Here is a 56,455-nt window from a genome sequence, read left to right on the forward strand (position 1 = left end):
GCGGCGCTTGCCGCCTGCGGCTGCGGCTGACCCGGGCACCCGGCGGGGCCGCGACCGGCGTCGATCGCCGGCGCGAGCCCGGGCCGGGGTGTCGCGGCGCGGGTACGGTGGGTCCATGGCGCAGTTCGTGGACTGGGATCTGGCCGCCGCCACCGCGGGGGCGTTGAGCAAGTCGGGCCCTCGGGTGTCGTACGCCGAGGCCACCGACGTGGTCGGCGACCTGCGACGGCTGACCGAGGAAGCGGCCGGGCACGTGGCCGACTACACGGGGCTGCGGGCGCAGGTGTCGCATCCGCCGGTCCGGGTGGTCGACCGCAAGGACTGGGCCGCGGCGAACATCGCCGGTCTGCGTGAGGTGATCACCCCGCTGGTCGGCCGGCTCTCCGGCGACAAGCCGCCGGGCGCCCTGACCGAGGCGATCGGGTCCCGGCTGACCGGGGTGCAGGCCGGCACCGTGCTGGCCTACCTCTCCGGCCGGGTCCTCGGCCAGTACGAGGTCTTCTCCGCCGAGCCCGGCCAGTTGCTGCTCGTCGCACCGAACATCGTCGAGGTGGAGCGCAAGCTCGGCGCCGACCCGCGGGACTTCCGGCTCTGGGTGTGCCTGCACGAGGTGACCCACCGGACCCAGTTCACAGCAGTCCCCTGGATGCGGGCGTACTTCCTCAGCGAGGTGCAGGCCTTCGTGGACGCCTCGTCCAGCGGCGGCGAGCACCTCGTCGAGCGGCTGCGGCGGGGGGTTTCCACCCTGTCCGACGCGGTCCGCGACCCGGAGAGCCGCACGAGCGTGCTGGACATCGTGCAGACCCCCGCGCAGCGGGCCGTCCTGGACCGGCTGACCGCGCTGATGACACTGCTGGAGGGGCACGCCGAGTTCGTGATGGACGGCGTCGGCCCGCAGGTGATCCCGAGCGTGGAGCGGATCCGCGCGTCGTTCAACAGGCGCCGCGAGGCGGGCAATCCGCTGGAGAAGGCGATCCGTCGGCTGCTCGGGGTGGACGTGAAGATGCGCCAGTACGCCGAGGGGCGCAAGTTCGTGCACGGCGTGGTCGAGCGGGTCGGCATGGACGGGTTCAACTCGATCTTCAACTCGCCGCTCACCCTGCCCCGGCTCTCCGAGCTGGGTGACCCGGACGCCTGGGTGGCCCGGGTGCACGGCCCGGCCGGCACCGTCCCGGCCGCGGGCTGACCAGCCCGCCGGTGGCCGCGCTCGCCCCGCCGGTGGCCGCGATCCGGGTGGCGGTCCGCCGCGCGCTGGCCGGGCTGCCGGTCGGCGGGCCGGTGCTCGTCGCCTGCTCAGGTGGCGCCGACTCGCTCGCCCTGGCGGCGGCGACCGTCTTCGTGGCACCCCGGCTCGGTCTGGTCCCCGGCCTGGTGACCGTCGACCACGGTCTGCAGACCGGTTCCGCCGAGCGGGCCGACGCGGTGGCGGCCTGGGCCCGCGATGCCGGGTTCGCGTTCGTGGAGGCGGTCCGCGTCGAGGTGGCCGGGCGGCCGGGTGGGCCGGAGGCGGCCGCCCGGGAGGCCCGGTACCAGGCGTTGACCGAGGTGGCCCGTCAGCACCACGCGGTCGCCGTGCTCACCGGGCACACCCGCGACGACCAGGCGGAGACGGTCCTGCTCGCGCTCGCCCGCGGCGCCGGCCCGCGCGGCCTGGCCGGGATGCCCGCCCGACGGGACCTGTCCGGGGTGCCGCTGCTGCGCCCGCTGCTGGGGACCGCCCGGGAACAGACTCGCGACGCCTGCGCTGTGCTCGGTCTGCGGCCGTGGCAGGACCCGCACAACACCGATCCGTCGTACGCCCGGTCCCGGGTGCGGGCCGACGTGCTGCCGGCGCTGGTGCGGGCTCTCGGGCCCGGCGTGGTTGACAACCTCGCGCGTACGGCCCGGCTGGTGGCGGCCGACAACGCCGCCCTCGACGACCTGGCGGAGGCGGCCCTTGCGGCCGGCAGGCATCCCGAGGGTGGGCTCTCGGTGCCGGCGCTGGCCGGCCTGGCCCCCGCCGTACGCGGCCGGGTGCTGCACGCCTGGGCCCGTGAGCTGGGTGCCCTGCCGGGCGCCCTGTCCCATCGGCACGTCGCCGCGCTGGACGCTCTGGTCACCGACTGGCGCGGTCAGGGTCCGACGGACCTGCCCGGGGGAGTCCGGGTGCTCCGCCGCGCCGACCGGCTCGCCCCGGTGGCCCAGGACTGATCGTCAGGCGCTGTGTGCCCGATCCCGGAACGTCGTCCGGTAGCTGTGCGGGGTGGCGCCGACCCGGCGGCTGAAGTGGTGCCGCAACGCCGCCGCGTCACCGAACCCGGCCTGGTCGGCGACCGCCTCCACGCTCAGCGGCGTCTCCTCCAGGAGCCGTCGGGCGAGCAGCACCCGCTGGTTGGTGAGCCAGTCGTGCGGGGTGGTGCCGGTCTCGGCGCGGAACCGTCGGGCGAACGTGCGCGGGGCCATCCCCGCCCGGGCGGCCAGCTCCTCCACGGTGATCGTCCGGTCCAGGTGTCCCATCAGCCACTCCAGCACCGGTTCCAGGGTCGGCGCCTCGGGCGCCTTCGGGATGGGCGCCTCGACGTACTGGGACTGCCCGCCGTCGCGGTGCGGCGGGACCACCATCCGCCGGGCCAGCCGGGTCGCGGTGGCCGAGCCGTGCTCCTGACGGATGAGGTGCAGGCAGGCGTCGATGCCGGCGGCCGTGCCGGCGCTGGTGAGCAGCCGCCCGTCGTGGACGTAGAGGGAGTTGCAGCGCACCCGGGCGCGGGGATGCCGGCGTTGCAGCTCGTCCACGTACCGCCAGTGGGTGGTGCACTCCCGGTCGTCGAGCAGCCCGGCCTCGCCGAGCAGGAAGGCTCCGGAGCAGACGCTGAACAGGTGTGCGCCCCGCGCGTCGGCGCGGCGCAGCGCGTCGAGAACCGGCCCCGGAACGACAGTGCCCTGACTGTGCGCGGGGACGGCCACCAGGTCGGCCTCCTCCACCGGGCCGAGGTCGGCGTGCGGGGTGAGGTGGAAGCCGGACGAGGTGCGTACGGCCGCGCCGTCCGGGCTGCACAGCTGGAAGCGGTAGCTGGGGAATCCGTCCGCAGTCCGGTCGGTGCCGAACACCTCGGCGAGCACACCGAGCTCGAAGGGGGCGACCTGGTCGAGGACGAGGACGGCGACGTTGCGCAGCATGTGACGAGGGTAACCCGAGAGGTGGCAGTAAATCGATGCCCAGTGGCATCACTGCCACTGTCGGGTCGGCGCGAGTGGTCGCAGACTGGTCTCAGTCCGGTGCGCACCGGCGGCGAAACCGACAGCAACCATGCGAAAGCGAGCGCCGCCATGGAGTTCCTGCTCTTCCTCCTGTTCCTCGTCCTGCTCGTCGCCGCCTCGGCGACTGGCCTCACCGCCGACAGTCACGATTCGGCCGACTGGAAGCCCAGTGACGACGGCCGCCGCTGGCGGTCACGTACCAGCTGATGTGTTTAGCGGTTTATCTACCGAAAAATCCCGGGCGGGACCGCGCCAAAAGGTGCGGCCCCGCCGACGGAGCCCATCCGACGTACGGCAGGCTAGGAGTCATGGCTGACGGCTCCTGGTACGACGCCGACATCGACCACGTGATCATTTCCGAGGCGCAGATCCGCGAGAAGACCGCGGAACTGGCCAAGCAGGTCTCCGCCGACTACGCCCACGTGGGCGACGGGCTGCTGCTGGTCTGCGTGCTCAAGGGCGCGGTGATGTTCATGGCGGACTTCGCCCGGGCGTTGGGCCGCAACGGTCCCCCGGCCGAACTCGACTTCATGGCCATCTCCTCCTACGGCCAGGGCACCACCTCCTCCGGGGTGGTCCGCATCCTCAAGGACCTGGACCGGGACATCGCCGGCCGGCACGTCGTGGTCGTGGAGGACATCGTCGACTCCGGGCTGACGCTCTCCTGGCTGCTGCGCTACCTGGAGTCCCGCTCGGCGGCGAGCGTCGAGGTCGTCGCGCTCTTCCGCAAGCCGGACGCGGTCAAGGTGCCGGTCCCGGTGAAGTACGTCGGCTTCGACATCCCCACCGAGTTCGTCGTCGGGTACGGCCTGGACTTCGGTGAGCGGTACCGCGAGCTGCCGTACGTCGGAGTGCTCAAGCCCGAGGTCTACGCCCGCTCCTGACGGCGTCTCGCGGCCGTCGATGACCGTGTGAGGCCAACTCGCATCGGCATCCGTCAAGCCGACGTTCAGCGCGCTCTCAGCTCTTCCGGTTACCGTGGAGCCCGGTGGCGTGGAGGCTCACTCCGCGCCCGGCCCCCTCGACCGCGTGACCGGGCGTTCGGAGGGTCGGGCCGGACTCCCCGCCACGCCGGTATTCGCCCGGACCCGCCGTACGTCGGTGCGGGGCTGGTGGGCCTGCCCACGGTGTACGCCGTCGATGTCGACAGTGCGCCGAGTGCGGGGCTCGCAAGCTCACTCCTCGCGTACACGGTGTACCGTCGAATGACCGCGGCGCGGCAGTTTCGCGCCTCGGGGTCGAGCCGGCCCGCACGGCGGCTCCGGCTGCCGCACACCGCGGCGACACCATCAGACGGTCAGGACGTCGATCAGGAGGATGCGGGCGCCCCGGCGCTCGACAACAGTATGGAACGTACGCGTTTCTTCCGCCGACCGGTGGTCTGGATCATCCTGGTCATCCTCGGCGCCGTTGTGCTCAGTCAGCTGTTCACCGCTGGTCCCAGCTACCACCGCGTGGACACTTCCGTTGCGCTCGACCAGCTGCACACCGCCAAGATCAATAAGGTTGTCTTCCAGGACAAGGAGCAGACGCTCCAGCTCGACCTGGCCCAGAAGACGAAGTTCGGCGAGACCAACACCAACAGGATCGAGGCCCAGTTCCCGTACCAGGCTGGCGACCAGATCTGGAACGAGGTGCTGGACGCCAAGGCGGCCAACCGGGTCACCGGCCCGGCCGACGCCAAGGTCTCGTCGGACAGCATCTGGATGAGCCTGCTCATCAACCTGCTGCCGATCGCGCTGCTCGTGCTCCTGCTGCTGTTCTTCATGTCGCAGATGCAGGGCGGCGGCTCCCGCGTGCTCAACTTCGGCAAGTCCAAGGCGAAGATGATCACCAAGGACACGCCGAAGACGACCTTCGCGGACGTCGCGGGTGCCGAGGAGGCAGTCGAGGAACTGCACGAGATCAAGGACTTCCTGCAGAACCCGGCGAAGTACCAGGCCCTCGGCGCCAAGATCCCGAAGGGTGTGCTGCTGTTCGGCCCGCCCGGTACCGGTAAGACGCTGCTGGCCCGCGCGGTCGCCGGCGAGGCCGGGGTGCCCTTCTACTCCATCTCCGGCTCGGACTTCGTGGAGATGTTCGTCGGTGTCGGCGCGAGCCGGGTCCGTGACCTCTTCGAGCAGGCCAAGGCGAACGCCCCGGCGATCGTCTTCGTCGACGAGATCGACGCCGTCGGTCGGCACCGTGGTGCCGGCATGGGTGGCGGTCACGACGAGCGCGAGCAGACGCTCAACCAGCTGCTCGTCGAGATGGACGGCTTCGACACCAAGGGCGGCGTCATCCTGATCGCCGCCACCAACCGCCCGGACATCCTCGACCCGGCGCTGCTGCGCCCGGGCCGGTTCGACAGGCAGATCCCGGTGGACGCCCCCGACATGGAGGGCCGCAAGGCCATCCTGCGGGTGCACGCCAAGGGCAAGCCGTTCACGCCCGACGTCGACCTCGACTCGGTGGCACGGCGTACCCCGGGCTTCAGCGGTGCCGACCTGGCCAACGTGATCAACGAGTCGGCCCTGCTCACCGCCCGCAAGGACCAGCGGGCGATCACCAACGACTCGCTCGAAGAGTCGATCGACCGGGTGATCGCCGGTCCGCAGCGACGGACCCGGGTGATGAGCGACCAGGAAAAGAAGATCACCGCGTACCACGAGGGTGGGCACGCGCTTGTCGCCTGGGCGCTGCCGCACGCCGCTCCGGTGCACAAGGTGACGATCCTGTCCCGTGGCCGTTCCCTCGGCCACACCCTGGTGCTCCCGACCGAAGACAAGTACACCCAGACGCGCGCCGAAATGATCGACACCCTGGCGTACGCGCTGGGTGGTCGGGCCGCCGAGGAACTGGTCTTCCACGAGCCCACCACCGGTGCCGGCAACGACATCGAGAAGGCCACCCAACTGGCCCGCGCGATGATCACCCAGTACGGCATGAGCTCGAAGCTCGGCGCGATCAAGTACGGCACCAGCGGGGACGAGCCGTTCCTCGGCCGCAACATGGGCCACGAGCGGGACTACTCGGACTCGGTCGCCGCGGAGATCGACGGCGAGATGCGGGCGCTGGTCGAGCTGGCGCACGACGAGGCCTGGGAGATCCTGGTGGAGTACCGGGACGTCCTGGACAACATCGTGCTCGAGCTGATGGAGAAGGAAACCCTCTCCACGGCCGACATGGCCCGGATCTGCTCCCGGGTGGTCAAGCGCCCGCCGCTCGCGCCGTACAACGGCTTCGGCAAGCGGCAGCCGTCCACCGAGCCGCCCGTGCTCACCCCCGCGGAGAAGGACAAGCTCAAGGCGCAGGCCCAGGCCGACGGCGCGCAGGCGTCAGTCGGTGGCGGGGCGCCGTCCAACAACTCGGACGGTACGCACTGAGCAACGACCCGACGGCCAGCTCCCCCCACCGGGAGCTGGCCGTCTCCGCGACCGAGCCCGACGACGGCGACGACGGCCTGGACTACGTGGCCGCGCGGCTGATCAGCGGCAAGCTGACCGGCCGCCCGGTCGAGGACGCGGTCGACCTGGGCCGCATCGAGAAGGCGGTCCGGGAGATCCTCATCGCCGTCGGTGAGGACCCGGACCGCGACGGGCTCCAGCAGACCCCGGCCCGGGTGGCCCGCGCGTACGCCGAACTCTTCGCCGGCCTGCGGGTCGACCCCGGCCAGGTGCTCAGCACCACCTTCGAGGCCAACCACGAAGAGCTGGTGATCGTCAGGGACATCGACGTGATGAGCCTCTGCGAGCACCACCTCCTGCCGTTCCGCGGCAGCGCGCACATCGGCTACATCCCCGGCCCCGACGGACGGATCACCGGCCTGTCCAAACTGGCCCGGCTGGTCGAGGTCTTCGCCCGCCGACCCCAGGTGCAGGAGCGGCTCACCTCCCAGGTCGCCGACCTGCTCATGGACAAGCTCGCCCCGCGCGGCGTGGTCGTCGTGCTGGAGTGCGAGCACATGTGCATGGCGATGCGCGGCATCCAGAAGTCCGGAGCGAAGACCATCACGTCGGCCGTACGCGGAATCCTGCAGACGGACTCCAAGTCACGCGCCGAGGCGATGGCGTTGATCATCCCCCGCTGACAGCCTGACCCGACACGGCCGGCCACCCACCCGGGTGGCCGGCCTTTTCGTGCGCCCGACCGGCGGGTCAGCCCGCCAGCAGCGCCAGCAACAGTCCCGCCGTGACCAGCACCGCCGGCACCAGGCAGACCAACGCGCCGAAGCGCACCGTCCGGTCCAGACGCTCACCCGGGCCGGGCCGGAACACCCGCCCGATGGCCAGCCAGGCGACCACGAAGGCCACCGCCGGCATCGGCAGCCCGCAGATCAACGCCACCACGCTCGCCGCGCCCGTCCCGGTCGCCGCGTACACCACGACCTGGATCAGCGGCACCAGCAGCGCCAGCGGCCCGTACACCAGGAGGTTCCGGGCCCTCGCCGGCCACGACCCCGGCCGGAAGCGGCGCCGCGCGGCCAGCGCCGCGTCCGCCCCCTCCGCCCAGCCCCGCGCCGTCCGCAGCGTCGCCAGCACGGCCGCCGGGCCGCCCGCCATCGACCGGGCCGCCTCGCTCAGCTCCGGCGGCGACGGCACCAGCGAGATCGCCGGTACGCCCAGCTCCCGCAGCCGCTCCTGCTGGCTCGCCAGCCCGGTACGGACAAGCGTCAGCTCCTCCCGGGCCGCCTCCGCCGAGCGTGCCTGCTCACCGGCGGCAGCCGCCGCGCCGCGGCGTACCCCGTCCAACTGCCGCGCGGCCGCCAGGTACTCCGACCAGGCAGTGGTGGGATCCCCCTCGGTCCCGCTCGACCCGGCGGTACGCTGCCGCACCGGCCCTGTCACCGTCGCGTTCGGACCCACACCGACACCCTCCGCGCCTGCCACCGGATCACCCGGCCTCGTCGGCGAACGGCACAAGCACCGTGCCCCGCTCGTCCGGGCCGTCCCAGAGCACCGCCCGGTCCGGGCGGGCCCGCCACTCCACGGGCCGGCCGAAGACGGCGGAGAGCTGCGCCGTCGGCACGTCCAGCACCGCCACCGCGGCCAGCTTGTCCACCTCGCCGTCCGGCTCCAACAACGCGGCGAACGGCGGCACCGCGCGCCACCAACCCAACAGGTGCCGACCAGCCGGCGGGCCGTCCCGCAGCAGGGCGCGCAGCCGGTCCACGGGCAACTCCCGTGGCCCCGGCCGGTCCAGCCCGAAGACCACCAGATAGGTCGGCAGGTCGGAATCCACGTCCCCGAGCACCGTCGGCAGGTCCACCATGCTTGCCGGATGCCTGGCGGCCAGCTCGGCGGTCAACGCCTCCGCCAGCGGCCGGGCACCCGGATCCGGTGCCGCCACCAGGAAACGGGCCGTGCCCGGCGGGTGGTGGACCGCCGTGCTGCGGGCCGCCGTCGCCAGCAACCCGCCCGCCGCCGGACCCGAACCCAGCACCGCCAGGTTGCGCCCCGCCGCCGGCCCCAGCGGTACGGAAACCGTCGAGCGCGCCACATCCACAGCCCGGCCCAGCAGAGCGGCAGGCCCCCGCGCCTGCCCGGCCGCCGCCGACCGGTACCGCGGATCGTTCCCCAGCAGTGGCCGGGCGTACCCGGCGAAGACAACAGGCGGCGTCGAACCGGCGGGCCGCGCCTCCCACAGCTCGTGACGCAGCTGCTCCACCACCTCCGGGTGGTCCTGCGGGTCGGGATGCCTGATCAACCGCTCGTGGCCGCGGATCGCACCACGCGGACCACCCAGCCCACCTGCCGTGTTCACCACCGCACTGCCCACCGGCAGGCCGGCGGCCGAATCATTCGTCGGCTCCAACACCGGGCTGCCACCCGGCAGCGCCACCCGTACCGGAAACTGCCCCAGCACCGAATCCCGGTGCCCGGCGTCCGCCCGGGCCGACAACCCCAACTCACCCGCGCCCGCCAGCACCAGATGCACACCCCACGCCCGACCGGCCCGCGCCAACCCGTCCACCTGGGCGGCCACCTCGGCGGACAACCGGTCCCGTTCGGCGAAGAGCAGCGGCACATTGTCCACCACACAGACGATCCGGGGCAGCGGCCGAAGCTCGCGCAACTCCGCGAAGCGCTGAGCGCCGGCCCGCCCACCCGCCTCCGCCCGGCGCCGCACCTCAGCCGTCAACTGGTCCAGCAGATCCCGGACGTACTCCCGGTCGGCGGCCATCGCCGCCGCGCGCACCTGCGGAACCCACGACCGGTCCCGCTCGGTCTGCAGAAACTCCACGAACGACTCACCGTCGCCGAGATCTACCAGGTAGAGCGCCAGGTCGTCCGGGCCGTACCGGGCCGTCAGACCGAGCAACGCGGTAGTCAGGAAAGCCGCGCGACCCCCGCCGGACCGGCCACTGACCAGCCAGTGCGGCGTCAGCTCCGTGAACCCCAACGGCACCGGCCGCCCACCGGCGTCACCGACCGTGGTCGTCAACCCGTTCGCCGAATCGGACTCCCAGAGCTGGTCACCCGTCGCCGGCAACAACTCCGCCAACCCCAGCCGGGAACCCGCCTCCACCTGCGCGGCGAGCCGCCGACACACCGCGTCCACCAGGTCGGCGGGCGGATCCGCCTCGACGAAGACCGGCGAGTTCAGACCACCCGGCTGCTCGGCACCCGGACCGGCGAACGACGCCCCCGGCGGGTCACCCAGCAGCGCGTACGCGTTGCGCAGCGCCAACGGCGTCGCGTGCGGCAGCGGCCCCCGAGCCGCGTACGGCCCCGCGGGCGGCCAACCCGCCACCACCAGATGCAACCCGGCCGACGGCCCCTGCCCGGCCAACGCCTCGATCCGCGCCAGATCGGTGGGCCCGGTCAACTCCGGCAGCGCGGCAACCACCAGCAGCAACGTACGGTCGTGGCGTCGACGCCCGCTCGCACCCGGAGTCACCCACTGCTCCGCCTCGGTCAACACCGCGCGCAGGCCCGCCACATCCACCGCCGGCGGCGGCAACAGACCGGCGTCGGCGAGCGCCCCGAACGGGGCCAGCGCATCACCCGTGGCGTCCACCGCCCGCACCAGCAGCGCACCGGCCGGGGCCGCACCCAGCGACCGCAGCAGCACCGCCCGGAGCAGCCCCGCCACCCGAGGCTCCCGCGCGTCGACGTCCACACTCAGGTGGCCAGCGCCCACCAGCGGCACCAGCGCCGGGAAGCGGGCATCGTCCAACGGCGCCGCCGTACCCACCCGGACGAAGAGAGGCGGACCATCACCCGCCGGAGAATCCACAGTGAGCGAATCCAGAGCAGCCCCCGACCAGCCCGGAGCCAACCGCGCCGCGACCGCCCGCAGCCGGTCCGCAGCCTCGTACTGGCGGCGCTGATCGGCAGGGGCCGGGCGGGTCTCATCCAGGATGCCGGCGGCGGCCGTCGCCACAGCCGCAGCCCGGCGGTGCAGAGCTGCGGCGCGGTTCGTACGAGCCTTCGGACCGGCCACCGCGTCCACCCCCTCTAGCCGAGGTTGGCAACCCCTCCCGAGCAGAGACGGTATCCCAGCCGAGGCCGCTCCTCCGGGAGGTACCGCGGCGGTGCGCCGGTGTTGTCGTGGATCTCACCGGTGGGGAGGGGTCCGTCACGATCCGCTGGATCTGAGGCATTGGCTCCGGAGCCTCCAGCCGATAACGTCAGGAGGTGGAATCAGTGCAGCCCCCCGCCGGTTCCCAGGTCTCCCGCGTACCGGCCCAGCGGACGCCGTCCGAGCAGCTGCCGCCGGCCCCGGCCGCGCCGGCCCCGCAAACGCCGCGCCGACGGATGCGGACAGTGCTCATCGTGGTCGGCGGGGTGCTCGCCCTCCTTGCCATTGGCGCAGGGATCACCGGCTTTGTGCTGTACAACAGGGCCGCGACGCTCGATCGCAGCGCACCCGATGTCGTGGTGGCTGGTTTCATTCAATCGTTCCTAGCGGATCGCAACGACGCTAGAGCAGGCCAGTTCATTTGCCAGAACGATGCCGATGTGGGGGATCTGCAGGTTCTGCGAGAGGATTTGCTAGCGCGCGAACAGCGTTTCGGTGTGAAAATCTCGACAAGCTGGGAGATTCTCCAAGTTCAGCGACAGGGCGATCTCGCCAACATCGAGGTCGACCTCGTCCTCTCGGCGTTCGTGGACGGGATATCGCAGGGTGACCGCCAGCGCTGGCGATTCGAGACGCGGCACCAGGACGGCTGGCGGGTCTGCAAGGCTGAGAGATCCTAATCAGCTCATTCGATCCACAGCAGATGAACTGGCACCTCCAGGGTCGTGGGTGACTGGCCGCGCCAGGCCCAGCGGTACCACTCCACCTCCGGCGTGATCCGGACGCAGATGTCCCCCTCGGCGCCCGAGTAGGTCTCGGTGACAGCTCGCAGATCACGGTGCTCCCGGGTGCCCTCGACGTGCACCACCCGTCGCCCGGTCACCGCATCGGCTTCGAACACAGGGGTGGGGGACGGGTGCGTCGGACCGTCCAGCGAGACGAGCCGGATGCCGTGGGTCCGGATGGTCTCCTGCCCTGGCCGGTCACCGACGGTCTCCACCCAGACCCGCTCCACCGGCACCAGCGGCGCGAACACCTCGACCTGCTCGGCCTCGGCCCGATACCACTCGTGTTCGGGGATCACCGGCACGTAGGTGCGCGCTCCCTGCACCACGCGGTCGTCGGCGCGTAGGTCGCCCCTCCAGCCCAGCCCGGGCAACCCGACAAGTACCCGCTGCCCGCGCAACTCCACCCGTTCGGTGGCCGGAACGATGGTGAGCGGACGGGGTGGCTGGGGTGCCCAATCGGGCTGGTCGGCGAACGGGTCCGGCAGCGGTCCGGTCATGCCTGTGCTGATCTCATGCCGGGCGGCGCAGCGGGGCGCCCCGGTCGCGCATGAACGGGACCGGGTTCACCGCTCCGGAGGAGCTGCGGTTACTGCGCAGGTGCACCTCGAAGTGCAGGTGCGGGCCGGACGAGTTCCCGCTGCTGCCTACCTGCCCGATCACCTCGCCGGCCGTGACCATCTGCCCCTTGTGCACGCGGGGCTGGACGACCATGTGGCAGTACCGCGTGATGTAGCCACCTGCGTGCAGCAGGTCGACGAACCAACCGCAGCCACCCTTGCCAGGAAATCCGTCCACATTGCAGCTCTCCCGGCCACGTTTGTCCGGGTCGCACTTGGCCACCAGTACTCGACCGGTCGCTGCCGCGCGGATCTCGGTGCCCTTGGCCGCACCGATGTCGACCCCATCGTGGCCGGGTCGACTTGCGGTCCGGAAGCCGGAGCCGACGTTTCCCGAGATCGGTGCTGTCCAGCCTGAAGCGGCGATCTGTCCCTGCTCGGCCGCGTCGCACACCGCCTTGCCATTGATTTCGACGGTACGGGCCGCGCCGCCAGACAAAGCGTTCACGATGCGGCTGGCCAGTTCCTCGTGCTTGGCGTAGGCGTCCGGGTAGGCGCTGATCTGAACCCGTTGGGCGACGGCCGTCAGTGGTCGACGCTGCCAGCCCTGCACACCGACGAGTTTCTCGTAGAACTTGCGGGCCGCATACGCGGGGTTCAGCCGCTCGGCGACCGAGCCCCACCCCGGCCTCTGCTGGAACAGGCCGAGGGAATCGTGGTCGGCGCCGACGCCCTCGTGCGGCAGGGCCAGCGATGCGGGTACGCCGCTGTTCGCCAGGTTGCGCAGGGCGGACTCCTGCATCGCCGTGGCCAGGGCGATCACCCAGCCGCGCGAGGGCACCCCCATGTCCTGGCCGACCTTGATGATGATCGCGGCATTGCGGATCTGCGCGTCGCCGTACTCGCTGAACCGTGGAAGGTCGCCCGTGACGTTCACCGGACGGACCGGGCCGCATCCCAGGGCCGCCAGGTCGTCCCCGTCCTTTGCCTCATCGCCGCCGAGCCCGGTGAGGAAGAACGCCGCAGTGCCTCCGGTGCAGCACAGCAGGAGCAGCAATCCGGTGAGCGCCGCGGCGATCACGCCGATTCGTAGCGGCGGGCGGCGGACGGCACCAGCAACGTCGTTCACGGCCTCTCCCAGTCCACCACGTCGACGAGCCATCCCCCATCGGAGGCGACGAGTTCCAACCGGAGTTGTCCGGCATCGAGGGGAAGCAGCATCTCCACGAACGAGTCGGTCCGCTCCCGCATGCTCGGGGGGCCGGCGACCTTCTCGGCCGGCACGGTGGCTGGCTCGGCTCCGTCCAACTTCTCGATCAGAGTCGGGGTGGAGAGCGGTCGCATTCCGGCCTGCCACTCTTCGGCGGTCATCCCGGGGCGGCCGAGCCAAGCGGTGGCGAAGCGTTCGGCGGTCTGCTCGGGGGTGCGGGCGCCGGACCGGGTCACCGGCGACGGTGGTGTCTCGGTGGAGAGCACACCGTCGTCGCCGGCCGTCGGGTCCACTGTGGTGATCGGCTGGTTCGGCCTGCTGCTCAGCCCGTCGGCGGGGTTGGTCGGGCCGGAGACGAGCCGCGCCGCCCCGATCACGCCGAGGACCAGCACCGCGATGACCAGTGCCACTCCCAGCCGAGACCGCAGAGCCCGGGTGAAGAGGAACTCCAGCGCCCGTCGCATCGCCGTCACCGTGCCTCTGAGCGCACCCGAGGTCCGGTACGGTCCGGTGTCCGCTCAGACGAGCCCGGCCGATAGACCACGAACGACGGGTTCTCGGCAGGCACGTCCGGCTCTGTCCAGGTCGCCGGCTGCCGTCGGCGAGGTTGGGGCGGCACCGAACCACGTCGGCCGCCGGACTGCTCCGCTGGCGCATCGTCCACGCGTTCCCGACCGTCCGGCCGCCCGGCATCGGCGCGACCCCCACCGACAGGGGCGTTCGGCGTCGGGGCCGGGTCCTCCCGCCGCGCCTCCGGACGTAGCCGGGTCTGCTCCGCGTCCGGCGACCGGCGACGACCGCCCACGGGTTCGGCGGTACCTCCGGGTTCCACCACATCCAGGCGCGCCGCGACCCGCATGTCCCGGAAGAACCGGCGGTGCCAGGACCCGGCCGAACTGACCGCCTCGCTGCTGTCCTTGCCGCCCAGTTGGGTGATGCGCCGGTACGGCCGCAGCAGCAGCCAGCCAACCACTCCGCACAGCCAGACCAGTACCACCTGGAGCCAGCCCGGCAGGGTGGGTGTGCTCATGATCAGGTCCACCGCGAACAGGTAGATGGCGGCGCCGGTTCCGAAGATGGCGATGTTGAAGACCGCTGCGACAACCGCGTTCGCCAACCGTCGCAGCCCTGCGCTGGCCGGCCGGAGAAGCCCGACGGTGCCCAGGATGGGTGCCGCGATCACCGCCCACCGGAAGATCAGGAAGCCCAGCAGGACCAACACCGAAGCGGTCAGGTCGAACATGGCGAAGAGCACGGCCGCGAGCACCGCGATGAACCCGGACCCGATCCGGTCCATGTCGCGGGTGCCCGTCAGAAACTCGTACGCCTCCGGGTCCTCGGCCCTGATCTGCTCCGCAACAGTCATCCACTGCTGCTGTTTGGCCTTGATGACTACGTCCCGAGTTGCGGGATTGGAGCGTACTGATTCCGCCTCACTCCAATTGAGCGATTTGGCATCGTAGAGTGCGCGGCCGTATTTCTTAGCAGTCTCGCTGTCGGCCGATCCGAGCACACCCCTCAGCCAGTTCCGGTAGAGCATCGACTCAGTTGCCGTGTCGCTGGCGCGAACGGCGGGTGGCCGCTTGTCGACACAGGCGTCCGGATTTGGGAGGACGCATTTGTCGCTCGGGATGTCTTTGGATGCCGGACCGATGGCATCGTGCACGACACCGAGAGAGGTGATCAGAGACCCATCGGCAATGTTCGCCGACTTGACCGGCCAGGCAGCCAGCGCGGTGACCGCCACCATCACCAGCAGCGCCCAGCCGGCCGTCGTCATCGCGTTGCTCATGTCCGACTGGCGGGAGCGCCAGAGGAGGTAGAGGCCCACCACGCACAGCGTGATGATCCCGAAGACGCTGAACACCTTCTGGTAGACGGCCTTGGTGGCCTTCTCCACCAGCGGGTCGGCCCAACTCCACATCGTCCGGGGATCCCAGGCCCGCTCCCGCAGGGCGTTCGAGGCACCCACGACCGCGGTGGCCATCATGAGCTCACCGTTGGCGACAGTGGTGGTGAACTTGTAGTCCGGATGGAGAATGGTGGAGGCGCAACCTCCCTCCACGTGGTAAGTGTTGAAGCTGTAACCCCCGTAGCCGTAGTCGCTGTAGATGCCCTTCGGCCCGGGCTGCTTCGACGATTCCGGCCGGGAGGCGAACCAGCCGGCCAGGCCTGAATCCGGGGCGGAGGGCACGGGCGGCTTGAGGCACTCGATCTCCGAATCGCTTACCTGCTTCAGCTTCTTGACGCAGGTGCGGAAGTCGGCCTGCCACTCCGGGGTCGTGCAGAGGTCGGCGCGGGCCTGGGCCGCCGGTGGTGCGGCGGAGGCCGCCTCCGCCCCGACCAACGGCCAGGCGACGCTGGCCCCGGCCAGTACGCCGAGGGCGAGCAGGAACGACGCGATCCGTGCCCGGGCCCTCGCCATGTCACGCCTCCAGATCCGGCAGGGGGATGCTCGGCAGCACTCCGGCCGCCGCGGCGATCGCGGCGGGCGTCGTGTCGAGGTGGTCCAGCAGCCCGTCGACGTACGAGACGTCGACTCGGACCTTCTGCACGCGGCCGTCGACGTCGCGCATCACGAACTCGCGGAAGCCGAGCCGGTTGGCCGAGTTGGTGTCGGCGGCGGAGAGCGAGGCCAGGGTGGCCTCGTACCCGTCGTTTACCGGTACCCGTAGCAGCCGCAACGCCTCGGAGGCGATCTCGGCGTCCTCGGCGATCCGGCCGACGAAGACTGTGGAGACCAGGTTCTGTACGTCGAGGCCGAGGATGTCGCGGGGGTTCTGCGAGGCGACCAGCGCGGCGAGGTTCCACTTGCGGGAGTCCCGTGCGAGTCGGACGAGGAACGACCGGCCGGAGCGCCAGCCCTCCATGAAGTGTGCCTCGTCGAGGCCGACGAGCTTGCGGGAGGACATCGAGCCGCCGTAGCAGCGGCGGACGGCGAGCCGGTGCGCGGTGTGCAGCATCGGCAGGGCGAGGGCCTCCTCGGCGGACCAGTACTCGCGCTCGATCTTGAGGTCGGGCAACCGCAGCCCGGCCATGGTGATCACGGTGAGCGCCGCGTCGGCCCCGAGCAGGCCTTCCGGTGGTCTGCCGAAGAAGAGCATGGCCAGCGGCATCTCGGCCGTGTCCAGCAGCAGGTTGGCCAGTTCCTTGCCGGCGTCGTCGTCGAGGCGTCCGAGGCAGCTCACCACGTCGTCGAGGGTGGAGGTCTCCTCGGCGGGCACCTGGCGGACGGCGTGCCGGAACAGGGTGGCGGTGGACGCCTCGCGGGCCACCTGCGGCGGCACCAGCATCATGCAGATGTCCTGGACGAGCATCCGTCGTTCGGCCCGCGCGTTGGAGACCGCGATCTCGAACTCCCGGTCGCCGGCGGCACCGATGCCGAACTCGCTGCGCAGTGGCGTCGGGATGAGCGAGTAGGGCGCGAGCGTGCCGTGCTCCGAGCCGGTCAGGTTCAACACCCGGGAGTACGGCCGCAGCTCGGGCATGGCACAGAGCCGGGCCAGCGGACCGGACGGGTCGAGCAGAGTCACCTGGACGCCCCGTCGCGCGGCGAGGTAGCCCAGCGCGCCGAGCAGTGTCGACTTGCCACCACCCGGCTCGGCGACGAAGACCGCGAGCCCGGAGCGTTCCCGCACCTCCATGGGGAAGTGCAGGTCCAGGAAGACGGGTCGACGGCAGGTGCCGGCGGTCCGACCGATCAGGTCGCCCCGCCTGTCGCCCACGTTGGACGCGGCCTGGGGGAGTGCGGCGGCGAGCAGCGGGACCGGCATCCGGCGGACGTAGCCGGTGTTGGCGATCGGTTCGCCGGGGATGAACTCGCGGGCCAGCCAGTCCTGGTTCTTCGGGTGCTGGAGTGAGATGCGCAGCTCGCGGGAGTAGAGCTGGATGAGGCGACGGGCCCGCTCCAGGCACTCCTCCCTGGTCCGGCCGCCGACCGCGATGCGGTGCCAGCCGTGGGCACGGGCCGAGTCGACGGGCAGACCGGTGGTCATCTCGTCGCCGATCACCAGTGCCCGCTTGGCCAGGCGTTCCAGCTCGGGCGGTGCGTCGATGCCGTGCTCGGCGTAGTCGAGCTGCTGGGAGCGGATCATTCGCAGCCGGTGTTCGAGATTGCGGAAGGAGTCGCCGGAGCCGAGGATGTCGACCCGGGTGGAGATTTCCATGGGCCAGGGCAGCCGCTCGTGGAAGTGCAGCCAGGGCTCGTGTCGTTCCGGGATCTCCAGCGGCTCCATCCGGCCGACGGCGAGTACGGCGACGTGCCGTTCCTCGCCGGTCATCCGGTTGACCAGTTTGACCGTCGAGCCGTACGGGGTGCGGTACCGCTCGACCTGCTCGGTGAGCGCCAGCAGGTCACCGCGTTCCCACTGCCCGTCGGTCACCGGCGAGAGGGTGCCCGGGGGTGACATGCACAGCGCCACGGAGCGGTAGAGCAACCACTCCAACTCCTGCGCGGTGACCCGGCGACCCCGCATGCCGAAGGCGCCGAGCACCTCGTCGAACTGTTCAACTGTGCGGCCCAGCTTGCGCCGTTCGCCATCGGCGGTGCCCCGGCCGAAGGTGCGCAGGAGCCGTTCGGTGAGCGAGTCACCGAGCGACCGGCGGGCGAACGTGACGCCCAGGTAGGTCTGCCCCTCGGCGTGGTTGACGGCCATCAGGTGTCGCTGGGCGGCGACGAGGTGGTCGGCCCAGCCGGCGGTGCCCGGCACGTCGGGCAGCGGCGACGCGGTGTGCGCGTCGATGGTGCGTGCCCACTCGTCGGCGGGGAACGGCCGGGTGGTGCGCCGCAGGTGCAGCCGGAAGCCGGCGAGACCCGCGTACTGCTCGGAGATCGCCGACAGCAGCGCCTCGCGTTCGGCGTCCGGTCGGAACGCCCAGCGCACCTCGGGCAGCCAGTACCAGGCGGTGACCGTGTTCGGGGTGAAGGTCAGGTGGCCGGCGATCTCGGTGATGGCCAGTTCGACAGACGGGTCCCGATCCCCGAATTTGATTTTCGGGGCGCGTACCCGGGTCGGTCGGACGGGTCGGTCCTGCCGGCTCGCGGCGCGTTGCCGCGGCGCGACGATCTCCTTGCCGGCTGCCTTGGGTCGCTGCGGGCCGTCGGCGCGGCGCGGCGTGCGTTCCAGGGCGGGCCGGTCCTCAGGTGCGGCGCCGGCCGGTCGTTCCGTCGGGGTGGGCGGCCGCTCGACCGGCGCGACAGGCCGGTTGGTAGGTGTCGGCGTCGGACGGCCGGCTGCTGGGTCCAGATCGCTCGCCGGGTGCGCCATCGGCAGCCGGTCACCCGCCTGGTGCGGCACCCGGGACTCGATGGCGGGGTGGGTGTCCGCCCGTCGCGGCTCGGCGGGCGGCCGCCGGCCGACGGTGGACCGGTCGTCCGGGGTCCACGGCGGCTCCAGCTCGGGAGCCGGGCGTGCCGGCGCGACGGCTGGCGGTTGCTGCGGGATCGCCTGCTGCTCCCGAGTGGCGGGGCCTGCTGGAATGGCTCGTTGGCCGCCCGGTCGGGCGCCGCCGAACAGATCCAGGAAGGGCGAGTCGATGTCGGCGTTCTCGCCGGCCGTCACGGCTGTGGGCTCGGCGGGCGGTGTACGCCGGGACACCGGCCGGGGCGCCTGGAAGACGCCTACCGCTCCGTGCCCGGGTGAGGTCACCAGCGCGGGGTCGAGCGCCACCTCGTCCTCGTCTTCGGTGTAGTCGAACGACTGCGCACGGTGACCTGCCGGTGCGCCCGGGCGGCCGGCCGGGGAACCCGGCGTGGAAGCGCGGCTCATGCGATCGCCCCACCCTTGTCGTACGACTGACCGCTCGGTGTACGCCCGGTCATGCCAGCTCCTCCCGGATCCTGATCCGGCTGCCGACCAGGCGCGGGTCGCGCTGCTCGACGGCCGGCTCCCGGGTGCGTCGCCAGTCGGTGAGCGCGGTGCGGATGACCACCCGCGCCGGCCGGTCCGGGTCGACGTGCCGGAAGATGAACGACGTGGTCACGATGGCCAGTGCGATCTCCCAGGCTGGGAAGAGCTCGACCGTGAACGTGAACAGCCAGTGGATGAACATGTAGAGGGGGACGAGCAGCATGAAGAGCCCGTACTGGGCGTACGGCAGGTGGACCGGAAGGGTGTAGCCGGGCGGCCCGAGGTAGACCAGGCGTGCCCGGTAGATGTCGTCGTCGGTGCGCAGCCGCATCTGGTGACCGCGCCTATTCGAAGATCAGGTCGATCAGGTAATTGCCGACGAAGAAGAGTGTTGCCGCGCCGGCGATGAAGGCCAACCCGACGATGGCGATCGCGGAGCTGGTGAGCACCTTGGAGATCTCGCCCCGGCTGGCACGCCCGATGAAGATGACGCCCAGGACGGCGAGCAGGATCGGTGCGATCTTGCTGGCGAAGAAGGTGACCACACCGCTGGTGTCGATCCCCTTCGGGGCTGGCTCGGCGAGCGGAGCCGACGCCAGGGTGGAGAGCGCGTGGGCGACGCCTGACGACGCCGTCTCCATGAGCTCGAAGGCGATCACTGGAACCTCCCCATAGCGCGGCCGGCGGTGCCGCGGCGGTGCAATAGGCAGACCTGGCGGGAAAATGTGCTCGCAGGGCGCAGCGTTCACGACCCTGTGTTCGTTACTCACCACGGAGAGTGGCGAGCTTTGGGCGGTTTTCCCCCGCTTCGGCCCTCCCTCCACGCTTCGCCATCTCGATGCTGGCCAATTCCAAAGCGTACGGGCCGCCCCGGATTGCGACAAGCCGCGAACGGGATGCCCGATGCTGCCCGGATGACCGATCGTACACCTGTTCTAACGAGCACGTCAGGGAGGGTTGCCCCGGGTCGCGGGAGGCCGCCACCGCGACCGGTACCGTCTAGTCGTGACCGATCTGGTGCGGGCTCCGGGCCCGGTGGTGATGGGCGTCCTCAACGTCACGCCGGACTCCTTCTCCGACGGCGGACGGTACGCCGACCTCGACGCGGCCGTCGGACACGGCGTCCGTCTGCGCGACGCCGGAGCGCACCTGGTGGACGTCGGCGGCGAGTCGACCCGCCCGGGCGCCGAGCGGATCGACGCGGCGACCGAGGCGGACCGGGTGCTGCCGGTCATCCGCGCGCTCACCGCCGCCGGGGTGCCGGTCAGCATCGACACCAGCCGCGCCCGGGTGGCGGAGGCCGCCCTCGAGGCCGGCGCGGCGGTGGTCAACGACGTCTCCGGCGGCCTGGCCGACCCCGACATGGCCCGGGTGGTCCGCGACGCCGGCTGCCCGTGGGTGCTCATGCACTGGCGGGGCCACTCCCGGCAGATGCGCGAGCTGGCTAGCTATGGCGACGTGGTGGCCGACGTGCGGACCGAGCTGTCCGAGCGGATCGACGCGGCGTTGGCCGCCGGCGTGGCCGCCGACCGCATAGTCATCGACCCCGGCCTCGGCTTCGCCAAGACGGCCGCGCACAACTGGGAGCTCAGCGCCCGGCTGCCGGAGCTGCTGGACCTCGGGTACCCGCTGCTCTTCGGCGCCAGCCGCAAGTCGTACCTCGGCCGGCTGCTCGCCGCCGCGGACGGCACGCCGCGGCCCACCGCGCAGCGGGAGGCGGCCACCGTCGCCACAAGCCTGCTCGCGGTGGCGGCGGGCGCCTGGGGGGTACGCGTGCACGACGTCCGCGCCACCACCGACGCGCTGGCCGTCTGGGCAGCGACCGGCAGTCCGCGCCTGACGGCCGGACCGGAACGAGCGGGGCGGCGATGACTACCGACCGGATCCAGCTGACCGGCCTGCGGGCGCACGGCCGGCACGGCGTGTACGACTTCGAACGGGCGCAGGGGCAGGACTTCGTCGTCGACGCCGTCCTGGAGATGGACCTCGGCCCGGCCGCCGCCAGCGACGACGTCGCCGCCACCGTGCACTACGGCGAGCTGGCCGAACGGCTGGTCGCGGTGATCACCGGTGAGCCGGTCAACCTCATCGAGACCCTGGCGGACCGGCTGCTCGCGGTGTGCCTGGCCGACGAGCGGGTCGACGCCGCCACGGTCACCGTGCACAAGCCGGAGGCCCCGGTGCCACACACCTTCACCGACGTGGCGGTCACCATGACCCGGACGCGTACCCGGTGACCCGCGCCGTCCTGTCCCTCGGCAGCAACCTGGGCGACCGCCTGGAGCACCTGCGGACGGCCGTCGCCACGCTCGGGGACGCCGTGCGTGTGGTGTCCGGGGTGTACGAGACTCCACCGTGGGGTGACGCCGACCAGCCCGCGTACCTCAATGCGGTGCTGCTGGCCGAGGACCGGACCGCGACGCCGCGCGACTGGCTGGAGCGGGCGCGGGCCGCGGAGCTGGCGGCCGGCCGGGTCCGTGACCCGCTGCGGCGGTTCGGGCCGCGTACCCTCGACGTGGACGTGATCGCCGTCTGGGGCGACGACGACGAGCCGGTGCTCAGCGACGACCCCGAGCTGACCCTGCCGCACCCCCGGGCGCACCTGCGGGCGTTCGTGCTGCGACCGTGGATCGACATCCAGCCGTACGGGCGGCTGCCCGGTCACGGCTGGCTGACCGACCTGCTCACCAGCGGCCCGGCCGCGGACGACGTGCTGGATCTGCGTGCCCGGCCGGAGTTGGCGTTAGAGTCGAGCGCATGACCGAGTGGAGCCGGCCGGCATGACGCAGGCGAAGTCCCCACCACCGGGCGGGCCGGGCCCCGACCGGTCGCGGATGGGTCCCACCCGGATCTCGAGCCTTGTCGTCGCCGCCCTGGCCGCCGCTGCCGTGGCCTGGCTGTTGATCAGCAGCCTGTACTACAGCGGCATCCCACGGCTGCCCTGGCTGCCCGTCGTGACGCTTGCCGCGCTCGCCGTGCTGGAGGCGTACGCCGCCGTCAACACCCGTGGGCGGATCGAGCGCAAACCCGGCCGAGACCCGGTCAACCCGCTGATGGTCGCCCGGTTCGTGGTGCTGGCCAAGGCCTCGGCGCTGGCCGCCGCCATCTTCGCCGGCTTCTACGCGGGGTTGACCGGCTGGCTCTTCGTCGAGAACACCCGGGCGGCAACGGAGGACCGGCCGGCCGCCGCCGGTGGTCTGCTGGCCTCGCTGGCGCTGGTCGGCGCCGCGCTCTGGCTGGAACGCTCCTGCCGGGTGCCGGAGCGCCCGGACGACGAGCGCGAGCCCGACCAGCGCGAGAGCCGCCCCGGCCAGCGCTGACCAGGGGGTTACGCCCGGCTCCCGGGCGCGGGTACGGTGCCTGCGATCGGAGAGCGATGGCCGCCCACGATCCGTCCGCGCGCCGGACCGGAGGCGGCCGGCCACTGGGGAGGCGGCGTCATGGGGTACGAAGAAGCGGGCCGGGACCGGTCGGCCGAGCCCTCGTCCGGGGTGCCCGCCGCCGTACTGGAGAGCGTCTTCGACGACCCCACCCACGGCGAACCGGGCCGGGACCGGGTGGGCGTGCACGTGTGGTGGGAGTTCCTCCTGGTGGCCGGTCTGGTCGCGCTCGGCTGGCTGCTGTGGCGGGAGGACTCGGGCGCCCTGCGCGCCGACAACCTGCGCACGTTGCTCGTCGACGCGGTCGGGCTCGGACTCCTCGCCCTCGCGGCCGGGCTGAGCCTGCGGACCGCGGCCCCGAACCTGGCCGTCGGGCCGGTGGCGATCGCGGCCGCCCTGCACTACGCGGAGCAGGGCGATCGGGGCCTGGCGGCGTCCGTCGGCCCGGCCGTCGCGGTCGCCGCGCTGGGCGGGCTCGCGCTGGCGTTGGTAGTGGTGGTGCTGCACGTGCCGGCCTGGGCGGCAAGCCTGGCCGGTGCGGCAGGCGTTGTGGTGTTCATCGAACGCCGCTCGTCGGCGGTGCTGGTGCAGGGTGACTACGACCCCGGGCGGACGGCCGGCTTCCTCTTCGCCGGGTTCGCGGCGGTGGCGGTCCTCGGCGGGCTGTTCGGCACGATCCGGCCGATCCGTCGCCTGGTCGGCAGGTACCGACCGGTCACCGATCCGGCCCGCCGCCGGGGTGTGCTGGCCGCCGTGGTCGCCGCCGTCGCGCTGATCGGCTCGACCGTGCTGGCCGCGCTCGGCGGCGTGCTGATCGCCGCGAACGGCCCCGGCCCGGTCACCCCCGGCACCGGCCTGGACTGGACCGTGCTGGCGCTCGGGGTGGCGCTGCTGGGCGGCACCAGCGCGTTCGGCCGCCGGGGCGGGGTGTTCGGCACCCTGCTGGCGGTCAGTCTGGTCACCGTCCTGCGGGAGTACGCGCCGGAGCGGGGCTGGACGCTGAGCACCTGGGCGGTGGGCGGCGCGGCGGTGGGCGTCGGGTTGCTTGTCACCCGTCTGGTCGAGACGTTCGGGCGCCCCCGGACGGGTGCCGTCCCCGACCGGCCCGAGCCGGTCGCCGACGGCACGATCAGCACGGGCTGGGCCATGCCGCAGTCGCAGTCGGTGGACAACTGGCCGCCGACTCTTCCGACGCCTGCCGCGCCGCAGCCGACCGACCCGTGGCGGGAGCCGCGGTGGGAGGACAGCCCGCGCCGGTGGGACGCCGACGAGCGGTGAGCCGCGTCGCGTCGCCGCGCCGGAGCTGATCTCGCCCGTTAGGCTCGGCGCATGACCGACTCACCTGCCGCCACCCCCGGCGGAACCTCGTTCGAGGCACTCGACGCGCTGTCCACCGAGGAGTTGCGGGAACGGGCGTTCGCCCTGGCCCGGGAGCGTCGCGACGTGGGCTTCTACTGGTCGGTGCTGCGGCACCTGCCGAACGCGGACGAGGCGACGGTGCTGGACGGCGCACCCAACTCGATCGGCCCGACGATCGACGAGGCGAACGCCCTGTGGCGGGAGCTGACCGGGCACGGCTACGAGGAGTCGGCGCCGCTGCTGCGGGCCGCCTTCATCGACTACCTGATGAAGCACTGAGCCGTTCGGGGCAGCCCAGGTCCACCCGGCAGAGCGGCACCGGGCCTGGGCGGATGACATCGTTCTTTCACCGGTCCGGCCCGGTGAGCAGGTACGGAACGGCCGCCGGCACCGGCGCGCTCGCCGTGCTGCTGCTGGTCGGCATCTGCGGCAGTCCGGCGTACACCGGTTGGGCCGCCACCCAGACCGACCCGGACTCGGGAGTCGCCTTCTACCTGCGTGTGCTCGCCTGGCCGGCCTGGCGGCTGGACGCGGACGGACAGGCCGGCGGGTTGTTCGCCGCCGACCTGCGGGCCGTGGCGCTCGTGGTCCTCGCGGTGGCGCTGCTCTATCTGCTGCCCGCGGCGCAGGTCGCCCGGGTGCCGGGCTCGGTCAGCCAGTTCTTCTCCGGCTGGGCCGCGTACGTGCTGGCCGGCGGGCTCGCCGCCGTGCTGGCGGCGCTGCTCGGCCCCGACCCGTCGCTGCTGCGGGCGTTGCAGGAGGCCAGCGCCGGAGCCGGCTACGGCTTCCTCGCCGGCTGGATCATCGGCACCGCCAGCCTCGGCGGTCGCGCCTGAGCCACACCGGCGCGGCGGGACGGCTCAGCCCGTCGTCCGGCCGAGGTCGAGCAGACGCTGCCGGGTGAGCGCCCCGACGGGTCGACCGTCGTCGGTCACCACGAGCCGGTCCCGGCCCGAGGTGAGCAGGACCGCCAACGCGTCGTACGCGGAGCCGTCCAGCGGCACGGTGGGCAGGTCCGTGGCGGTGTCACCGGCCAGCGGGTCCAGCGACTCCCGGTCCAGGGGGGTGACCACCAGCCGGCGGATGCCCCGGTCGGCGCCGACGAACTCGCGTACGAACGGCGTGGCGGGCGCGCCGAGCAGGGCGGCCGGGGTGTCGTACTGCTCCAGGTGACCGCCCTGGGACAGCACCGCGATCCGGTCGCCGAGCCGTACGGCCTCGTCGAGGTCGTGGGTGACAAGCACGATCGTCTTGCGGACCTCGGCCTGGAGTCGGAGGAACTCCTCCTGGAGGCGGGATCTGACGATCGGGTCGACGGCCGAGAACGGCTCGTCCATCAGCAGCACCACCGGGTCGGCGGCGAGCGCGCGGGCCACCCCCACCCGCTGCCGCTGGCCGCCCGACAGCTCGTGCGGGTAGCGGCCGCCGAACTGGGCCGGGTCCAGTCCCACCAGGTCGAGCAGCTCGTCGACCCGGGTGCGGGTCCGGTCCCGGGGCCAGCGCAGCAGGCCGGGCACGGTGGCCACGTTCGCGCGGACGGTCTGGTGTGGAAAGAGGCCGACGTTCTGGATCACGTAGCCGATCCGGCGGCGCAGCCGAACCGGGTCGACGTCGGTGACGTCCTCGTCGCCGAGCCTGATCCGGCCGGCGGTCGGCTCGATCAGTCGGTTGATCATGCGCAGCACCGTCGACTTGCCGCAGCCGGACGGGCCGATCAGGACCACCAGCTCGCCGGACCGGACGTCGAGGCTCAGCTCCCGGACGGCCTCGGTGCCGTTCGGGTAGCGCTTCTGGATGCCGTTCAGGGAGATCGACGCCGCGCGAGGGGAGCCAGCCGGGCCGGGGGCCTCCGGGGTAACGTCCACGTATGTCCTTCCGCCTGAGCTACCGGGCCGACCCGGGTAACCCCTGGTTCTCCTGGCAGTACGTGCGGGACAACTCTGACACGATCCTCGCCGCGCTGCGCGAACACGCCTCCCTCACCGGGCGGGCGGTGCTGATCGCGGTGCTGATCGCCCTCCCGTTGTCGGTGCTGGCGTACTGGGTCCGGCCGCTCGCCGGTCCGATCCTCGCGGTCAGCGGGGTGGTCTACACGATCCCGTCGTTGGCGCTCTTCGCGTTCATCGCACCGTACCTGGGCACCGGGACGACCACGGTGCTGGTCGGGCTGGTCCTCTACGCGCTGCTGCTGATCGTCCGCAATGTGGTGGCCGGGCTCAACCAGGTGCCGCCGGAGGTCGGTGAAGCCGCCGAGGGCATGGGCTACGGCAGGTGGGGGCGGCTGTTCCGGATCGACCTGCCGCTGGCCGTGCCGGGCATCGTGACCGGCCTGCGGCTGGCGACCGTCTCCACTGTGGCGTTGGTCACGGTGGGCGTGCTGGTCGGGCACGGCGGCCTCGGGCAGCTGATCTTCGCGGGCTTCCAGAACAACCTCTACAAGGCCGAGATCATGACCGGTTCGGTGCTCTGCGTGGCGCTCGCCGTCGTCCTCGACCTGCTGCTCGTCCTGGTTGCCCGGCTGGTGACCCCGTGGACCGCGAGGAGGGCACGGTGACCGCAGCGGCGAACCCGGTGAGCGAGGCGGTGCTCTGGCTCAACGACCCGCTTAACTGGACGAACCCCGGCGGGATGCTGGACCGGCTCGGCGAGCACCTCACCATCTCGGCTCTGGCGGTGGCGCTCGGCTGCCTGGTGGCGTGGCCGCTCGGGCTGTGGCTGGGGCACACCGGACGGGGCGGCGGTCTGGTGGTGCTGGTGTCCAACGCCACCCTCGCCATTCCGACGCTGGCGCTGCTGACCATCCTCCCGGTGGTCTTCGCCAGCGGCTTCGGGCGTACGCCTGTGGTGGTGGCGCTCGCCGTGTTCGCCGTACCGCCGCTGCTGGCCAACGCGTACACGGGTGTGCGTCAGGCGGACCCGGAGGCCCGCGACGCCGCCCGGGGGATGGGTCTGTCCGGCGGGCAGGTGCTGCGGCGGGTGGAGCTGCCGCTCGCCGTGCCCTATCTGGCGGCCGGTTTCCGGACCGCCGCCGTGCAGGTGATCGCGACAGCCGCGCTTGCCTCGTTCGTCAACGGCGGCGGCCTCGGCGAGATCATCCGGACCGGGTTCGGCCTGGGTATCGCCGGCGGCGGCGGTCAGATCCTGGCCGGCGGCGTGCTGGTGGCCGCGCTCGCCCTGCTGGCCGAGGTGGTCCTCGGTGTCGTCGAGCGGCTGGTCACGCCCCGTCCGCTGCGGCGCGGGCGGCAGCGGACGGGCCAGCCCCGGCCCGCCGACGCCACCGGCCGTGCCTGATCCGCGCCCGCTGCTCCGTCCGGGTGAGTCGGCGGCGATCAGCCGAACGCCGAGGGCGCGGTCGGTGACGATGAGGTGACGAAGTCCATCTCAGGTTGTCGGTCCGTTCCGGAGGATGTTGGGTGGACATTCGCGGGCGACCAACAGTCAGGATCGCCCGTCGGACACGCGGCCGGCCCGGGACGGGCCGCGCCGGGACACGGAAGGCGGGCACATGCGCGCACGTACACGTCTCGCGATCGGTGCCGTCGGCGTCGTCGCCGGGGCAGCGCTCCTCACCGGGTGCGGTGACGCCGGTTCGTCAGGCACCGACGCGCCCCAGCAGAGCGCTTCCGGCGCCGGGTGCGCCCCGGTCAAGGGTCAGCAGCTCATCGCTCTGCAGGACGACAAGAAGCTCCAGAACTCCGACAACGTCATCCCCGCGGTCAACAGCAAGGTGGCCAACCCGCAGCTGATCGCGGCACTCGACAAGGTCTCGGCGACGCTCGACACGCCGAAGCTGATCCAGCTCAACAAGGCAGTGAACGACGACCGGAAGACCCCGAAGGTGGCCGCCGAGGAGTTCGCCGGCGCCAACAACCTCACCGCGGGCATCGCCAAGGGTCCGGGCGGCGACATCACCGTGGGCGCCGGCAACTTCGCCGAGAGCCAGATCCTGGGCGAGCTGTACCGGATCGCGCTCACCGCTGCGGGCTACCAGGTCAAGGTGCAGCAGATCGGCAACCGGGAGCTGTACGAGCCGGCCCTGGAGAAGGGCGAGGTCCAGGTCGTCCCGGAGTACGCGGCGACGATGGCCGAGTTCCTCAACACCAAGGCCAACGGCCCGAACGCCCAGCCGGTCAGCTCGCCTGACATCAACACGACGGTGACCGCCCTCAAGGCCGAGGGCGACAAGGTGGGCATCACCTTCGGCGCCCCGGCCGCCGCACAGGACCAGAACGCCTTCGCGGTGACCCAGGCGTTCGCCGACAAGTACGGCGTCCGCACGCTCTCCGAGCTGGCCGCGAAGTGCTCCGGCAGCGCGACGGTGCTGGGTGGCCCGCCGGAGTGCCAGCAGCGCCCGTTCTGCAAGCCGGGTCTGGAGAAGACATACGGGCTGTCGGTGGGCTCGTTCTCCTCGCTGGACCAGGGTGGCCCGCTGACCAAGAGCGCGCTGCGCGACGGTTCGATAAGCGTGGGCCTGATCTTCTCCTCGGACAGCGCGTTCGCCACCAGCTGAGCCCTTCACCGCCGCGCTGACGGACGCCCCCGCCCGCATCCGGGCGGGGGCGTCCGCGCGTGTCGGTGACCCGTTCCCTCTGCTGGGGATCCTCGGTAGGCTGCACAGCCATGCCAGCCCCGGTCACCCCCGACGCCCGGCGTCAACCGCGCCTGCTGACCATGCTCTTCTGGGCGGGTGTGGGCCTCGCCCCGGTGGCGGCGCTGATCCTGCTGGTCGCCGACGGCAACACCCCGCTGCGTTTCGCGGCGGTGCTCGCCATCGTGGCGGTCGTGCTCATCGGTCTGTCCATCGCGCTGCGACCCGACGGTGACGCGGCACGCGCCGACGAACTGCTTGACGAGATCGAGGAACTGCGCCGGGAGTTGCGGGCCGAGATCCTGGCCGCCGCGCAGCGCGGCAACCAGGCACTGGACCAGGCGCAGCGGGCACAGGAGGGCATCACCGCGGTCCGTCGTCGCCTCGATGCCAGCAGTGCCGCGCTCGCCGGCGCGGCACCCGACGCCGCGGGTGCGGGACGGGCGCGGGTGCCGGCCGCCGGCCAGGTCGATGACGCGCCGGCCGGAAGGGCGTCGGTCACCGCTGACGCTCCGGCCGCCCGCAGCCGGGTGCCGGGCGAGGTTCCGGCCGGCCGGGGCCGGGTGTCGGGTCCGGAGGACGCCGCCCGCTGGGGCCGCGCCGAGCACGCCGACGAGAACGAACCGGCGTACCCGCGGGCGACCGCCGAACCGCCCCCCGCCGGGGTGTACGGCGCCGAGCAGCCCCGCGCCGGGGTGTACGGAGGGGAACGCCCCGCCACCGCCCGGTACGGATCGCCCCGCCCTCGTGAGCACGACCGGCCCGAGCCGGGGCACCGACCGGCCGGCGTTGTCCGGCACACCGAGACAGTGCACGTCACCACCAGGCACACAGTGGTGGACGGTGGACCGCCGGAGCCCGCCACCCGGTACGGCGGCGGGTACGCGGGCCAGTGGACCCCGCCGGCGCAGGAGTGGACCCGGGGCGGCGGCGCGGACGAGCGCCCCCGCCCGGCGGAGCGTCCGCGTGGTGAGGCGGAGGACCGTCAGTGGGCCGGCTACCCCGACGACAGGCCCGGTCGGGGCGCCGACCGGGAGGTGCCCGACGTCGACGCCGAGCCTGGTTGGCGGGCCCGGCGCGACGAGCCGCAGTGGACCGGTCCACGGGACGCGTACGCCCCCGCCGACGAGCCGGCCCGGGGCTTTCGGGAGCAGCGTGACGAGCGCGGGTGGTCGGAGCGGCGCGAGCCCGACCGGGGGAGCGCCGCGCCGCAGTCCGGGCCGCCGCTGCGCGCCGACGACACAGGCGAGTTCTGGTCACAGATGCGGGCCGGTGACCGCTGGGCGGCCGTCCGCGACGACGAGCACGGCCGTGAACTGCACGTCGGGGAACGCCGGGCCGAGGTGCACGCCGACCCCGCCGGCACCGAGTACCGGATGGCCGACCGCTGGGCCTCCGTCCGCCACGAGGAGCCGCGCCGCCACGAGGAGCCGCGCCGCCACGAGGACGCCCGCCGTCATCGGGAGCCGAGCCGGCAGGACGACGCCGACTGGTACGCAGAACGCGAGTCGTACCACCCGGACGAGCCGGCGGGACGGCCGGCACTGCCGGTGGGTGGCGTGCCGGTGCCGGACGAGTGGCGTCCACCCCGCCAGCGGGGTGACCAGGCGGAGCCGGAACGGGTCGGCCGGCGCCGGGTCGAGGAGCGGTACGGCTACCCGCCGCCTGACGACGTGCCGCGCGCCGGCGGCGCCCCGCCCGGCGAACGCTGGCGCTGAGGCGTCACTTGTCGATGTCGCCGACCACGAAGAACATCGAGCCGAGGATGGCGATCAGGTCCGGCACGAGGCAGCCGGGGAGCAGGGTGGCCAGAGCCTGCACGTTGGCGTACGACGCGGTCCGCAGCTTCAACCGCCACGGCGTCTTCTCACCCCGCGACACGAGGTAGTAGCCGTTGATGCCGAGCGGGTTCTCCGTCCAGGCGTACGTGTGCCCCTCGGGTGCCTTGAGCACCTTCGGCAGTCGGGTGTTGATCGGACCGGTCAGCCGGTCCACCCGGTCGAGGCACTGCTCGGTGAGGTCCAGCGAGGCGTACACCTGGTCGAGCAGCACCTCGAAGCGGGCGTGGCAGTCGCCGGCGGTCCGGGTGACCACGGGCACGTCCAGTTCGTCGTACGCCAGGTAGGGGTCGTCGCGGCGCAGGTCCAGGTCGAGCCCGGAGGCGCGGGCCACCGGCCCGGACGCGCCGAACGCGGCGGCGTCGGCGGCGGAGAGCACACCCACGCCGACGGTGCGGGCCAGGAAGATCTCGTTGCGCCGGATCAGGTGGTCCAGGTCCGGCAGCCGGCGGCGCACCTCGGCGATGGCCGCCCGGGCCCGCCCGGTCCAGCCGTACGGAACCTCCTCCTTCAGGCCACCCACCCGGTTGAACATGTAGTGGATCCGCCCGCCGGAGACCTCCTCCATCACCGCCTGGATGGTTTCGCGTTCCCGGAACGCGTAGAACATCGGCGTGATCGCGCCGATCTCCAGCGGGTAGGAGCCGAGGAACATCAGGTGGTTGAGCACCCGGTTCAGTTCCGCTAGGGCCATCCGCAGCCAGGTCGCCCGCTCCGGCACCTCCATGCCCATGAGGCGTTCCACGGCGAGCACCACACCCAGCTCGTTGGAGAACGCCGACAGCCAGTCGTGCCTGTTGGCCAGCACGATGATCTGCCGGTAGTCGCGGACCTCGAACAGCTTCTCCGCGCCCCGGTGCATGTAGCCGATGATCGGTTCGCAGGCGACCACCCGTTCGCCGTCGAGCACCAGCTTCAACCGCAGCACACCGTGCGTCGAGGGATGCTGCGGGCCGATGTTCAACACCATGTCGGTGCCGAGCTGCTGATCGCCGGTGCCGGCGACGAGGCCGGCCCCGGTGCCGACGGTCAGTTCACGGAGGTCCCCGGCGTCGGTGGTCATGCCCGTCATCGTGCCACGGCGGCGGCGAGCGGGATGCCGACCGGCTGGCGCAGCCACAGGTGCCCGCCGAGCCCGGCCGGGTCGGTCAGCTCGGCCACCGCCGACGCGGCGGCAAGCGCCCGCACGTAGCCGGCCGGGTCGGTACCGGCCAGGCTGAGCGGCGGTCGCCCGCCGTCGGCCCCGAGCGCCCGCAGCGCCTCGGCCTGCGAGACCAGGGAGTACGCGCACCGGGCGACCGCCGCGCCGGCGGAGGCGACCGAGTCCATCGCCACGTGCGCGGTCACGTCTGTCGTCCCGTCCAGCACCGGCGCTACCTGCCGCCCACCCCGGTACCCGGTCAACGTCCCGTCCACGGGCCGGCCTTCTCGCAGGTGCCCGTAGTCGACGGCCACCGCCATGCCCCGCTCGACTTTTCGCACCGCGTTGGCCCAGGCGTCGTCCCGTGGTCTGCCGATTTCTGCTCGGTGGCCGCTGTGGGGGGTTTCGGGGCAGCCCGGCCGGCTCCGGGCGGTCAGGCTTGATCCCTGCGCCGGCCGGGCTGCCCCGAAACCCGACTCGCTTCCGCTTGTCGCGTCAGCCCAGTTCACCCCACTTGTCGCGGATGCCCGGGTCGCCTCCGGATTCGGGTCGCTGTCCGTGCTGGGCAAGATCCCGGGGCTGGGCCACCAGGTCGTGAGCCAGTCGAGATCAGCGGGGCTGACCGGCTCACCGATCGTCTCCACGCCACTTTCGGGGTCGACCAGCACGTATCGCCAGCCATCCCTGGTGTGTACCGCGACGTCCAGTGGGACGTTGTCCAGCCACTCGGTGGCAACCACCAGTCCGGTGATCCCATCGGGGATCTCGGAGACCCACCCGATCTGTTCGGGCAGGTGTTCGGGGCGGTCGGCGTACTCGACAGCTGTGAAGCGAATTCGTTGCGCGAGCGACGGACGGGCGGCGACCGACGACGGCTCGTCGGGCGACCGACGGACGGCGGCCGTGGGAGTCAGGGTTTCCGGGGAGCCCGCCCGCGGGGGGATCAAGCCTGACCGCCCGGAGTGGGCGGGCTCCCCGGAAACCCCCACCGCGAGCCCGGCGAGAGAAATCAGCAGCTCCCCCCGCCCCGCCCCCACGTCCACGACGTCGAGACGGGGAGGGTGCCCGAGTGCCGCGTCGACCTGCGTGACCAGGCGCAGCAGGGCTGCGGCGAAGGCGGGCGAGGCGTGCACGCTGGTGCGGAAGTGGTCGGCCGGCCCGGTGCCGCCCACGAAGAAGCCGCCCGGCCCGTAGAGGGCGTGACTCATCGCGTCCCGCCACGGGATCGGCATCAGCTCACTTCGGGGTTCAGCAGGTGTCACCGTGCCGACCCTACGGCCACCCGCTTCCCGATCCCCGATGACCGGCTTCGTGGTTCAGGCCCGGAAGTAGTGCCCTTCGCTCAGGTCGGCGATCAGTCCGGGGTGGGTGGGCGTCCAGCCGAGCAGGTCACGGGTGATGGCGGACGACGTCGGGTTGTCCATCTGCGCGAACGACCCGAGGAAGCCGAAGTGGTCGTTCGCCTCGGCGGGGCTGATGCTGCGGACCGGGATGCCGAGGTTGTCGCCGATGGCCTCCGCGATCTGCCGGAAGGAGACGCCCTCGTCGGCGGCACCGTGCAGGCGCGTGCCGGCGGGGGCGTTTTCGAGGGCGAGTCGGTAGAGCACTGCCGCGTCGAGCGTGTGGACGGCCGGCCACCGGTTGGCGCCCTCGCGGACCGTCTCGAGCTGGTCCGGGCGCGGCAGGCAATCATCGAGAGCAGCCCAGAGCTGCAGGAGCGTGAACTGCGCAAGTCGGGCTCCCTGGCGGCCGCGGTCACCGCCGCCCTGCGCGCCAGGGGCGTCGACGAGACCACGGCCACCCTGGCCACCGAGTCGGGTGCCACGGTCTTCCGGGTCGCGTTCGCCCGCTGGATCGCGCCCGGCAGCGACGCCCCGCTCAGCGACCTGATCGCCGAGGTCGCCGCCGAGCTGCGCGCCATCACGTCGGCCCCGACGCGCTGACCTCAGCCGACTCGATCGGGCCGTCTCGACGGTGGTGAAGGTTTTCACACATGCTTGTCCCGGTTCGGCGGGCCGGGCGCATACTTGCGATCGACCGGTACCCCTTCTCGAGGACTGGATCGTCGTCATGAGCGCACCGCTGCGCCCGCGCCCTGGGCCCGCCGCATCGCGGGATCGCGCCGTTCCCGGCGCCCGCGCCACCTCCCGCCTGCTCACCGTCGGTGTCGTCGGCGCGGGCCGCGTCGGAGCCGTGCTGGGCGCCGCGCTCGCCGCCGCCGGGCACCACGTGGGCGCCGTCACAGGCGAATCCGGAGCCAGCCGGGCACGCCTCGCCCTGCTGCTGCCCGACGTGCCCCGCCGCCCCGCCGTCGCCGTCGCGCACGCCGCCGCCGACCTGCTGCTGATCGCCGTACCCGACGACGCGCTGGCCGGGGTGGTCGCCGACCTCGCCGAACGGGGCGCCCTGCACCAGGGGCAGGTGGTCGCGCACACCTCCGGCGCACACGGCCTGGGCGTGCTGGCGCCGGTCATCGCGGCCGGCGCCCGGCCGCTCGCCCTGCACCCCGCCATGACCTTCACCGGTACGCCCGACGACCTGGCCCGCCTCCACGGCATCTCGTACGGGGTGACCGCCCCGGCGGAGCTGCGTGCACTGGCCGCCCGCCTGGTCACCGACCTGGGTGGCGTGCCCGAGTGGGTGGCCGAGACGGACCGCCCGCTGTACCACGCGGCGCTGGCACACGGCGCGAACCACCTGGTGACCCTTGTGAACGAGGCGACCGACCGGCTGCGGGACGCCGGCGTGGGCCGGCCCGAGAAGGTGCTCGCCCCGCTGCTGCGGGCCGCCCTGGAGAACGCGCTGCGCCTCGGCGACGACGCGCTGACCGGCCCGGTCTCGCGGGGTGACGCGGGCACCGTGCGGCGGCACCTGGCCCGACTGACCGCCACCGCCCCGGAGTCCGTTCCCGCGTACCTGGCGCTGGCCCGTCGTACCGCCGACCGGGCGATCGCCGCCGGCCGGCTCCGGCCGGTGGACGCGCAGTCGCTGCTCGGGGTTCTCGCCGATTCGGATCGGGAGGTGGCCGCGTGAGCGCGAGGAGAGAGCCGATCCTGCGAGCCCCGCAGTCGCGAACCGAGGTGGCGCCGTGACGCAGCTCGTCCACACCCGTGCCGAGCTGGCCGAGGCCCGGGCCGGCCTGAAGGGCACCGTCGGTGTCGTGATGACCATGGGTGCCCTGCACTCGGGGCACGAGACGCTGCTGCGCGCGGCCCGGGAACAGGCCGACCACGTGCTGGTGACGATCTTCGTGAACCCGTTGCAGTTCGGGCCGAACGAGGACTTCGACAGGTACCCCCGGACCCTCGAGGTGGACCTGGAGATGTGCCGGCGGGCCGGCGCCGACGTGGTCTTCGCCCCGTCGGTGACCGACATGTACCCCGACGGCCAGCCCCGGGTACGCCTCGACCCCGGTCCGCTCGGGGCGGAGCTGGAGGGCGCGAGCCGCCCCGGCTTCTTCCACGGCGTGCTCACGGTGGTGCTGAAACTGCTCCAGCTCACCCGACCGGACCTGACGTTCTTCGGCGAGAAGGACTACCAGCAGCTCACCCTGGTCCGGCGGATGGTCCGGGACCTGGACGTGCCTGTCGAGGTGGTCGGCGTGCCGACGGTGCGGGAGCCGGACGGGCTGGCGCTGTCCAGTCGCAACCGCTACCTGAGCGAGTCGGAGCGGGCTGCCGCCCTGAGCCTGTCCGCCGCGCTGCGGGCCGGCGCCCGGGCGGCCGACGACGGCCAGGACGCGGGCGCGGTGCTGAGCGCCGCACATGCCGCGTTCGGCGCGGGTACACCCGGCGCCCGCCTCGACTACCTGGTGCTCACCGATCCCGAGTTGGAGCCGGGGCCGGTGTCCGGGCCGGCCCGGCTGGTGATCGCCGCGTGGGTAGGCGCGACCCGCCTGATCGACAACGCGGCGATCCACCTGGCACCCCGTCCCTGACCAGGCCGCCTCCCACCTCCACCACCTTGGCGAAAGGCCATTTCCGATGCTGCGGACCATGCTCAAGTCGAAGATCCACCGGGCCACGGTCACCCAGGCCGATCTGCACTACGTGGGTTCGGTGACGGTGGACGAGGATCTGCTCGACGCCGCCGACCTGCTCCCCGGCGAGCAGGTGGCGATCGTGGACATCACCAACGGCGCCCGGCTGGAGACGTACGTGATCCCCGGTGAGCGGGGCAGCGGCGTGATCGGCATCAACGGTGCCGCCGCGCACCTCGTGCACCCCGGCGACCTGGTCATCCTCATCTCGTACGGGCAGATGGACGACGCCGAGGCCCGGTCGTACCGGCCCCGGGTGGTGCATGTGGACGCCGACAACCGGGTGATCGAGCTGGGTGCCGACCCGGCCGCGGCGGCCCCCGGCACGGCCGGTGACCCGGTGCCCAGCCCGCTGGCCGTGTCCGCCGTGTGATCCCCCGCGTCGTGATTCCGGTCTGTCACCGGAAGGTCATGTCCGGTTACCCTTGGCGCGCCGGCGCAAGCTGGCGGGTGGCTGGGGGAGGCCGCTATGCGCAGTGCCGTGACGACCCTGTTCGCCGCCGCCGTGACGGCGGTGCTGCTGGTGGGCTGCGCCGGGTCCGGCGATCTGGACGGTGACCTGACCGACGACTGGGCCGCGATGGCTGCGCCGTCGGCGTTCACTCCGGCGGCAGGTGTGTGTCACGCCGCCGACTTCACCGACGTGGTCACCCTGGCCGGCTACGAGCCGGTGGACTGCGCGGGCCCGCACCGGCTGGAGACCGTGCACGTCGGGGCCTTCCCGGCCCAGCGGGCGACCGCCCCGGCGGGTGGTTCGGCGGAGCTGCGGGGCGCGTTCGCCGAGTGCGACACCCGGGCGACCGGGTACGTGGGTGACGACTGGCGGGCCGGGCGGCTGCGGTTGTCGGTGGCGCTGCCCTCCGGGCCGGGCTGGGCGGCGGGCTCCCGCTGGTTCCGGTGCGATCTCACCGAGTTGAACACCGTCGAGGCGGCGGCGACTGTGGTGGTCCGCTCGGGCAGTCTGCGGGACGCGTTGAAGAGCCCCTCGCCGCTGCGGCTTGGTTGCCAGCAGACCCGTGGTGCGGCCGGGCGTGTGCAGACGCTTGTCCCGGTGGAGTGCGGCAGGCAGCACGACGCCGAGTTCGTCGGGGTGTGGCGTGCACCGGACACGCCGTACCCCACCCGGGACGCCGACTGGGCGCCGCTCTACACGGGTTGCCGCAGCGCCCTCGGCCGCTACGTGGGCGTGCCCGACGACGCCGAGCTGCGCTTTCGCAGCGGTGTGGTGGTCCGCCCGCCGGGGGCCGGGCGGTGGCGGGTCGGTGACCGGGGCGTGCGCTGCTACCTGTGGCTCAGCGACCGTACGGTGGCCGCCTCGCTGAAGGGCGCGGGCCCGGCGGGTCTCCCGGTCCGGACGAAGTGACAGCGGCCCGACGGTCGGCGCGGCCCGCCCGGCGTGGGACGGGGTAGCCGATACCACTCGTCCCGCCCCCGCCGCCCCCGACGAGGATCGTTCGGGTTGACTGGGGGGATGGACCTTCCGACCGTCGACCTGCCGGCCCTGCCCCCGCTGCTGGCCGCGCCCGAGCCCGGCTGGGTGGAGACCACCGACGTGATCGTGGTGGGGTCCGGGGTGGCCGGCCTGACCGCGGCGCTGCACCTGCGGGAGGCGGGCCTGCACGTCACAGTGGTCACCAAGGTCAACATTGACGACGGCTCGACCCGGTGGGCGCAGGGCGGCATCGCCGCGGTGCTCGACCCGACGGACACGCCCGCGGCGCACGCGCGGGACACCGAGGTCGCCGGGGTGGGACTCTGCGACCCGGCGGCGGTGCGGGTACTTGTCGAGGAGGGCCCGACCCGGCTGCGGGAGCTGATCCGGATCGGCGCCGAGTTCGACCGTCACCCGGACGGCTCGCTGATGCTGACCCGCGAGGGCGGGCACCTGGCGGACCGCATCGTGCACGCCGGCGGGGATGCCACAGGCGCGGAGGTGCAGCGCGCCCTGCACGCCGCCGTGCAGCGCGACCCGTGGATCCGGCTGGTCGAGCACGCCCTGGTGCTTGACCTCCTGCGGGCGCCAGGTGACGGCCCGGACGGGCTCGGCCCGGCCTGCGGCATCACCCTGCACGTGCTCGGCGAGGGCAGTGAGGACGGCGTGGGCGCCCTGCTGGCCCGTGCGGTGGTGCTGGCCACCGGAGGGATGGGGCAGGTCTTCGCGGCCACCACCAACCCGGCGGTCTCCACGGGCGACGGGGTGGCGCTGGCGATGCGGGCCGGCGCGGCGGTGACCGACGTCGAGTTCGTCCAGTTCCACCCGACCGCCCTGATCACCCCGTCCGGCGCGGGCGTTCCCGGTGCCGGGCACGCGCAGCAGCCACTGGTGTCCGAGGCGCTGCGCGGCGAGGGCGCGTACCTGGTGGACGCGGACGGCAAGCGGTTCATGGTGGGCCAGCACGAGCTGGCCGAGCTGGCCCCCCGGGACGTGGTGGCCAAGGGCATCCACCGGGTGCTGCTGGCCACCGGCGCGGACCACGTCTTCCTCGACGCCCGGCACCTCGGCGGGGACTTCCTGGCCGGGCGGTTCCCCACCATCGTGGCGTCCTGCCTGGCGATCGGCGTCGACCCGGCCACCGACCTGATCCCGGTCGCCCCGGCCGCCCACTACGCCTCCGGCGGTGTCCGCACCGACCTGCATGGCCGCACCTCCATCCCCGGCCTGTACGCCTGCGGTGAGGTGGCCTGCACCGGTGTGCACGGCGCGAACCGGCTGGCCAGCAACTCGCTGCTGGAGGGCCTGGTGTTCTCCCGCCGGATCGCCGAGGACATCGCGGCGGGTCTGCCCGAGCAGGCCCAGCCGGCGGACACCGGCGCCTGGCGGGGCGGCGAGGGGTGGGTGCTGCCGGCCGAGGCCACGCCCGCGTTGCAACGGGCGATGACCCGGGGCGCGGGGGTGCTGCGGTCGGCGACGACGTTGGCCGCGACGGCCGGGACGCTCACCGAGCTGGGCACCGCCCGGGGCCGGCCCAGGACCGCCGACTGGGAGGCGACAAACCTGCTCACGGTGGCGTCGGCGCTGGTGGCGGCCGCGTACGCGCGCGGCGAGACCCGGGGTTGCCACTGGCGGGAGGATTTCCCGACGGCCGACGAACGGTGGCTGGGCCACCTGGTCGGTTCGATCGGGGCGGAGGGCCGGTTGACGCGGCGGTGGGAGGAGAAGGCATGACGGAGTCGACGCGGACCGCGCTGCTGGCGGCCGGACTGGACCCGGAGCAGGTGCGGCGGGTGATCGAGACCGCGCTGGTCGAGGACCTGGGACCGGATTTCCTGGACGTGACGAGCGTGGCCACCATCCCGGCCGGGCAGAACGACACCGCTGACCTGGTGGCCCGCGCCGACGGGGTGCTGGCCGGGATGGCCGTGGCCGCGGCCGTGTTCGAGCTGGTGGGCGAGGTGACCGGCTCCGGTCGTACCGTCGAGGTGTCGGTGCTGGCCCGCGACGGCGAGCGGGTGGCCCGCGGCGACGTGCTGGCGACGGTGACCGGCCCGACCCGGCTGCTGCTCACCGCCGAGCGGACGGCGCTGAACCTGCTCTGCCGGATGTCCGGCGTCGCCACCCACACCCGTGCCTGGGCGGACGCCCTGGCCGGCACGAAGGCGATGGTGCTGGACACCCGCAAGACGACGCCGGGCCTGCGGGCGCTGGAGAAGTACGCGGTGCGGGCCGGCGGTGGCACCAACAAGCGGATGGGCCTCTACGACGTGGCCATGATCAAGGACAACCACAAGCTGGCGGCCGGGGGGATCACGGCGGCGTACCGGCGGGTCCGGGAAGCGTTCCCGGAGGTCCCGGTGCAGGTCGAGGTGACCACAGTCGACGAGGCGGTGGAGGCCGTGGAGGCCGGGGCGGACTTCCTGCTCTGCGACAACATGACGCCGGAGACGCTGGCCCGGGCGGTGGACGCGGTGGGCGACCGGGCGGAGCTGGAGGCGACCGGCGGGCTGACCCTGGAGGTGGCGGCCCGGTACGCGGCCACAGGCGTCGACTTCCTCTCGGTGGGTGCGCTCACCCACTCGTCGCCGATCCTGGACATCGCGATGGACCTGCGCACCGGGTAGTTGTCTAGGCTGCGAGCGTGCTGCTCTGCATCGACATCGGAAACACCAACACCGTGCTGGCGACCTTCGACGGCGACAAGCTGGTGCACTCCTGGCGGATCAAGACCGATGCCCGTTCGACGGCGGACGAACTGGGCCTGATGTTCCGGGGACTGCTCGCCGGGGACAACGTCGAGATCACCGGTGTGGCCGCCTGCTCGACGGTGCCCGCCGCGCTGCGGTCGCTGCGCACCATGCTCGGCCGCTACTACGCCGACCTGCCGAGCGTGATCGTCGAGCCGGGTGTGCGCACCGGGGTGCAGCTTGCCATCGACAACCCGAAGGAGGTGGGCGCCGACCGGGTGGTGAACACCCTCGCGGCGTACACCCTCTACGGCGGGCCGTCGATCGTTGTGGACTTCGGCACCACCACCAACTTCGACGTGATCAGCGGCCGGGGCGAGTTCCTTGGTGGGGCGTTCGCCCCGGGCATCGAGATCTCGTTCGACGCGCTGGCCGCGCGCGCCGCCCAGCTGCGCAAGGTCGAGGCGACCAAGCCCCGTTCGGTGATCGGCAAGAACACCGTGGAGTGCCTCCAGGCCGGCCTGTACTTCGGCTTCGCCGGGCAGGTCGACCGGATCGTCGAGCGGATGACCGAGGAGCTGGGCGAGGTGAAGGCGGTGATCGCCACCGGTGGCCTCGCCGCGCTGGTGATCAACGAGTGCAGCACCATCACCCACCACGAGCCGATGATCACGCTGATCGGCCTGCGGATGGTCTACGAGCGCAACGTGTGACCCGGCCGCCGTCGAGGCCGGCGTCCGCGCCGGCCTCAGCGCCGCCGGGCCCGCAGGACGAGCGTCCGGTACGGCAGGTCGACGGTTTCCCGCCCGGCCAGCTCGGGATGCTCGGCGAACAGCTCGCGCAGCTCCCGGTCGATCCGCGTGCGTCGGTCGGCAGGTGCGGTGAGCCAGTACGAGCGGGTGCGCAGCAGCGCCGTCACCTCGTCGGGCGTGAGCGTCGTGTGGTGCGTGAACTCCCTCAGCTCGACAGGTGTGAAGGCCGAGCCGAAGTCCTCGTACCGCCCGGCGACGTCGCCGGCGCTGTCACCGAGGTGGGCGATCCGACCCAGCTCGGCGACCCACGCGACCCGGTCGTCGCGCAGGTTCCAGATCGGGGCGAACGTACCGCCGGGCCGCAGCACCCGCGCGATCTCGGCGTGCGCCCGGTCCCTGTCGAACCAGTGGTACGCCTGCCCCACCACCACGGCGTCCGCGACCCCGTCGGGCAGTGGGATGGCCTCGGCGCTGCCGGCCAGCGCGTGGCCTCCGGGAGTGGCGGCGTCCAGTTGGGCGCGCATCCCCGGGTCCGGCTCCACAGGCGTCACCTCGTGCCCGAGGGTGAGCACCTGACGGGTGAGAATGCCGGTGCCCGCGCCGAGGTCGACGATCCGGCCGTCGCTGAGCCCGTCGAGCGCCCACCGGAGGGCGGGTTCCGGATAGCGCGGACGAAACCTGTCGTAATCGCTCGCCGCAGCGCCGAAGGACAGGGCGTGAGTGTGATCGACCATGGCGGGCAGGTTATCCGGTAACAGCCCTCCGACCGCTTGAGTACGCTCGGGCCTGACCCCCTGTATCTCCCGTGACGAGGAAGCGTGCCGTGAGCGAGCAGAACGCCGTACCAGTGGACCCCGCCGACGACCTTCCCGAGCAGATGAAGGTCCGCCGGGAGAAGCGGGACCGGATGCTCGCCGAGGGCGTCGAGCCCTACCCGGTCGGTTTCCCCCGCACCACCACGCTGGCCGAGATCCGCGCGAAGTACGCGGAGTTGCCCACCGACACCGCCACCGGCGACGAGGTCTCGGTCACCGGCCGGGTGATCTTCGTACGCAACACGGGCAAGCTCTGCTTCGCGACCCTGCGGGACGGCGACGGCACCGAGTTGCAGGCGATGCTGTCGCTCGACCGGGTCGGCCCGGAGCGGCTGGAGGCCTGGAAGCGCCTCGTCGACCTCGGCGACCACGTCGGCGTCACCGGTGAGGTGATCACCAGCCGCCGGGGCGAGCTGTCGGTGCTGGCACAGCGGTGGGAGATGACAGCGAAGGCGCTGCGCCCGCTGCCGGTGGCGCACAAGCCGCTCTCCGAGGAGGCCCGGGTCCGTCAGCGCTACGTCGACCTGATCGTCCGGCCGCAGGCCCGGCAGATGGTCCGCACCCGGGCGGCGGCCGTACGCAGCCTGCGTGATTCGCTGCACGGGCAGGGCTTCATCGAGGTGGAAACGCCGATGTTGCAACTCCTGCACGGCGGTGCTGCCGCTCGACCGTTCGTGACCCACAGCAATGCGTTGAACACCGATCTGTATCTCCGAATCGCTCCGGAACTGTTTCTCAAGCGCGCCGTGGTCGGTGGCGTCGATCGAGTCTTCGAGATCAACCGCAACTTCCGTAATGAGGGTGTCGACTCTTCGCACTCACCGGAGTTCGCGATGCTGGAGACGTACCAGGCGTACGGCGACTACGACACGATGGCCGAGTTGACCCGCAATCTCGTTCAACAGGCGGCGATCGCCGTCAGCGGCTCGACGGTGGTGACCCACGCCGACGGGCGCGAGTTCGACCTGGGTGGCGAGTGGCGCTCGGTGACGCTGTTCGGGGTGCTTTCCGAGGCACTCGGCGAGGAGGTCACGGTGCGCACCGAGCGCTCCCGCCTCGTCGAGTACGCGGACAAGGTGGGATTGGCCGTGGACCCCAAGTGGGGACCGGGCAAGCTGGCCGAGGAACTGTTCGAGGAACTGGTCGTTCCCGGCCTGCAGGCGCCCACCTTCGTGCGGGACTACCCGGAGGAGACCAGCCCGCTCACCCGGGCGCACCGCAGCGAGCCGGGGCTGGCCGAGAAGTGGGACCTCTACGTGCTCGGATTCGAGCTGGGCACCGCGTACTCCGAGCTGGTGGACCCGGTGGTGCAGCGGGAGCGGCTGGTGGCCCAGGCGCAGCTGGCCGCGCGGGGTGACGACGAGGCGATGCGTCTGGACGAGGACTTTCTGCGGGCGATGGAGTACGGAATGCCGCCGGCCGGCGGTATGGGAATGGGAATCGACCGGCTCTTGATGGCCCTGACCGGGCTCGGAATTCGGGAAACGATCCTCTTCCCGTTGGTCCGCCCGGAGTAGTCCCGCCCCGCTCACAGCGAGCTGTAACCGCATCCTATTGACGGGGCGAGCAGCGCGCGGGTTATTGTGCTCTCGTTAGCAGGAGTGCCCTGCTCGAAAGGAATGTGGGACGTGGCCAAGCAGATCATTCACAAGCTGGTCGATGACCTGGACGGCGGGGACGCGGACGAGACCGTCAAGTTCGCCCTCGACGGCGTTCAGTACGAGATCGACCTGTCGAGTTCCAACGCCGCGAAATTGCGCGACGTATTCGCGCCGTACGTGGGTGCCGGCACGAAGGTGGGCCGGGGTGGCGTCGTGATCGGTGGGCGGGCTGCGCGCGGCCGGGGCGGCGCGACCGCCGACCGCGAGCAGAACAAGGCGATCCGGGAGTGGGCCAAGAAGGCTGGCAAGGACATCTCGGACCGGGGCCGCATCCCGCAGGAGATCGTTGACGAGTTCCACGCCAAGCGCTGACCCGTCAGCAGCCTGGGCGCAGGCGACAACGACGCCGGACCGGAGCATTCCTCCGGGCCGGCGTCGCCGTATCCACCCCCGTGTCCGGTTCGCGGAGCCGGGAAGCTTCCGGAGCAGACGGGCGTTGTCCACAACCAGTGGAGCAACTTTCCACAGCCTGTGGACAACCGTCCCCCGGGGTCGTGCGCGGCGCTCGCGCGGCGGCGACCCACCCCCTCGGAGGGCTTCCGAGGCCGGAGAAGGGCCCCCGTCGCGTCAGTCGGATTTCGCTCTGCGCGTAGCGACAGGGGTACCGGAACACCTCCTGAGCGCGGACGGTTGTTCAAAACGACGTGCAACCGACCCAGACCGGAGACACACGACCACGGCTGAGTCGGTCAGCGACGATAGAGTAAGGAGGCACGGACGCCCGTCCTGGACGTTCGCGCACCGGCCCCGCCAAGATCTTGACCATCAAGGCGCACGGCACGTGAGGAGCACGAGGGCATGTTCGAGCGGTTCACCGACCGAGCGCGACGGGTTGTCGTCCTGGCCCAAGAAGAGGCCCGGATGCTCAACCACAACTACATCGGTACGGAACACATCCTGCTGGGCCTGATCCACGAAGGTGAAGGCGTCGCGGCAAAGGCCCTGGAGAGCCTCGGCATCTCCCTGGAGGGCGTCCGCCAGCAGGTCGAGGAGATCATCGGCCAGGGCCAGCAGGCGCCGAGCGGGCACATCCCGTTCACGCCGCGGGCCAAGAAGGTGCTGGAGCTGTCGCTGCGCGAGGCGCTGCAGCTCGGGCACAACTACATCGGCACGGAGCACATCCTGCTCGGTCTGATCCGCGAGGGTGAGGGCGTCGCCGCCCAGGTGCTGGTCAAGCTCGGCGCCGACCTCAACCGGGTCCGCCAGCAGGTGATCCAGCTCCTCTCCGGCTACCAGGGCAAGGAGCCGGCCGCCGCTGGCGCCGCGCCGGGCGAGGCCGCGCCGTCGACCAGCCTGGTGCTGGACCAGTTCGGCCGCAACCTGACCCAGGCCGCCCGCGAGGGCAAGCTCGACCCGGTCATCGGGCGCGAGAAGGAAATCGAGCGGGTCATGCAGGTGCTCTCCCGCCGTACCAAGAACAACCCGGTCCTGATCGGTGAGCCCGGCGTCGGTAAGACCGCCGTGGTGGAGGGGCTTTCCCAGAAGATCATCAAGGGCGAGGTGCCCGAGACTCTGAAGGACAAGCAGCTCTACACGCTCGACCTCGGTGCGCTGGTCGCCGGTTCCCGCTACCGCGGTGACTTCGAGGAGCGCCTCAAGAAGGTGCTCAAGGAGATCCGCACCCGCGGCGACATCATCCTGTTCATCGACGAGATCCACACCCTGGTGGGTGCGGGTGCCGCCGAGGGCGCGATCGACGCGGCGAGCATCCTCAAGCCGATGCTGGCCCGTGGCGAGCTCCAGACCATCGGTGCCACCACGCTCGACGAATACCGCAAGCACCTGGAGAAGGACGCCGCTCTCGAGCGCCGGTTCCAGCCGATCCAGGTGGGTGAGCCGTCGCTGGCCCACACCATCGAGATCCTCAAGGGCCTGCGCGACAGGTACGAGGCGCACCACCGGGTGAGCATCACCGACGCCGCCCTGGTGGCCGCCGCGACGCTCGCCGACAGGTACATCTCCGACCGCTTCCTCCCGGACAAGGCGATCGACCTGATCGACGAGGCCGGCGCCCGGATGCGGATCCGTCGGATGACCGCGCCGCCGGACCTGCGTGACTTCGACGAGCGCATCGCCCAGGTGCGTCGCGACAAGGAGTCCGCGATCGACGCGCAGGACTTCGAGCGCGCCGCCCAGCTGCGCGACAAGGAGAAGCAGCTCCTCGGCCAGAAGGCTCAGCGGGAGAAGGAGTGGAAGGCCGGTGACCTGGACGTCGTCAGCGAGGTCGACGACGAGCAGATCGCCGAGGTGCTCGGCAACTGGACCGGCATCCCGGTCTACAAGCTGACCGAGGAGGAGACCTCGCGCCTGCTGCGCATGGAGGACGAGCTGCACAAGCGCGTCATCGGCCAGGAGGACGCGGTCAAGGCGGTCTCGAAGGCGATCCGGCGTACCCGGGCCGGCCTGAAGGACCCGAAGCGCCCGTCGGGCTCGTTCATCTTCGCCGGCCCGTCCGGTGTCGGTAAGACCGAGCTGTCCAAGGCGCTCGCCGAGTTCCTCTTCGGCAGCGAGGACGCCCTCATCCAGCTGGACATGTCCGAGTTCCACGACCGCTACACGGTCTCCCGGCTGGTGGGTGCCCCTCCCGGCTACGTCGGCTACGACGAGGGCGGGCAGCTGACCGAGAAGGTGCGGCGTCGGCCGTTCTCGGTGGTTCTCTTCGACGAGATCGAGAAGGCCCACCCGGACGTGTTCAACACGCTGCTCCAGATCCTGGAGGACGGTCGGCTCACCGACGGTCAGGGTCGGATCGTGGACTTCAAGAACACGGTCATCATCCTGACCACAAACCTGGGCACCCGTGACGTCGCCAAGGCGGTGTCGCTGGGCTTCCAGGCGTCGGAGGACTCCGAGTCCAACTACGACCGGATGAAGCAGAAGGTCAACGACGAGCTCAAGCAGCACTTCCGGCCTGAGTTCCTCAACCGGATCGACGACACCATCGTCTTCCACCAGCTGCGCCAGACCGAGATCCTCTCGATCGTGGACATCATGATCCAGCGGATCGAGACGCAGCTGCGCAACAAGGACATGGGTCTGGAGCTGACCGACAACGCCAAGAAGTACCTGGCGGCGAAGGGCTTCGACCCGGTGCTCGGTGCCCGTCCGCTTCGTCGCACGATCCAGCGCGACATCGAGGACAACCTCTCCGAGCGGATCCTGTTCAACGAGCTGACCCCCGGTCAGATCGTCGTGGTGGACTGCGAGGGCGACCCGAACGACATCGACAAGTCCAAGCTCGTGTTCCGGGGCGCGGAGAAGCCGGTGGAAGTTCCGGACGCCGTGCCGGCCGACCTCGGTGGCAGCACCGCCACCGCGGGCGCGGACGAGTAAACAGCACGCAACGAGGGCGGGGCCCGGTGGCATGAGCCACCGGGCCCCGCCCTTTCGTATACGCCGCGCGGGCGTCCGCTTCCTCGCGTCCACCGCAGGGGCGCAGCCGCGGCCGGGGCACGCTCCTTGTCGCGGCCGCCGCAGGGGCGCAGGGGGAGCGCGTCTTGTCGCGGCCGTCGCACGGACGCAGGGGTGCTCGGGGAGCGCGCGCCTTGTCGCGGCCGTCGCACGGACGCAGGGGTGCTCGGGGAGCGCGCGCCTTGTCGCGGCCGTCGCACGGACGCAGGGGTGCTCGGGAGCGCGCGCCTGGTCGCGTCCGTCGTGCGCGCACGCGCTGCCGCATCGCCCGAACGCAGCCCGGCGTGACGGTGTCGGCCTCTACTGCCGGCAAGATCGCGCAACATCCTGGATGTAGTGCCATCCGGCGCGCCCAACACCACTACATCCAGGATCGAGTGCGATCTTCGGCTCCGTCGCGCAAGTCGCGCCTGCCGCGCAAGTCGCGCCTGCCGCGCAAGTCGCGCCTGCCGCGCAAGTCGCGCCTGCCGCGTAAGTCGCGCCTGCCGCGGGGAGGGCGGGCCAGGTCGTGGGGGCCTGGCCCCGCTCGGTGGCAAGACCGCGCCCAATGCACGAGATGCGGCGCTACGTGCGTTCGCGCACGGCCGCGCGCTGGCACGACATCAGGGAAACTGCCTCACGGCGGCCTGGGGCAGCAGTTTCAGGGATGTTGGGCAGATCTTGGCGACCTTCGGGTCCGACAGGGCCGGCCGGTTCAGGTGGTGAGGTCGGCGGTGGGCAGGGACGGGCCGTCGCCGGCCAGCCGGAAGGAGTCGGCGCCGACCGGTTCCACGAGCCCGTCCTGGACCAGACCCGCCAGAGCCCGCGCGCGCTGCACGTCGTCGGTCCAGACCTGGTCCAGCCGCTGGTGCGGCACCGGCCCGGTGGTCTCCCGGAGCACCCCGAGCAGCAGTCCGCGTACCTGCCGGTCGGTGCCCGCGTACCGCTGGGGGCGGCGGGTCGGTCCGGCCGGCGGCTCCTGCCCGGAGGCCCGCCACGCGCAGACCGACTCGACCGGGCAGGCCGTGCAGCGCGGTGACCGGGCCGTGCAGATCACGGCGCCCAGCTCCATGAACGCGGCGCTGGCCAGGGCCGCCGCGGCGGGCTCGGCGGGGAGCAGTTCCTCCGTGGCGACCAGGTCGGCGGGTCGGGTGACGGGGCCGGCGTCCGGCTCACCGGCGACCGCCCGGCAGACCACCCGACGTACGTTCGTGTCGACCACCGGGTGCCGCTGCCCGTACGCGAACGCGGCCACCGCCCGCGCCGTGTACGTGCCGACGCCCGGCAGCGCCAGCAGCTGCTCCAGCCGGTCCGGCACCTGCCCGCCGTGCCGCTCGACGATCGCGACCGCGCACTCCCGCAGTCGGACGGCGCGGCGCGGGTAGCCGAGGCGTCCCCACATCCGGATCGCCTCGGCGGGGGTGTCGGCGGCCAACGCGGCGGGCTCCGGCCAGCGGGCCAGCCAGGCCTGCCAGGCCGGCACCACGCGGACCACAGGTGTCTGCTGGAGCATGACCTCGCTGACGAGGATGGCCCACGGGGTGACGCCGGGCTCGCGCCACGGCAGGTCACGGGCGTGCTGCCGGAACCATTTGCTGACCAGGGTGGCGAAATCGGGTTGTGTCATGGCGTCGTCGATGATGTCACGGGGTGTGTTCCCGCTGATTGGGCGGATCGGGCGGGGCGTCTCGGCGGCGTCGGACGGATCGGAGAGAATGCCCGGATGAACGAGCTCGCGATCACCGTCATCGGCCGGGACCGGCCGGGCATCGTGGCCGACGTCGCGGAGGTGCTGGCCCGGCTGGGCGCGAACCTCACCGACAGCACGATGACGCGGTTGCGGGGGCATTTCGCGATGACCCTCATCTGCACGGGCCCGGCCGCCGCCGAGGTCGAGGCCGCGCTGGCGCCGCTGGCGGCCCACGGGCAGCTGCTGGCGACGGTACGCGAGGTCACCCCGGACGGTGAGGTGCCTCCGGCGGGTGAGCCGTACGTGATGGCGGTGCACGGGTCGGACCGGATGGGCATTGTGGCGGCGATGACCCGGGTGCTTGTGGACGCGGGTGGGAACGTGACGGATCTGAGCACCCGGTTGGCTGGTTCGCTCTACGTGGTGCTGGCGGAGGTCGAGTTGCCGGCGGGCGTGGCCGAGACGCTTGTGGACCGGTTGGATCGGACGGCTGCCGAGTTGGGCGTGGGGGTCACCCTCCGGCCGGCGGACCCGGACCTGCTGTGACAGGGGAGCAGAGCGGGGCGTACGTCGGGCTCGGCGGCTGGACGCCTGAGTCGCTGCCGGTCGAGGGTGAGATCCGGGCGGTGGTGTCTGCCCCGAATCCGGTGTTGAGCCGGGCGGGCGGTGCTGTCGATCCGACGTCCTCCGAGACGGTCCGGTTGGCTGCCGACCTGGTGGCGACCATGCGTGTCTCGCCGGGGTGCGTGGGGTTGGCCGCGCCGCAGATCGGGGTGGACGCGCAGGTCTTCGCGGTCGATGTGACAGGGCATCCGAAGGCGGTCACCGTGCACGGCACGTTCGTGTTGTGTAACGCCCGGGTGGTTGAGGCCACCAGGTGGAAGCCGGGCCGGGAGGGGTGCATGTCGGTGCCGGACCTGACCGGGGACGTGAAGCGGGCCAGCCGGCTGGTGGTGGAGGGTGACCTTCCGGGCAGCGGGGCGTCGGTGCGGCTGGTGACGGACGGCTTCGAGGCGCGGGCGTTGCAGCATGAGATCGACCACTGCGCGGGGCTGCTCTTCCTGGATCGTGTGGCCGGGGCGCACGCGGTCTACCAGCGCAAGGTCTACCTCTGAACGGGGGCGTGACCCGCCGTCGCTCAGTCCTCAATGGACGGTTGGGGCGGCGGGTCGGTGGTGCTCCGGCGCGTCGCGCCGGGCTGGTGGGTGTCGCGCGGCTACCGTGGGGGGCATCATGCGTCTGACGGTCGGCCCCCTGCCACCCGCCGTGTACTGGCGGCGTCGCGTCGTCGTACTCGGAGCGGGGCTTCTCTTCCTGATTGTCCTGCTCTACTCCTGCACCGGCTCGGATCGCTCGGGCGGCCAGCCGAAGGCGGGGGGGTCGCCGGCGGCGACGTCGGCCGCTCCGGGGGCCGGCGGGCCGGTGCTGACGCCGCAGACGGGGGCGCCGCCGTCGTCGTCCGCGTCGGCTGATCCGGACACCTCGACACCGAGCCCCGAGATCACCAGCAACAACCCGCCGCTGGGTGCCGCTGCCGGTTCCGTGGACGACGGCACCTGCACCGACGCCGAGATCAGCGTGACCTCGGTGGCGCAGCCGGTCACGGCGCAGCGCGGGACGGTCGTCAACCTCCAGCTCAAAATCAAGAACATCTCCGACCGGACGTGCAGCCGCAACGTCGGCGCCGACCTTCAGGAGATCTTCATCAAGTCCGGCGCCGAGAAGGTCTGGTCGTCGGACACCTGCGGCAAGGCCCGAGGCTCCGACGTGCAGTCCTTCACGCCCAACTTCGAGCGCTCCTACGAGGTGGGCTGGAACGGGCGGGACACCAGCCGCTGCGACGACAACGGCCTGGCGGCCGGGCCGTTCCCGCCGGCGGGGAGCTACCAGGTGCTGGCCCGGGTGGGCAACAAGCTCAGCGCGCCAGTGAAGCTCACAGTCACCGGCTGAGCCGGATCAGACGTACCGCTCCAGGATGGACGCCTCGGCGAGCCGGGACAGGCCCTCCCGGACGCCCCGGGCGCGCGCGTCGCCGACACCCTCGACGGCCTGGAGGTCTTCGACTGTCGCGCCGAGCAGCCGCTGGAGGCTGCCGAAGTGCAGCACCAGCCGGTCGACCACCGCCACCGGCAGCCGGGGCACCTTGGCCAGCAGCCGGAAGCCGCGCGGGCTGACGGCGGCGTCCAGCGCGTCCGATGCGGCCGGATAGCCGATCGCCTTGGCCACCGACACCAGGTCGATCAGCTCGGTGGCGCCGAGCAGGTCCAGCTCGACGAGCGCCTCGTCCAGGGTGCGGGACTTGCGGCCGATCGGCAGGTAGTCCCGGATGACGAGCGTGCGGTCGGCGTCCACGCCGGCCATCAGCTCGTCGAGCTGGAGGGCGAGCAGACGGCCGTCGGTGCCCAACTCGACCACGTAACCCGCGATCTCGTCGGCGATCCGGCGGACCATCTCCAGCCGCTGCACCACGGCCACCGCGTCCCGGACGGTGACCAGATCCTCGATCTCCAGCGCGGAGAGCGTCCCGGAGACCTCGTCCAGTCGGAGCTTGTAGCGCTCCAGGGTCGCCAGCGCCTGGTTGGCGCGGGACAGGATGGCCGCCGAGTCGTCGAGCACGTGGCGCTGACCGTTGACGTAGAGGCTGATGATCCGCATGGACTGGCTCACCGAGATGACGGGATAGCCGGTCTGCCGGGCCACCCGCTCGGCGGTGCGGTGCCGGGTGCCGGACTCCTCAGTCGGGATCGACGGGTCGGGCATCAGGTGCACCGCGGCCCGGACGATCCGGGTGCCGTCGCTGGAGAGCACGACGGCGCCGTCCATTTTGCACAGTTCACGCACCCTGGTCGCGGAGAACTCCACGTCCAGGGGGAAACCGCCGGTGCAGAGGCCCTCGACGACCTTGTCGTACCCGAGGACGATGAGCGCGCCGGTGCGGCCGCGCAGAATGCGCTCCAGGCCGTCGCGCAGCGCGGTGCCGGGCGCCATCAGGGCGAGGTTGGCCCGCAGCGGATCCCCGGCGCCTCCGGCGGCTCCCGCCGTCACGCTCACGCTGATCGGGCGGGCGGGCGAGCCCACGGCGCCGGTGCGGGCATGGGGCGGCGCGCCGGCTGGCTTGGTGGTATCGCGGTCGATCGGCACGGGCACAGTCTACGGACTGCCGTGCGGTGGGTGCTGTCGTGGTTACTGTGATGTGTCACGATGCCGCCCTTTTCCAGGTTTCCCGCTTGGGGCGGGCTGTCCGGTATCGCCCTCCCCGCCGGCACGGTGGGTCACTCGGCGGACGCGCGCGCCGCATGTTGCAGCGCCGAACGGACGTCGGTGACCTCGGTCACCCGCATCTGTTCGGGGCCGGCGCCGGTGCTCGCCGGGCCGCAGCCGGGTGGCACCAGGGCCACCTTGAACCCCAGCCGGGCCGCCTCCGCCAGCCGACGTGGCACCGCGCCGACCCGACGCACCTCGCCGGTGAGCCCCACCTCGCCGATCGCCACCAGGTGCGGAGCGATGGCCAGGTTGAGCCCGCCCGAGGCGACCGCCAAGGCTACCGCAAGGTCAGCGGCCGGCTCCACCACCCGGATGCCGCCCACGGTGGCCGCGAAGACCTCCCGGTCGTGCAGGGTCAACCGTTCCGTACGACGTTGCAGCACCGCCAGCACCATCGCCAGCCGGGCCGAGTCGAGGCCGGAGACGGTGCGTCGGGGCGAACCGGCCACCGTCGCGCCGATCAGCGCCTGCACCTCGGTGACCAGGGCGCGGCGCCCCTCCATCGCCACTGTCACGCAGGTGCCCGGGACCGGCTCCGAGTAGCGGGTCAGGAACAGCCCGGACGGGTCGGCGAGGCTGCTGATGCCGCCCTCGTGCATCTCGAAGCAGCCGACCTCGTCGGCCGCGCCGAACCTGTTCTTCACGCCGCGCACCAGGCGCAACGAGGAGTGCTTGTCGCCCTCGAAGTGCAGCACCACGTCGACCAGGTGCTCCAGGACCCGGGGACCGGCGACCTGACCGTCCTTGGTGACGTGCCCGACAAGCACGGTGGCGATGCCCCGATCCTTGGCGACCGACACCAGCGCGGCGGTGACCGCTCGCACCTGGGTCACCCCGCCCGGCACCCCCTCGGTGCCTGTGGTCGAGATGGTCTGCACCGAGTCGAGCACCAGCAGCCCCGGCTTGACCGCGTCGAGGTGGCCCAGCACCGAAGCCAGGTCACTCTCGGCCGCGAGGTAGAGCTGGTCGTGCAGGGTGCCCATCCGCTCGGCACGCAGGCGCACCTGGCTCACCGACTCCTCACCGCTGACCACCAGCGACGGGCTGCCGGCGCCCACGGCCCACTGCTGCGCCACGTCGAGCAGGAGGGTCGACTTGCCCACGCCTGGCTCGCCGGCGAGCAGCACCACCGCCCCCGGCACCAGGCCGCCGCCGAGCACCCGGTCCAACTCGCTGACGCCGGTGGGCCGGGCGCGGGCCGGGGCGGCGCTGATCGTGGCGATCGGTCGGGCCGGCTCGGACGGCATCCGCGAACTGACCACCCGGCCGGAGACGGTCGGGCCGGTCACCGTCGACTCGACCACCGAGCCCCACTCGCCGCACTCCGGGCAGCGCCCCACCCACTTGGGCGGCTGGTGCCCGCAGGCGTCGCACTCGTACGCCGGACGCGGCTCGCGTGCGGCGGACCGGGCGCGGGGGGCACCGGCCGTGCCGCCGCGCGCAGAGGTCGATCGGGAGGTGGTCACATCAGGACGCTAGCCCGCTCGTACGACGAAAACACCCCGGCGTGGTGGTCACCACGCCGGGGCGTTCGTCGATGTCGGGTGTGGGTCAGTCGTGGGTCGTGCCGCCCTCGCCGCCCTCGTACCCGCCCTCGCGCTCGATGATCGGCGACGGAGGCGCAGCAGGGGTGAGCGGCACCGCGATCGGCGCCTGGCCGGTGACCGTGTTGCCGTTACCGAAGTCGAAGGTCACGAAGACGTTCTGGCCGGAGCGCAGCGCCTCCTTCAGACCGATCAGCCGGAGCTGGGTGGTCGCCTCGGAGTTGAGCTGGAGGTAGCTCAGCGGAGCCAGCTCGATGCGGGCCGGCTGACCCGGCGCGGCCGGGCTGGCCGAGCCCGACGCCCGCGCCGACTCCGGGGCGGACGGCGTGGCCGAGGACGACCCGGTCTCGGAGGGGGTCGCGGACGGGCTGGCCGAGCCGGACGTCGACGTCGACGGGCTGGCCGAGCCGGACGGGGACGGGCTGGCGGAGGTCGACTCCGAGGCGGACGGCGACGGGCTCGCCGAGCCGTCGCTGATCACCACCTCGCGGGCGCTGTCGGTGGTGACGGTGACCGTCACCGTCTCCTTCGAGTCGTTGTAGATCACGGCGTTGAGCAGGGCGTCCTGACCGGCCCGGTAGCCCTCGGCACCCGGGTAGTCGACCAGCAGGCCGCGTACCGAGAACGAGCCGTTGCTGGTCGTGAGGCTGACGCCCTGGACCGAAGCCTCCTTCTCGGCGGTCTCGGCGATCTGACCGGTGCCGCAGCCGGACGCCAGCAGGCTGGCCGCCGCGATCCCGGACAGCAGCAGGGCCGCCCGCCGGGAACCCCTGATCGAGCGCGTCACGTCGGTCCTCCTCGTCACAATCCCCACCCGGCCTCCACGCCGGGCACGGTGGCCATACCCGCGCAGACCGCGCTCCAGGGTAGTTGGAGCTGATCGAGGCCCGCACACGGACCCGGCAATGCCACCTGCCCGGGTGCCGGTCAGACGACCCGACCGCTCGCCACCAGCAGGACCACGTCGACGAGGGCGATCAGCATGACTCCCCGGAAGGCGGCCACCGGCCGCCGGCCGGCCCGGAGCGCGGAGCGTCCGGCGTACCAGCTCAGGGGTGGCACCACGGCGGCCGCGCCGACCGCGGCGACGCCGACCACCGACGGCGGCCCGGGCGGCCCCACGACCAGGGCGGCGGTCGCCGCGAGCAGGAGCGCGGCGGCGGCGATCCGGCTGCCTGCCGCGCCGAGGCGGTGCGGCAGGCCGCGTACGCCGGTGCGGGCGTCGTCGGCGAGGTCGGGGAGCACGTTGGCGAAGTGCGCGCCGGCGCCCAGACACGCCGCCGCGACGAGCAGCCACGCCGGCGGGGCCGGCTCGCCGGGCAGCGCCAGCACGATGAAGGCGGGCAGTGCCCCGAACGAGACCGCGTAGGGCAGCACCGAGAACGCGGTGGCCTTGAGCGGCCAGTCGTAGAGCAGCGCGGAGACCAGTGCGACGGTGAGCCAGAACGCCGCCGTGGGGTTCGTGGTCAGCGCCAGCAACGGGCAGGCCAGCGCGGCCGCCGCGGCGGCCCAGGCCGTGGTGCGCCGGCCGACCGCGCCGGCGGCGACAGGTTTGTCGGTACGCCCCACCGTGGCGTCCCGCTCGGCGTCCAGCGCGTCGTTGGTCCAGCCGACGGCGAGCTGGCTGGCCAGCACCGCGAGCACCACCGAGACGATTCCGGACGGCCGGTGCCCCACCCCCCACGCCAGCAGACCGGCCACCGTGGTCACCGCGGCGGCCGGTTCCGGATGGCTCGCCCTGACCAGCCCTAACACCCTCGACGACATAAGGGAAGTCTGGTCGTTACCGAGCAGTCGTGCCACGCTCGTGCCATGCGAGACGTGGCTGCGGCCCCGGCGTCCGCCGGCACCCGGGTGCTGCCGCGCAACGATCCACGCCAGTACGACGACCTGGCCGGTGAGTGGTGGCGGCCGGATGGCGCGTTCGCGATGCTGCACTGGCTGGCCGAGGCCCGCGCGGCGATGGTGCCCCCGGCGGGCCGTCCCGACGCGCTCCTGGTCGACCTCGGCTGCGGCGCCGGCCTGCTCGCGCCGCATCTGGCCGGCAAGGGTTACCGGCATGTCGGTGTCGACCTGACCCGTTCGGCGCTCGTGCAGGCCGCCGAGCACGGGGTACGCGTCATCCAGGCCGACGTCACGGCCGTTCCGCTGCCGGACGGCTGCGCCGACGTGGTCTCCGCCGGTGAGCTGCTGGAGCATGTGCCGGACTGGCCCCGCGCGGTGGCCGAGGCGTGTCGGCTGCTGCGTCCCGGCGGGCTGCTGGTGCTTGACACCCTGAACGACACGGCGCTGGCGCGGCTCGTTGCGGTACGGATCGCCGAGCGCCTGCCGACGGTGCCGCGTGGCATCCACGATCCACGGTTGTTCGTGGACGCTCGCCGGTTGGTGGCCGAGTGCGCCCGGCACGGCGTCGACCTGCGGCTGCGCGGCATCCGGCCGCAGGTCGGCGGTCTGCTGGCCTGGCTGCTGCGGAGGGCCGGCGCGTCCCGGTCCGCCGGTGCGGCGCCGGCCGGCCGGGCGCCGCGCATCGTGCCGACACGATCCACGGCCGTGCTCTACCAGGGCCGGGGCGTCCGCAACGGATAGTCGGGTCGCGGCGGGGGTATGGACGTCGAGGAGGGGGCGATATGACGGTGCATGCGCTTGAGGCGGCCCGCCGGTTGGCGCCGCGGTTCGCCGCGCGGGCGGCAGAGCACGACCGGGACGGCTCCTTTCCGGTGGAGGACTTCCGTGACCTGCGGGAGGCGGGCCTGTTCGGGCTGATGGTGCCCCGGGCGCTCGGCGGTCTCGGGGCCAGCTTCGCCGAGTACGCCGCAGTGGCCACCGAACTGGCCAGGGGTAACGGCGCGACAGCCCTGGTGTTCAACATGCACGCCTCGGTGACCGGCGCGCTGGGAGCGGTGACCGAGGAACTGGCCGAGGCGCTGGGTGTGCCGGACGAGGCGTTGGTCGCCCGGGACCGGCTGCTCACCGCCGCAGCGCAGGGCTCGTGGTACGCGGTCGCCATGAGTGAACGCGGTGCCGGTGCCCGGCTCTCGCAGTTGAGCACGGTCTACGAGGCGACCGACGGTGGCTGGCACCTCAAGGGCAGCAAGACCTTCTGCTCTGGGGCCGGGCACGCCGACGGCTACCTGGTGGCCGCGCGCAGTGCCGCCGACCAGTCGGTGGTGTCTCAGTTCCTGGTCCCGGCCGGCGACGGGTTGACCGTCGAGCCGACCTGGGACGCGCTCGGCATGCGGGCCACCTCCTCGCATGACCTGCACCTGGACGTCACGGTGCCGGCCGACCGGCTGCTCGGCGGCGTGGAGGGGTTGGCCCTGGTGGTCGCCCAGTTGATGCCGCACTGGCTGGTGGCGAGCTACGCGGCTGTCTACGTGGGGGTGGCCCAGGCGGCGATCGACGCGGCGGCCGAGCACCTCAACGCCCGCAACCTGGCCGGCCTGCCGGCGGTGCGGGCGCGGCTGGGTCGGGCGGACGCGGCGACGGCGGCGGCCCGGCTGGTGGTGGCCGAGGCGGCCCGCCGGGTGGACGAGGAGCCGGGTGAGGCGGAGACCAACAGGTGGGTGTGGCGGGCCAAGTTGCTCGCCGGCACCACGGCGGCCGAGGTGGCGGCGTCGGTGCTGGAGGCGGCGGGCACCTCGGCGACCCGGCGCGGCCATCCGTTGGAGCGGCTCTACCGGGATGCCCGCTGCGGGTCGCTGCACCCGGCGACCTCGGATGTCTGCGCC

55 protein-coding genes (2 of these 55 only partly in view) are annotated in these 56,455 nt (G+C 72.4%); 35 read left to right on the top strand and 20 right to left on the bottom strand.

Annotated elements, in window-relative coordinates; genetic code table 11:
- The 3 genes from dacB to tilS form a co-directional block, all read left to right on the top strand.
- Positions 1–30 carry the final stretch of a D-alanyl-D-alanine carboxypeptidase/D-alanyl-D-alanine endopeptidase gene (gene dacB / locus ACZ6N8_RS15580; RefSeq protein WP_466010898.1) on the top strand. 1,431 nt of this gene lie to the left of the window's left edge, so the window shows 30 of its 1,461 coding nt (coding positions 1,432–1,461); its start codon lies off the left edge, out of view; the stop codon is at positions 28–30.
- 85 nt (positions 31–115) lie between these two features.
- Entirely contained in the window at positions 116–1,186 is a 1,071-nt protein-coding gene (locus ACZ6N8_RS15585; RefSeq protein WP_387114658.1) for a zinc-dependent metalloprotease, read from the top strand.
- 11 nt (positions 1,187–1,197) lie between these two features.
- Positions 1,198–2,190 (top strand): tRNA lysidine(34) synthetase TilS, encoded by a 993-nt coding sequence (gene tilS, locus ACZ6N8_RS15590; protein WP_466010515.1) that lies wholly within the window; start codon positions 1,198–1,200, stop codon positions 2,188–2,190.
- A 3-nt stretch (positions 2,191–2,193) separates the two neighbouring features.
- On the opposite strand, the gene ACZ6N8_RS15595 is transcribed toward tilS, so the two are convergent.
- Positions 2,194–3,156, bottom strand: a complete 963-nt coding sequence (locus ACZ6N8_RS15595) for a GlxA family transcriptional regulator (RefSeq protein WP_364372418.1) — start codon at positions 3,154–3,156, stop codon at positions 2,194–2,196.
- 99 nt (positions 3,157–3,255) lie between these two features.
- On the opposite strand from ACZ6N8_RS15595, the gene ACZ6N8_RS15600 reads away from it, so the two are divergent.
- The 4 genes from ACZ6N8_RS15600 to folE all read left to right on the top strand — a co-directional run bounded on the left by ACZ6N8_RS15600 (position 3,256) and on the right by folE (position 7,306).
- The gene (locus tag ACZ6N8_RS15600) at positions 3,256–3,444 is read left to right on the top strand and encodes a hypothetical protein (protein ID WP_139583252.1); all 189 of its coding nucleotides are present in this window, start codon (positions 3,256–3,258) and stop codon (positions 3,442–3,444) included.
- A 101-nt stretch (positions 3,445–3,545) separates the two neighbouring features.
- On the top strand, positions 3,546–4,121 hold the full coding sequence (gene hpt, locus ACZ6N8_RS15605) for a hypoxanthine phosphoribosyltransferase (protein ID WP_030328005.1): 576 nt from the start codon (positions 3,546–3,548) through the stop codon (positions 4,119–4,121).
- Positions 4,122–4,583: 462 nt separating this feature from the next.
- A complete protein-coding gene (gene ftsH / locus ACZ6N8_RS15610) occupies positions 4,584–6,602 on the top strand; it encodes an ATP-dependent zinc metalloprotease FtsH (protein ID WP_364372422.1) in 2,019 nt (672 codons plus the stop codon).
- A 35-nt stretch (positions 6,603–6,637) separates the two neighbouring features.
- Positions 6,638–7,306 carry a GTP cyclohydrolase I FolE gene (gene folE, locus ACZ6N8_RS15615; RefSeq protein ID WP_364373360.1) on the top strand — a complete coding sequence of 223 codons (669 nt, stop codon included), beginning with the start codon at positions 6,638–6,640 and terminating at the stop codon, positions 7,304–7,306.
- Positions 7,307–7,373: 67 nt separating this feature from the next.
- Here folE and ACZ6N8_RS15620 read toward each other — a convergent pair whose 3' ends face one another.
- Entirely contained in the window at positions 7,374–8,081 is a 708-nt protein-coding gene (locus tag ACZ6N8_RS15620) for a hypothetical protein (RefSeq protein WP_466010517.1), read from the bottom strand.
- 28 nt (positions 8,082–8,109) lie between these two features.
- A complete protein-coding gene (locus tag ACZ6N8_RS15625; RefSeq protein WP_466010519.1) occupies positions 8,110–10,671 on the bottom strand; it encodes an FtsK/SpoIIIE domain-containing protein in 2,562 nt (853 codons plus the stop codon).
- 194 nt (positions 10,672–10,865) lie between these two features.
- Here ACZ6N8_RS15625 and ACZ6N8_RS15630 point away from each other — a divergent pair, with 194 nt between their 5' ends.
- Positions 10,866–11,420, top strand: coding sequence for a hypothetical protein (locus ACZ6N8_RS15630; RefSeq protein ID WP_466010900.1), 555 nt, complete (start codon positions 10,866–10,868; stop codon positions 11,418–11,420).
- A gap of 5 nt (positions 11,421–11,425) precedes the next feature.
- Here the strand turns inward: ACZ6N8_RS15630 and ACZ6N8_RS15635 are convergent, their stop codons facing one another.
- The 7 genes from ACZ6N8_RS15635 to ACZ6N8_RS15665 are packed head-to-tail and all read right to left on the bottom strand — an operon-like array spanning position 11,426 to position 19,803.
- Positions 11,426–12,025, bottom strand: a complete 600-nt coding sequence (locus ACZ6N8_RS15635) for a hypothetical protein (protein WP_387114675.1) — start codon at positions 12,023–12,025, stop codon at positions 11,426–11,428.
- 13 nt (positions 12,026–12,038) lie between these two features.
- Positions 12,039–13,247 carry a M23 family metallopeptidase gene (locus ACZ6N8_RS15640; RefSeq protein ID WP_466010521.1) on the bottom strand — a complete coding sequence of 403 codons (1,209 nt, stop codon included), beginning with the start codon at positions 13,245–13,247 and terminating at the stop codon, positions 12,039–12,041.
- Positions 13,211–13,768 carry a hypothetical protein gene (locus ACZ6N8_RS15645; RefSeq protein ID WP_466010523.1) on the bottom strand — a complete coding sequence of 186 codons (558 nt, stop codon included), beginning with the start codon at positions 13,766–13,768 and terminating at the stop codon, positions 13,211–13,213. Before ACZ6N8_RS15645 ends, ACZ6N8_RS15640 begins: the two co-directional genes overlap by 37 nt.
- A complete protein-coding gene (locus ACZ6N8_RS15650) occupies positions 13,765–15,720 on the bottom strand; it encodes an MFS transporter (protein WP_466010525.1) in 1,956 nt (651 codons plus the stop codon). Before ACZ6N8_RS15650 ends, ACZ6N8_RS15645 begins: the two co-directional genes overlap by 4 nt.
- 1 nt (position 15,721) lies before the next feature.
- Positions 15,722–19,063 (bottom strand): ATP-binding protein, encoded by a 3,342-nt coding sequence (locus tag ACZ6N8_RS15655; protein WP_466010527.1) that lies wholly within the window; start codon positions 19,061–19,063, stop codon positions 15,722–15,724.
- Positions 19,064–19,112: 49 nt separating this feature from the next.
- Positions 19,113–19,475, bottom strand: coding sequence for a hypothetical protein (locus ACZ6N8_RS15660; RefSeq protein WP_139583242.1), 363 nt, complete (start codon positions 19,473–19,475; stop codon positions 19,113–19,115).
- A gap of 13 nt (positions 19,476–19,488) precedes the next feature.
- Positions 19,489–19,803: a hypothetical protein gene (locus ACZ6N8_RS15665; protein ID WP_466010528.1), complete on the bottom strand. Its 315-nt coding sequence runs from the start codon at positions 19,801–19,803 to the stop codon at positions 19,489–19,491.
- Positions 19,804–20,149: 346 nt separating this feature from the next.
- Between ACZ6N8_RS15665 and folP the strand changes: the two genes are divergently transcribed.
- The 7 genes from folP (at position 20,150) to ACZ6N8_RS15700 (ending at position 24,719) form a co-directional block, all read left to right on the top strand.
- The gene (folP, locus tag ACZ6N8_RS15670; RefSeq protein ID WP_466010537.1) at positions 20,150–21,016 is read left to right on the top strand and encodes a dihydropteroate synthase; all 867 of its coding nucleotides are present in this window, start codon (positions 20,150–20,152) and stop codon (positions 21,014–21,016) included.
- Positions 21,013–21,381, top strand: a complete 369-nt coding sequence (gene folB, locus ACZ6N8_RS15675) for a dihydroneopterin aldolase (protein ID WP_466010538.1) — start codon at positions 21,013–21,015, stop codon at positions 21,379–21,381. Before folP ends, folB begins: the two co-directional genes overlap by 4 nt.
- On the top strand, positions 21,378–21,905 hold the full coding sequence (gene folK, locus ACZ6N8_RS15680; RefSeq protein WP_466010540.1) for a 2-amino-4-hydroxy-6-hydroxymethyldihydropteridine diphosphokinase: 528 nt from the start codon (positions 21,378–21,380) through the stop codon (positions 21,903–21,905). The genes folB and folK overlap by 4 nt, the downstream gene beginning before the upstream one ends.
- 19 nt (positions 21,906–21,924) lie before the next feature.
- Positions 21,925–22,464, top strand: a complete 540-nt coding sequence (locus tag ACZ6N8_RS15685; RefSeq protein WP_466010541.1) for a DUF3180 domain-containing protein — start codon at positions 21,925–21,927, stop codon at positions 22,462–22,464.
- Between the two features lie 120 nt (positions 22,465–22,584).
- Entirely contained in the window at positions 22,585–23,802 is a 1,218-nt protein-coding gene (locus ACZ6N8_RS15690; RefSeq protein ID WP_466010543.1) for an ABC transporter permease, read from the top strand.
- 51 nt (positions 23,803–23,853) lie between these two features.
- The gene (locus ACZ6N8_RS15695) at positions 23,854–24,162 is read left to right on the top strand and encodes a hypothetical protein (RefSeq protein WP_151488076.1); all 309 of its coding nucleotides are present in this window, start codon (positions 23,854–23,856) and stop codon (positions 24,160–24,162) included.
- Between the two features lie 53 nt (positions 24,163–24,215).
- Positions 24,216–24,719 carry a hypothetical protein gene (locus ACZ6N8_RS15700; protein WP_364372466.1) on the top strand — a complete coding sequence of 168 codons (504 nt, stop codon included), beginning with the start codon at positions 24,216–24,218 and terminating at the stop codon, positions 24,717–24,719.
- A gap of 24 nt (positions 24,720–24,743) precedes the next feature.
- Here ACZ6N8_RS15700 and ACZ6N8_RS15705 read toward each other — a convergent pair whose 3' ends face one another.
- Positions 24,744–25,748 (bottom strand): ABC transporter ATP-binding protein, encoded by a 1,005-nt coding sequence (locus ACZ6N8_RS15705; protein ID WP_466010545.1) that lies wholly within the window; start codon positions 25,746–25,748, stop codon positions 24,744–24,746.
- 2 nt (positions 25,749–25,750) lie between these two features.
- Here ACZ6N8_RS15705 and ACZ6N8_RS15710 point away from each other — a divergent pair, with 2 nt between their 5' ends.
- From ACZ6N8_RS15710 to ACZ6N8_RS15725, 4 genes are all read left to right on the top strand, one after another.
- A complete protein-coding gene (locus ACZ6N8_RS15710; protein ID WP_364372472.1) occupies positions 25,751–26,437 on the top strand; it encodes an ABC transporter permease in 687 nt (228 codons plus the stop codon).
- A complete protein-coding gene (locus ACZ6N8_RS15715) occupies positions 26,434–27,174 on the top strand; it encodes an ABC transporter permease (RefSeq protein WP_387114714.1) in 741 nt (246 codons plus the stop codon). Before ACZ6N8_RS15710 ends, ACZ6N8_RS15715 begins: the two co-directional genes overlap by 4 nt.
- Before the next feature lie 214 nt (positions 27,175–27,388).
- Positions 27,389–28,393, top strand: a complete 1,005-nt coding sequence (locus tag ACZ6N8_RS15720) for a glycine betaine ABC transporter substrate-binding protein (protein WP_466010548.1) — start codon at positions 27,389–27,391, stop codon at positions 28,391–28,393.
- Positions 28,394–28,503: 110 nt separating this feature from the next.
- Positions 28,504–30,189, top strand: a complete 1,686-nt coding sequence (locus ACZ6N8_RS15725) for a hypothetical protein (RefSeq protein ID WP_466010549.1) — start codon at positions 28,504–28,506, stop codon at positions 30,187–30,189.
- 4 nt (positions 30,190–30,193) lie between these two features.
- Here ACZ6N8_RS15725 and ACZ6N8_RS15730 read toward each other — a convergent pair whose 3' ends face one another.
- From ACZ6N8_RS15730 to ACZ6N8_RS15740, 3 genes are all read right to left on the bottom strand, one after another.
- Positions 30,194–31,381: an NADH-quinone oxidoreductase subunit D gene (locus tag ACZ6N8_RS15730; RefSeq protein ID WP_364372484.1), complete on the bottom strand. Its 1,188-nt coding sequence runs from the start codon at positions 31,379–31,381 to the stop codon at positions 30,194–30,196.
- Positions 31,378–32,682 (bottom strand): SAM-dependent methyltransferase, encoded by a 1,305-nt coding sequence (locus ACZ6N8_RS15735; RefSeq protein ID WP_466010902.1) that lies wholly within the window; start codon positions 32,680–32,682, stop codon positions 31,378–31,380. Before ACZ6N8_RS15735 ends, ACZ6N8_RS15730 begins: the two co-directional genes overlap by 4 nt.
- Before the next feature lie 84 nt (positions 32,683–32,766).
- Positions 32,767–33,057 carry a hypothetical protein gene (locus ACZ6N8_RS15740; RefSeq protein WP_466010551.1) on the bottom strand — a complete coding sequence of 97 codons (291 nt, stop codon included), beginning with the start codon at positions 33,055–33,057 and terminating at the stop codon, positions 32,767–32,769.
- A gap of 15 nt (positions 33,058–33,072) precedes the next feature.
- On the opposite strand from ACZ6N8_RS15740, the gene ACZ6N8_RS15745 reads away from it, so the two are divergent.
- From ACZ6N8_RS15745 to ACZ6N8_RS15780, 8 genes are all read left to right on the top strand, one after another.
- Positions 33,073–33,393, top strand: a complete 321-nt coding sequence (locus ACZ6N8_RS15745; protein ID WP_466010552.1) for a hypothetical protein — start codon at positions 33,073–33,075, stop codon at positions 33,391–33,393.
- 127 nt (positions 33,394–33,520) lie between these two features.
- Positions 33,521–34,483: a Rossmann-like and DUF2520 domain-containing protein gene (locus ACZ6N8_RS15750; RefSeq protein ID WP_466010554.1), complete on the top strand. Its 963-nt coding sequence runs from the start codon at positions 33,521–33,523 to the stop codon at positions 34,481–34,483.
- Between the two features lie 55 nt (positions 34,484–34,538).
- Positions 34,539–35,387: a pantoate--beta-alanine ligase gene (panC, locus tag ACZ6N8_RS15755; protein ID WP_466010556.1), complete on the top strand. Its 849-nt coding sequence runs from the start codon at positions 34,539–34,541 to the stop codon at positions 35,385–35,387.
- A gap of 46 nt (positions 35,388–35,433) precedes the next feature.
- Positions 35,434–35,862: an aspartate 1-decarboxylase gene (gene panD / locus ACZ6N8_RS15760; protein WP_466010557.1), complete on the top strand. Its 429-nt coding sequence runs from the start codon at positions 35,434–35,436 to the stop codon at positions 35,860–35,862.
- A gap of 96 nt (positions 35,863–35,958) precedes the next feature.
- Complete coding sequence (locus ACZ6N8_RS15765; protein ID WP_466010559.1) at positions 35,959–36,852, top strand: septum formation family protein; 894 nt, start codon at positions 35,959–35,961, stop codon at positions 36,850–36,852.
- 108 nt (positions 36,853–36,960) lie between these two features.
- Entirely contained in the window at positions 36,961–38,655 is a 1,695-nt protein-coding gene (locus ACZ6N8_RS15770) for an L-aspartate oxidase (protein ID WP_466010560.1), read from the top strand.
- Positions 38,652–39,548, top strand: coding sequence for a carboxylating nicotinate-nucleotide diphosphorylase (gene nadC / locus ACZ6N8_RS15775; protein WP_357992670.1), 897 nt, complete (start codon positions 38,652–38,654; stop codon positions 39,546–39,548). Before ACZ6N8_RS15770 ends, nadC begins: the two co-directional genes overlap by 4 nt.
- A 17-nt stretch (positions 39,549–39,565) precedes the next feature.
- Positions 39,566–40,324, top strand: coding sequence for a type III pantothenate kinase (locus ACZ6N8_RS15780; protein WP_364372510.1), 759 nt, complete (start codon positions 39,566–39,568; stop codon positions 40,322–40,324).
- A 35-nt stretch (positions 40,325–40,359) separates the two neighbouring features.
- On the opposite strand, the gene ACZ6N8_RS15785 is transcribed toward ACZ6N8_RS15780, so the two are convergent.
- Positions 40,360–41,097 (bottom strand): class I SAM-dependent methyltransferase, encoded by a 738-nt coding sequence (locus ACZ6N8_RS15785; RefSeq protein ID WP_466010563.1) that lies wholly within the window; start codon positions 41,095–41,097, stop codon positions 40,360–40,362.
- 89 nt (positions 41,098–41,186) lie between these two features.
- Here ACZ6N8_RS15785 and lysS point away from each other — a divergent pair, with 89 nt between their 5' ends.
- The 3 genes from lysS (at position 41,187) to ACZ6N8_RS15800 (ending at position 46,172) form a co-directional block, all read left to right on the top strand.
- The gene (lysS, locus tag ACZ6N8_RS15790; RefSeq protein WP_466010564.1) at positions 41,187–42,695 is read left to right on the top strand and encodes a lysine--tRNA ligase; all 1,509 of its coding nucleotides are present in this window, start codon (positions 41,187–41,189) and stop codon (positions 42,693–42,695) included.
- A 111-nt stretch (positions 42,696–42,806) separates the two neighbouring features.
- Entirely contained in the window at positions 42,807–43,151 is a 345-nt protein-coding gene (locus ACZ6N8_RS15795) for a histone-like nucleoid-structuring protein Lsr2 (protein ID WP_139582958.1), read from the top strand.
- A 486-nt stretch (positions 43,152–43,637) separates the two neighbouring features.
- Positions 43,638–46,172 (top strand): ATP-dependent Clp protease ATP-binding subunit, encoded by a 2,535-nt coding sequence (locus ACZ6N8_RS15800; protein WP_139582959.1) that lies wholly within the window; start codon positions 43,638–43,640, stop codon positions 46,170–46,172.
- A 772-nt stretch (positions 46,173–46,944) separates the two neighbouring features.
- Here the strand turns inward: ACZ6N8_RS15800 and ACZ6N8_RS15805 are convergent.
- Complete coding sequence (locus ACZ6N8_RS15805; protein ID WP_466010566.1) at positions 46,945–47,856, bottom strand: HhH-GPD family protein; 912 nt, start codon at positions 47,854–47,856, stop codon at positions 46,945–46,947.
- Between the two features lie 96 nt (positions 47,857–47,952).
- Between ACZ6N8_RS15805 and ACZ6N8_RS15810 the strand changes: the two genes are divergently transcribed.
- From ACZ6N8_RS15810 to ACZ6N8_RS15820, 3 genes are all read left to right on the top strand, one after another.
- Entirely contained in the window at positions 47,953–48,465 is a 513-nt protein-coding gene (locus ACZ6N8_RS15810) for a glycine cleavage system transcriptional repressor (protein WP_466010568.1), read from the top strand.
- Complete coding sequence (locus ACZ6N8_RS15815; protein ID WP_357994306.1) at positions 48,462–49,034, top strand: peptide deformylase; 573 nt, start codon at positions 48,462–48,464, stop codon at positions 49,032–49,034. Before ACZ6N8_RS15810 ends, ACZ6N8_RS15815 begins: the two co-directional genes overlap by 4 nt.
- Positions 49,035–49,152: 118 nt before the next feature.
- Positions 49,153–49,869, top strand: a complete 717-nt coding sequence (locus ACZ6N8_RS15820) for a hypothetical protein (RefSeq protein ID WP_466010570.1) — start codon at positions 49,153–49,155, stop codon at positions 49,867–49,869.
- 6 nt (positions 49,870–49,875) lie between these two features.
- Here ACZ6N8_RS15820 and disA read toward each other — a convergent pair whose 3' ends face one another.
- The 4 genes from disA to ACZ6N8_RS15840 all read right to left on the bottom strand — a co-directional run bounded on the left by disA (position 49,876) and on the right by ACZ6N8_RS15840 (position 54,494).
- On the bottom strand, positions 49,876–51,060 hold the full coding sequence (disA, locus tag ACZ6N8_RS15825; protein WP_139582971.1) for a DNA integrity scanning diadenylate cyclase DisA: 1,185 nt from the start codon (positions 51,058–51,060) through the stop codon (positions 49,876–49,878).
- Positions 51,061–51,191: 131 nt separating this feature from the next.
- A complete protein-coding gene (radA, locus tag ACZ6N8_RS15830; protein ID WP_466010572.1) occupies positions 51,192–52,649 on the bottom strand; it encodes a DNA repair protein RadA in 1,458 nt (485 codons plus the stop codon).
- An 85-nt stretch (positions 52,650–52,734) separates the two neighbouring features.
- Positions 52,735–53,514, bottom strand: coding sequence for a hypothetical protein (locus ACZ6N8_RS15835; protein ID WP_364372533.1), 780 nt, complete (start codon positions 53,512–53,514; stop codon positions 52,735–52,737).
- A gap of 140 nt (positions 53,515–53,654) precedes the next feature.
- Positions 53,655–54,494, bottom strand: coding sequence for a UbiA family prenyltransferase (locus tag ACZ6N8_RS15840; protein WP_466010574.1), 840 nt, complete (start codon positions 54,492–54,494; stop codon positions 53,655–53,657).
- Positions 54,495–54,539: 45 nt separating this feature from the next.
- Between ACZ6N8_RS15840 and ACZ6N8_RS15845 the strand changes: the two genes are divergently transcribed.
- Together ACZ6N8_RS15845 and ACZ6N8_RS15850 are read left to right on the top strand one after the other, a co-directional pair.
- A complete protein-coding gene (locus ACZ6N8_RS15845) occupies positions 54,540–55,313 on the top strand; it encodes a methyltransferase domain-containing protein (RefSeq protein ID WP_364372539.1) in 774 nt (257 codons plus the stop codon).
- A gap of 41 nt (positions 55,314–55,354) precedes the next feature.
- A protein-coding gene (locus ACZ6N8_RS15850; protein ID WP_466010577.1) for an acyl-CoA dehydrogenase family protein crosses the window boundary here: on the top strand, positions 55,355–56,455 show its 5' portion. Its footprint extends 66 nt past the window's final position; only the first 1,101 of its 1,167 coding nucleotides appear in the window; its start codon is at positions 55,355–55,357; its stop codon lies off the right edge, out of view.

The organism is Micromonospora sp. NPDC047521 (assembly GCF_055587305.1).

Coding starts and splice junctions, on each gene's coding strand:
- ACZ6N8_RS15725 (WP_466010549.1), top strand. CDS start 28,504: ATGCCAGCCCCGGTCACCCCCGACGCCCGGCGTCAACCGCGCCTGCTG.
- ACZ6N8_RS15710 (WP_364372472.1), top strand. CDS start 25,751: ATGTCCTTCCGCCTGAGCTACCGGGCCGACCCGGGTAACCCCTGGTTC.
- ACZ6N8_RS15750 (WP_466010554.1), top strand. CDS start 33,521: ATGAGCGCACCGCTGCGCCCGCGCCCTGGGCCCGCCGCATCGCGGGAT.
- ACZ6N8_RS15700 (WP_364372466.1), top strand. CDS start 24,216: ATGACATCGTTCTTTCACCGGTCCGGCCCGGTGAGCAGGTACGGAACG.
- hpt (WP_030328005.1), top strand. CDS start 3,546: ATGGCTGACGGCTCCTGGTACGACGCCGACATCGACCACGTGATCATT.
- ACZ6N8_RS15840 (WP_466010574.1), bottom strand. CDS start 54,494: ATGTCGTCGAGGGTGTTAGGGCTGGTCAGGGCGAGCCATCCGGAACCG.
- ACZ6N8_RS15655 (WP_466010527.1), bottom strand. CDS start 19,063: ATGAGCCGCGCTTCCACGCCGGGTTCCCCGGCCGGCCGCCCGGGCGCA.
- ACZ6N8_RS15765 (WP_466010559.1), top strand. CDS start 35,959: ATGCGCAGTGCCGTGACGACCCTGTTCGCCGCCGCCGTGACGGCGGTG.
- ACZ6N8_RS15595 (WP_364372418.1), bottom strand. CDS start 3,156: ATGCTGCGCAACGTCGCCGTCCTCGTCCTCGACCAGGTCGCCCCCTTC.
- ACZ6N8_RS15635 (WP_387114675.1), bottom strand. CDS start 12,025: ATGACCGGACCGCTGCCGGACCCGTTCGCCGACCAGCCCGATTGGGCA.
- ACZ6N8_RS15845 (WP_364372539.1), top strand. CDS start 54,540: ATGCGAGACGTGGCTGCGGCCCCGGCGTCCGCCGGCACCCGGGTGCTG.
- ACZ6N8_RS15730 (WP_364372484.1), bottom strand. CDS start 31,381: ATGACGGGCATGACCACCGACGCCGGGGACCTCCGTGAACTGACCGTC.
- ACZ6N8_RS15585 (WP_387114658.1), top strand. CDS start 116: ATGGCGCAGTTCGTGGACTGGGATCTGGCCGCCGCCACCGCGGGGGCG.
- ACZ6N8_RS15685 (WP_466010541.1), top strand. CDS start 21,925: ATGACGCAGGCGAAGTCCCCACCACCGGGCGGGCCGGGCCCCGACCGG.
- ACZ6N8_RS15650 (WP_466010525.1), bottom strand. CDS start 15,720: ATGGCGAGGGCCCGGGCACGGATCGCGTCGTTCCTGCTCGCCCTCGGC.
- ACZ6N8_RS15820 (WP_466010570.1), top strand. CDS start 49,153: ATGCGTCTGACGGTCGGCCCCCTGCCACCCGCCGTGTACTGGCGGCGT.
- ACZ6N8_RS15770 (WP_466010560.1), top strand. CDS start 36,961: ATGGACCTTCCGACCGTCGACCTGCCGGCCCTGCCCCCGCTGCTGGCC.
- ACZ6N8_RS15810 (WP_466010568.1), top strand. CDS start 47,953: ATGAACGAGCTCGCGATCACCGTCATCGGCCGGGACCGGCCGGGCATC.
- ACZ6N8_RS15785 (WP_466010563.1), bottom strand. CDS start 41,097: ATGGTCGATCACACTCACGCCCTGTCCTTCGGCGCTGCGGCGAGCGAT.
- ACZ6N8_RS15720 (WP_466010548.1), top strand. CDS start 27,389: ATGCGCGCACGTACACGTCTCGCGATCGGTGCCGTCGGCGTCGTCGCC.
- ACZ6N8_RS15660 (WP_139583242.1), bottom strand. CDS start 19,475: ATGCGGCTGCGCACCGACGACGACATCTACCGGGCACGCCTGGTCTAC.
- folB (WP_466010538.1), top strand. CDS start 21,013: ATGACTACCGACCGGATCCAGCTGACCGGCCTGCGGGCGCACGGCCGG.
- ACZ6N8_RS15695 (WP_151488076.1), top strand. CDS start 23,854: ATGACCGACTCACCTGCCGCCACCCCCGGCGGAACCTCGTTCGAGGCA.
- ftsH (WP_364372422.1), top strand. CDS start 4,584: ATGGAACGTACGCGTTTCTTCCGCCGACCGGTGGTCTGGATCATCCTG.
- ACZ6N8_RS15805 (WP_466010566.1), bottom strand. CDS start 47,856: ATGACACAACCCGATTTCGCCACCCTGGTCAGCAAATGGTTCCGGCAG.
- ACZ6N8_RS15735 (WP_466010902.1), bottom strand. CDS start 32,682: ATGCCGATCCCGTGGCGGGACGCGATGAGTCACGCCCTCTACGGGCCG.
- panD (WP_466010557.1), top strand. CDS start 35,434: ATGCTGCGGACCATGCTCAAGTCGAAGATCCACCGGGCCACGGTCACC.
- ACZ6N8_RS15800 (WP_139582959.1), top strand. CDS start 43,638: ATGTTCGAGCGGTTCACCGACCGAGCGCGACGGGTTGTCGTCCTGGCC.
- ACZ6N8_RS15690 (WP_466010543.1), top strand. CDS start 22,585: ATGGGGTACGAAGAAGCGGGCCGGGACCGGTCGGCCGAGCCCTCGTCC.
- ACZ6N8_RS15640 (WP_466010521.1), bottom strand. CDS start 13,247: ATGGCTCGTCGACGTGGTGGACTGGGAGAGGCCGTGAACGACGTTGCT.
- nadC (WP_357992670.1), top strand. CDS start 38,652: ATGACGGAGTCGACGCGGACCGCGCTGCTGGCGGCCGGACTGGACCCG.